A 57,671-nucleotide genomic window follows, 5' to 3' on the forward strand; every position below is an offset into this window, starting at 1 on the left:
CAGCTCAAGCCTCAGCGCGATCCGGTTGGCCGTCGGCCGGTCCTCGCCCCGCCATACGATCCGGCCGAACCGGCAATCGATCACCGCATGATGCAACCGGCATCGAGCGGAATGCGAATGCCGCCCCCTCTCACCCCAGGCCCCACGTCCCATAGGGATGCTTCACCAGGTTCGCGTTGTAGTAGCGCGGATCGTCGCTGACCTCCTCGCCCACCCATGGCGGGAGGTCGATCGCCTCGTCCTCCTCATCCAGCTCCACCTCCGCCACGACCAGCCCTTCATTTTCCCCGGAAAACTCATCCACCTCCCAGATCCGCCCGGCATGATCGATCCTGCGACGCCGTTTCTCGATCAGCGGATGAAGGCATAACTTTTCAAGCATCTCTTCCGCCTCGCTCGCAGGCACCTCGTATTCAAACTCCGCCCGGCTCAGCCCCTCCGTCCGCCCCTTGATCGTGATCACCCCCCGCTCACCTTCCAACCTCACCCGCACCGTGCGGTCCTGGTCCGTGCACAGATATCCCTGCCGGAAAAGCACGCCCTCACCCTGCCGCCAACCGTCTCCGGCCACCCGGAACTTCCTCTCGATTTCCCTGCCCATTCCCGAGCCTACCGTCGGCTTCCCCCACCGTCCGCTCAAAACCACGGCTGCCCCGGCGAGACCTCCATCCCCATCACCCGCCGGATGGCCCGCGGATAATTCACATTTTCCAGCCCTTCCATCTCCAGAAGCCGCATCACCCCCAGCAAGCGCTCCGCATCCTCCGATTCCGCCGCGGCGGAAATCAAGCTCGCGCCGTTGATCCTCACCTCATCGATCTCCACCGCGCAGCCGCCGATCTCGAAATGCTCCCGCCGTTTCTCCACCCACGCCACCGCCAGCTGCGAGTGAGTGCCGATCACCCTCCGCACCAGATCCTCCAGGGAAAACGCATCCTGCCGGGCCTCCAGCGGCCCCACTCCCAAGTCCGGCCCCAGCGGTCCCGCCACGAACTCCCCTGACAAAGGCAGCTCCTGCCTGCCCGCCGGCCGCCAGCGCTCCAACCCCTCCCGACGCTCCACCAACATCTTCACCTCCAGCGCCCCGTCCCGGATCTTCACATTCCGGCTCCAGCCCGCCTCGTCGCGCCCTACCAGATAAGCCTCCCGGCTCTCCTCCTGCCTCATCCATTCGGCCTCCCCACGAATCCGCTCCTCCACCCTTCGCAGCGACGCCCCGAAAACCCTGAATTCAAACCGTGCCGGCCCCTCTTCCCTCATCCCCCACCCTCGCCCTCCTCCCCCACCCTGTCCACGCCTCACCCACGCCCGCCTTCCCGTGCCCTGACCGTCCCGGTCGGGAAAGGAGGCACCACCCAGCATGCGCGTTTGACTTCCCTGCGCTCCGTCGGCTTCTCCCTTCCCGGAGGGACCCGGGAACTTAGCCGGTGGTGGCAACCACCGGACCCCTGTCACCCGAAAACATCCAGCCCCGGTAGGGGCGGCGGAAAATGGTTCCGGTGGCTCGCGCCACCGGCTCATTTCCGGGCTCCCTCCGGGGTCATCCAAGGCCTACCAAAATTCGCCTTCACCCCGTGCCACTGGGGTCACCTCTTGGATCCGAACTCCCTCTCACCCGTGCGGCGCGGAGTTGCTTTTCCTTTCTGAAACGCCCCCTCACTCCTCCGCCTTGATCTCCAGGAGCATCTCCGCGAGGCCGCGGTCGCACTCGGCGACGATGGCGCACTTTTCGGTGAGGGTGAAATAGAGGTGAAGATCGGTGCCAAGGTCGTATCCGGGGCCGGAGTCGTCGCCCTCGGCGAGGGCTTTCTCCGGCGGGGGCGCGGCGGCGGAGCCGGGCTCGGGAACGGGTTCGATGCCCAGCTCCTCACCGAGGCGGGCCTGATAGCGGCGCTGGAGGTATTCCCGGCGTTCGAGCTGGCGACGACGACGGTATTCCCATTCCTCGCGCTCGCGTTCGGGATCGAAGGTTTCCTCGCTATCGTAGTCGTCCTCAATCTCGTCGAGATCGCGTTCATAGTCGGCGAGAGGCTCGACCAGAAGATCGAGCTGCCAGGGGTAGCGGCAGGAGGCGATGAGCTGCCTCAGTGTCCGTACGACGGCCGGGAGGTGATCGAGATCCTGCCGGCGGCGGATGCGGAGATAAAGATGCCCGCACTGATGAACGCCGGAGATGGTCTCGCGCTCCGCGCCCCAGCCTTTCCCCAGAACGCGGTCGATGCGGTGGTTGGCCTGGCGGATGAACCAGTTGGTCTCGGAGATCACCATCTCCCGGTCGTCGCCATGGTCGCGGGGCATGCCGCCAAAGTCGGCCTCCGCATCGTGGTCCTTCTTGCGGTTCTTCTCCACGACGAGCCGCAGAGGATCGAGCTTGCGCGGCGGATCGCAGGCAAATTCCTCGTCCCACGGGGCACAGAGGGCATTGAGGGAATCCAGCTCGGGCGGGACGATGGCTTCGGATTGAACGACGATCTGGTGAAGCCGGGGCAGCTCGGCAAGCGGGGTGAGATCGGGCGGAAAATCGTTTCGGAGGGTGATGCGGCAGAGCTGGGTGAGGGAGGTGAGCGGGTTCAGGTCGGCGAACTGGATGCCGCTGAGATAGAGGTGGGTCAGTTCGACATTGCCGGCGAGCGGAGCGAGGTCCGGCAGATAGCCATAGATTTCGAGATTGAGGAGGTGGGGAAAACGTCCGATGCCATCGAGCAGGTCGGTGTTTTCCAGGCGAAGCCGGCGCAGCTCCGGCATGTCGGGAAGGTCGGCGACGCTGCGCAGCGGGACATTGAAGCCGCTGCCGTGGTGGAACTCCGCGGCGCGCACGCCAGGCAGGGCGCGGATGGCGTTCACAGCCAGCACGTTTCCGTAGAACATGAACTCGGTGAGCCGGGTGAGGTTCTCAAGTCCATCGAGGCGCGGCCAGGGAGTGGCGAGACGCAGGGTGAGGGTCTTGAGCTGGACGAGCTCGCCAACGGCCCGGAGGTCGCGGGCGACATCGTCGGAGACATAAAGATGGAGGAGCTGCGGGCGGCTGGCGAGCGGTGACCAATCGGTGATCTCGCAGTGGTAAAGACGGAGCGAATCGAGCTTTTCGCAAAAGCGCAGGAACGAGATGTCGCGCAGATGCCGGTCGTCGCCGACGTGGGTGGAGAAGCTGGTGAGCTGGTCGAGGACCTCGGCGGCCTGTTCGAGGCGGCGACGGGCGAGCGAGGGCTTGTAGCGCGGGTCGAGCTGGCGGTTCTTCCGCGCGAGGCGGATGGCCTCCCAGTCGAAGGAAACCTGAACGCCGTGCTTCCGGTTCCAAAGCGGCATGCACTGCTCCACCAGGAGTTCCACGCCGAAAAGCTCCTCCACGGTGCGGGATGGATCGGTCGCCCAAGTCAGAAAGTCATCCTTTTCCGAGCTCATGACGGCAGGATGCTCGGGATCGGGCGGCGGGTCAATGTTAGGCGAAGCGGACCGCCCTCATTCCCTCTTACGAAGTGACAACCCGCGCCGCCCGTCCATAGGGCCGGAAGGTCTCCAGAGTGCCCATGGCTTCATCGTGAAGCAGGGCCCGGTGCAGGCCGAGGTTGCCGGCGGCGGGGCTGTCGATGAGGGCGGCGGAGTCGTTGGCGCTCATCTGGAAAAGCACGCGCATCCGGAAATCGGCCAGCGACTTGCGCGGGATCCAGCGGGTGAGGTTGCTCCAGGTATCCACGCCGACGATGAGATGGATCCCCGCCGCGGCACCCTCGCTGACGAGAGTTTGGAAGGCTTTCGCCGGACTGGTGCCGGATGAGGCATCATCATCGAAGGAGAACTTGAACTCATCTTCCTCCCGCAGCGCCTTGAACCGGTGCAGGTCGCGGACAAAAACGAAGACCTCCGTTTCATCCGGCGTCTCCACCCGCCCGGCCAGCTCACCCAGGACGGAATCCACCTCGCCCGGCAGATGGACCTCGCCCGGCTGCGGCAGGCTCCGCGCCATGCGGGCGAGGTCGCCTTGGGAGCCTTCGCCATCGAGCACCACGAAGCGGGCGGCATCGGCGGGATACTGGGCGGAAAGCGACGTCATCGCCGCTTCCATCAGCGCCTTCATCCGCTCCTCGCCTTGGCCGACGACCAGAAGATGCGAGCCGCTCTCGCGCCGGAACATCGCCGCCGTCGGGCCCTTGATCGAGTTGGGTGCGCCCAGCCATGCCTTGGCTTGCGCCGGGCGCTCCGTCGGGGGATGGGCCAGGGCCTCGACCAGCTCTTCGTTGTCGCGCAGGTCGGCCGGAGCGTTTCCTTCAAACACGACCGGAGCGCGCGAGAAACCCCGCTCCTTCGCCAGGGCAGCAACCTCACCAAGGCGGGCGTTTCTTTTCTCCTCATCCAGCCACACCGTCTGAAACGGACTGTTCGCCGCCAGAGCGCCGGCGTTGTCATTGTAGATCCCCTCACCCGGCCGCGTCAGCAGGCGCGGCGCCGGGTTGTCGTCGTCCATGATCAGATAGGCGTCGGCCTCATTGCACTGGAGTGCGATGCGGATGACCATTTGGCCGAGCGTCGCCCGGGCCAGCGTGTAGGCACCGCCGAGCGTTTGCGAACCGAGGATGACGTGGATCCCGAAGGCCCGGCCCTGACGCACGATCCGGTCGAGCAGCAGCGACGCCTCCTGCGCGGTGCCGTCGTCCTCGGTGAAGAACTCCTGGAACTCGTCGATCAAAAGCAGCGTCCGTGGCAACGGCTTGCCCGTCGCCTTGCGATAGCCGGTCACATCCTGCACGCCTGCCTCGCGGAAATGTTCGCCGCGTTGGCGGAGTTCCTCGTCCACCCGCCGCAGCACGCTGAGACCGAATTCGCGGTCGCTTTCCACCGCCACGACCCGTGCGTGCGGCAATCTACTCGATCCATAGCATTTGAACTCGACGCCTTTCTTGAAGTCGACCAGGTAAAACTCGACCTCCTCCGGGCTGCAATGAAGCGCCAGATTGGTGATGATCACGTGGAACAGCGTGGATTTCCCCGATCCCGTCTTACCCGCGATCAAGGCGTGCTGGCGCGTCCCCTTGCCGATCGCGAGGTATTGCAGCTTCTTCGCGCCGGTGCGGCCGATCGGCACCCGCAGCTCGTCCGCCGTTTCCTCCGTCCACCACTCGCCCTGCGGCGCGATCGATGAAAACGGCACCTCCACCCGATTCGAGTCCACGCTGGCTTGGCCGAAGCGATGCACCAGAGAGGTCAGCAAAGCCGGTTCCGGCGCCCTTTCCAAGATCACCTCTCCGGCCTGCCCCTCCAACTTCCAGATATCTCCCTCCTGTTTGAGGCACAGGCATGACTTGCGCAGCTCGGCATCGAGCGCGGCCTCGCCGGGCTTGTCCATGTGAATCATGAGGAAAACCCCGCAGCGCGCGCCGCTGGCCGCGAGGCTCCGCAGCCGTTGCATCGCCGTCTCGCTGAAGTTCGCAGGGAAGCCGGCGATGAAGACGAACTGATACTTCTCCGCGATCTCCCCCGCCTGCCGGTTGTATTCGGAGATGGTCTCGAACTCATTGCGGAGATACATCTGGATGACTTTCTCCACATGTTCGTTCAGCTCCGCCAGCCGCTCCTCGATCTGAGGCGTCTGCGTCCAGATCCGACCATGGATGAGCGTATCCTCGTAGTCGGCGAGGTGCATCAGTCCCGCGAAATCGCGTCCGAGACCGACCGGATCGATGAAGGTGAACGCCGCCTGTCCCGCCGGCCGCGTCGAAAGCAGGCGCAGCGCGACCGCGTTCATCGCATTGATGGACGCCGCCATGTCGCCCTCGAAAAGCACCGAGCCGTGCACGGGGAATCCGAGGTTGAGCGGCACTTCGAGCGAGCCCGGGAGGTCGAAGGCCGCATTTGCGGGGAGCCGGTCGGCGAAGTCGCTCCGACCGAGCTTGAGCGTCGCGAAGGGCACCACCTCCTCGCTGTCGGAGGGCGGTTGCCAGTCCTGCGCCATCCGCTCCGTCCAGCCGGCGAAACGATCGCTCTGCCGCTTGGCAAGGTCGCCGAGCGCGTCCAGCGGTTGCGTGACCTCGTCCTCCCATCCGGAACCGATCTCCGCCAGCTCCTGATCGTGCCGCTGCCGGGTTCCGGCGTCGGCATCCTGTTTCATCGCCTCGATTTTCTCCGAGACCTCTAGTAGTTGCGCCTCCAGCCGCGCCCGCAGCTCCGTCGCCTCCGTTTCCCTGCGGCGCATCCGGATCTCGTGGAGCGATTCCTCCTTCGCCACCACCCGCGCCAGCTTCTCCTCCAGCTCCGCCCGGCCGCGCCGCATGCGGGCCTCGGTTTCCTCGCCGGACTCCCGGAGGGTTTCGCTGAAGCCTTCGCGCATCTTCGCTTCCTCGGCCTGGATCTCCGCCTTCAGCCCGGCCACCCGCTCGTTCATCGCGTGGACGGACATCGACGCCTCCATGCGGATCCGTTGCAAGGCCGCCGCCAGCCGGCTGCCGACTGCCCACACGGCACCGAGGGCCGCCAGATACGCCACCACCAGCACGCCGGTCGCGATCCCCGCGCGGGGCAGCCAGGCCTCCACCTGGCCGGGCGTGCCGGAGGTCCACGCCGCGATCCCGATGGCCACCAGCAGCAGCAGTGGAAAGGGCAGGAAACGGAACAGTTTCGCCACCGGCTGGCGGCGGACATCCGCCAGGGCTGCCGCGGCTTCCGCCCGCAGATCACCCGCCCCCGCGACGCTCACCGGCCCGCTCCTGGTGCGGATCTTCTTTTCGAAAAACGGCTTGAAACCCGACAGCTGCTTCAGCCCCTCCCTGGCGATTTTTTCCGCCTCGGCACAGTCGGCAGTCGCCTTTTCGTGCAGCGCGTGGAGTTCCGTCTTGGCGCGATCGTATTCCTCCTTCCGCTCTTCCTGGCGCTTCATCAATTCGCCCTGCGCCTTGCCCACCACCTGATCACGCCGGGCCTGGATCCGGTCCGCAAGAGCTTGGCGGGCGCCATGGCAGCGCTCCTGGATCCACGCCTTGCGCCGCTCGTGGAAAAGCAATTCCGCCTCCCGGCGGTTCGAGATTTCCGCCTCCGCCTCGGCGCGCCGCTGCTGCGACCCGGCATCCGACTTTTCCTGCTCCAGCCGGGCCGCACGGCGGGTGGCGATCACGTCCTGCTCGAAGTCCGCCTTCGCGCGCTGCTCCCGTTCAGCGACCTCCTCGATCGCCTGCTTCACTTCTTTCAGCGTGCCCAGCACGTGGCCGGGGTCGAGCGGGTCATTCGCAGTCGGCATGGATTTTGGAAATCAGTCTCTCGATGTCGGCGATCACTTTCACAGCCCTACCGGCCTCGTCGCCCAGATCCTTCAGGTGGGCCGCGGCAAACTCCTCGGCCTTGGCATCCCGCCAGGTCTCGCGCACCCGGTGCCAGCTGGCCATCAGCTCCCGGGTCGCCTCGCGGATGGTCGCCGCCGCCGCTCCGGACGCACTCATGCGGCACCTCCCTCCTCCGAGCCCTCCGCCGGGCGCGGCTTCAGGTCGCGCTCGGCGTAGGCCTCGAGCGCGCGCACCAGTCCGTCGAGGGTCGCGATCGCCTTCGGCAAATCGCCGGCCACCCGGTCCCGCAGGCTGTCCAGAGGTCGTAGCGCCGGGGCCACGACGCTGTCGAAATTCCGCGCCCAGCGTTTCGTCGCCTCCAGTTTCGCCGTGGACTCCTCCAAGGCCCGGACGGCCTTCTTGACGGCCATTTTCCGGCTCATGAGGTCATCCTGCAGGCCGGACATCTCGGCGGTCATCAACTCGGCCTCCGCCTGCTCCAGCCGCCGCGTGCCGCGCCTCACCTCGGCCTCCCAGCCGGTCCGTCGCTCGTAGCTCAGCCACTCGCGCAGCCGTTTCATTTCCGAGGAAACCTCGTCGAGCGCCGACTTCGTGCGCTGGCTGTATTTCACCAGCGAGCTCCGGAAGTCCTCCAAGGCCTCGATCGAGGCCACCTTCGCGCGCTCCGCCATGGTCGATCAGCGTTGGTCGAGGTATTGCTGGATTCGCTCCGCCTTGCGCAGCAGGTAGGGCGTGTGACGCTCGGCGACCTCGTTGAAGCGCTTGAGCCCCTTCATGGTCTGCACGAATTCGGCGGCGAACTTTTCCTGCTCCTGGTCCTGCCAGCTCTCGCCCAGCGACGTGAACCGCGCCATCAGCGAGTTCGAGCGGTCGCGCAGCTCCTCGTTGAAGCGTTTCAACTCCACCGCGAACCGGCGCAGCTCCTCGGGATCCACGATTGCCTGGGCCATGGAAAAAAGGTTATCCGACGCCCTGTCCGCCACAAGGAACAATCCCGTCGTTGGGACCGCTCGTTGGATGGACGACCGCGCAGCTCCGCATCGAAAGCGATCATGAAACTCCGATTCCTGGCCACCCTTCTTGTTTTTCTCTCGGCTCCCTTCGGCTTCGCCGAGGGCGGGACAACAAACGACTTCGAAAACTGGATCCGGGAGCGGGCGGCTTCATGGCCCATGATCGAGCTGACGCACGGGGATATCCCGTATGCCAAGATCCAGACACTTCCGCGTGACATGAAGACCTCCGAGCGCGAGGGGAAATTCTACTCCGGATTCCGGTTCCGGACCCCATCGTGGCTCGATGGTCCGATGTTGTGGCTCTACGGCGTGCGGGAGCCCGTCACCGAGCGGTCCGAAGGCTTCTCGTGGTTCGTCGTGTCCGAAAAACCTCAGGAGGAAAAGCTCAGCTTGTACTTCTCCCGCGAAGGTGCCAAGCGCTGCACCTACTTCCTCAAGCGCTGCCCGGGGTACCAGTCATTCGTCTATCAAAGTGTTCCCCGGGACTATCTGAAGCCGGAAGCCACCTACATCGTCTGGATGGCGATGCCTACTGACAAAGTCCCCGATGCCCCGTTCGCCGTGACCTTCGGCTCCAAGCGTGGCCGGGGCGAATATGGCTTGTTGCCGACCGGACCGCCGGACACCGGACCTAACAATGCCTACAAGACCACCGACACCGTCCCGGAGCCCATCCAAGATGCCCTGGATCGCGCTTTCGAGGTCTCCCAAAAATCAGGAATCCCGGACGCGCTGAAGATCATGGACGCCGCGATGGACGCCCACATCCAGGCAGGCAGCCGATTCCGCGATCAGTGGGAGACCGTCTGGCGTGAAGCGCAGCTTCGCTCGGGTCGTGAGCACCCGGAGTGGGACGCCGCATTGTATGAGTGGCTGCAAAATGAATGCATCAAAGTGGATGCGAAGCAGCTTGCCACCAGCAGTGCCGTCAATGCTTGCAGCGCCCTGAGCACGATCCACCAATATGGACGCGCATGGGCCACTCTCGGGCCCTTCTTTGATCAGATGTCACGGCGGAAGATGTCGTGTGATCCGACGGTGTATCCGGATCTGGGACCGGCTTTTGAAAAGCTCCCGGAGGTCCGCCACCGCCGTTTCCCCATGGAAAGTGAAATCTGGATCCTTTCCTTCGGCAATGAAGGCTGGCCTCTCACCACGCGGGAAATGCCGGCCGGCTTCGGAAGCATCATGCGTCACCTTTCATCGTTCGATCGTCGCGCAGGCCATTGGAAGGCTGCCATCGAACGGTCTCTCTGGGTCTGCGAATGGGTGGATCGAGGACTGGCGAAATTCGAGCCTGACGCGGCATGGTACAGCAACCGCGCGATCATTCCTTCCGTTCTTGAAGAGATCGGTCTCTATGAGCTGGCGGACGAGGAACAGGGCAAACTGATGGCGAGCGAGCGGGCGGACATCTACGATGGCAGAGCCAAGGTGGAAGCCGAGCACGAGCGCATCAAGATCTCGGTCCGTCTCGGAACCGCACGCACCGAGGACCTCGCCCGACTCGATGCGTTGTATCAAAAGGAAAAGAACAACATCTACCAACATCGCAGCGCCTGGGAAGGTGTGGAACTCACCAAGGCGAAGGTCCTGCTGGCGCTGGACCGCGCCGATGAGGCCAGGGAGATCCTCACCCGGCTTGCGGCCGAGCCCTACCAAATGTCAGCCCGTTTCACCCTGCTGAAGCTCCGCCTGGAGGCCGGGGAATCCGACGGTCTCGAAGCGGGTCTTCTCGCGCTGCTGGAAGACGCCCGCAAGGATGGTGACAAGCTTTTCGAGATCCGACTTTACCGCTTGTATTCCTCCTACCTGTTGAAGAACGGCCGTTTCGCCGAGGCGTTGGCGATGCAGGAAGAGGCCGTCCGCCTGACCCGCTCGTTCGACCTCATCGGTCATCTGCCCGAGACCTTGGCCGAGCTGGCGGTCGTCCGCGCCCGCTGTGGCGACGCCAAGGGTTCGCAAGAGGCCGCACTCGACGCCCGGTCGGCGGCCACATCCCGGGACTGGCTGCCCGCGCGGTTGCTGGACGAGGTGGACGCGCTCCTGAAGGGGATTTCCGCGGACAGCGTCCCGGCGCCTTCTCCTTCCGAAGATGAAAACACGGCAGACCTGCAGCCGGAAGCCGCGCTGGTCATTTCCCTGGCCGGCAAGCCGGCGAAAGGTCGCGCGACCGTTTCCAATCCCGGCCAGACCAGCCTGAGGGGAGCGATCGGTTTCAGCGGCATGCCCGTGGATGCCAGCTGGAATGCCGAGGCTGCGGAGGCGAGGGTGAAAGTGGGGGTGGAAGGCAGCAGGCTGCTTCAAGACATCCTCCTTGGACCCGGCCAGTATGCCACGATCGATCTGGAAGCCTCTGAAACGGTGGAGCCCGGCGAACTCGCCATCATCTGGCGGCACGAAAGCGGTTCCCGTCAGACTTCAACATGGACGTTCGAGGAAGGAGAGTCCGGCGTGGAGTCCGCGGTGATCGACGCCGGAAGCTTCATCGCCAACCCCTTCTACAGCGTTCCCATCCACCACCACTTCCAGGCCTTAGACGCCGCGCTGGAATGTGCGGCCCTCCGCATCCGGTCGTCGGCGCCCGCTCGGATCGAGCTTTACGACGCCGAAAACCGGCTGGTGCTCGTGGATGCGAACGGCAACGGCGACCTCAGCGAGACCGGCGATGCGATCCTTCACGACGCCGACACGGACGGCATGGCCGATATTTCCCTGAAAGATGGCCAGGCGGGTTTCCGCATCCAGTGCTTCCCCGCCGAGGGTTCCCTGGCAGAGCCGATGAAGGTGATTGTGGAATCGCGGTTTGAAGGCGCTTGGGAAGAGTTCGCCATCGATACGATCAAGCCGGCGGCCAAACGCTGACGGCCGGAATCACACGCCGATGTCTTCGTTCCAGAGCGTCGGCTTGTCTTCGATGAAACGGGTCATCATCTCCACGCACGCGGCATCATCCATCAACTCCACCTCGACGCCACGCGAGCGCAGCCATTCCTCCTCGCCCATGAAGGTCCGGTTTTCGCCGACAATCACTCGTGGAATCCCGTAAAGAAGAATCGCCCCGCTGCACATGCTGCAGGGCGAGAGCGTGGTGTAGATCTCGCATTCGCGGTACACCGATGCCGGCAGGCGGCCGGCATTCTCCAGCGCATCCATTTCCCCGTGTAACACGACGCTTCCCCCCTGCACCCGGCGGTTGTGGCCGCGGCCGATGATTTCCCCGCGGTGGACCAGCACGCTCCCGATCGGGATGCCTCCCTCATGGAGCCCCAGGCGGGCCTCGTGGATCGCTTCTTCAAGAAATCGATGCATGACGGCATGATTCTCGCTATATTCCCTCCCCACGCCAGCGGATTCGCGGGCGGCTTCTTTCAAAATCAAAGACAACACACCCATGGCCAAAGTCCGTCTCTCCGGCACCATCACGGGGGCTCACGACCCCCATCGCTCCACGCGCGCCAAGCTTCTTTACCTGCTGTACGATGCCGGATGGGATATCTACAACTCCAACGGGGACCAGCGGATCACGCTGTCGAACATCGAGAAAAAGATCACCGAGGCGGACGGCTTCGTCTTTACGCCGGGGGCCAGCCTCGAAGACATGTTCAAGGCGGTGTCGGTCTTCGTCGGCTACCAGACGCTCGACAAGCACTTGCGCGGCAAGCCAACCGTCATCCTCAATAGCGACGGATCATGGGATCCGTTCTACGGCGTGCTTGGACATCTCCACAAGCTCGGCACGATCAAGCAGGAGTTCCGCGAGTTCCTGCTCTCCGCCGATACGCCTGAGAGCGTGCTGACCACCCTGACCGGTGCCTGGCAGACCGGCGTGCCGGATGCCGGCCGGGAGAAAATCGAGGACTCCATGATGCCCCAGGTGGTCGATGAACCCCCGCCCTCCCACCTGCTCGGAAACGTTTGCGTCTTCTGCTCGGCCACGCTCGAGGAGGAGTCTTATCTGTCCGATGGCGAAAGCGTCGGCCGCGCGATCGCCCGCGCCGGCTTCGGCTGCATCTCCGGCGCGGGCAAGTCCGGCATCATGGGTGCCGTGGTGAAAGGCTCGGTCGATGCCGGTGGCTGGACCGGCGGCTCGAACGTTCCCCATATCATCGAGCTCGAAGGCCTGCCGAAAGGGCTGTCGTCGTTCTGGTTGCGGCCCGACATTTACACCCGCATGGAGGTCATGATCGAGCACTCGAACGCCTTCGTCATCATGCCCGGCGGTGCCGGCACCTTCCAGGAGCTGCTCGCCCTGATGATCTTCCGCCAGCAGGGAAATCCGCTCATGCAAGACAAGCCGGTGGTGATCTACAACCGGCAGAACCGCAACGGCATCGGATTCTGGGATCCGCTGATCGACCTGCTCGACGGCGTTTGCCAGCCGGGCGAATTCGTCGTCGCCACCGAAATGGAGGATATTCTCCCCGCCATCCAGTCGCGGCTGCCGCAGGTGGTGTCGAACGCCTCTTGATCGTGCCGGGAGGCGGCACCGGGCGGTGCCGCCTTTTCCGCAGCTCAGTCGAGGCAATCGACCAGCGCCGCGAGGACCAGATCCACGTTCGCCTGGGTCGCTGCATGGCCCATCAGGCCGATCCGCCACGCCTTGCCGGCGAAGGGCCCGAGGCCGGCACCGATTTCGATGTTGTAGGTATCGAGCATCCGGGCCCGGACCGCGGCGTCGTCCGCGCCATCGGGGATTCGCACGCAGTTGAGGGTGTGCAGGGATTTTTCCGGGATGTACGACAAACCTAGTTCCTCCAGCCCCGCCCGCAGGCGGCGGTGAAGCGAGGCATGGCGTTCCCAGCGCGCCTCCAAGCCCTCCTCGAGCACGATCGAGAGTGCTTCATTGAGCGCATAGACCATGTTCACCGGGGCGGTGTGGTGGTAGGCCCGCTTGCCCTTGCCGGAGTAGTAGTCCTTCAGCATCGAGACGTCGAAATACCAGCTCTGCGGTTTCGATTTCCGCCCCTCGATCACCTCGATCGCCGAGGGCGAGAACGATACCGGCGAAAGCCCCGGCGGGCACGACAGGCACTTCTGCGTGCCGGAGAAAATCGCGTCGATGTTCCACTCGTCCACCATCACCGGATGGCCGGCGAGCGAGGTTACCGCGTCCACGATCAGCATGATGCCCTCTTCATGCACGATGTTCGAGATGCCCTCCAGGGGCTGGTGCGCGCCGGTCGATGTCTCGGCATGGACGATCGTCAGCGCCTTCGCCTTCGGCCGCCGTTGCACCTCCTCGGCAATCATCTCGTCCGTGAAAATCTTGCCCCACTCGACCTCCAGCTTGTGGACGATCACCCCCGCCCGCTCCATCACCTCGGCCATCCGCGCGCCGAACACGCCGTTCACGCAAACGATCGCCTCGTCGCCGGGCTCCATCAGGTTCGTCACCACGCATTCCATGCCCGCCATGCCGGTGGCCGACACGGGGAAGGTCAGCTTGTTTTCCGTCATGAACACCTCGCGCAGCTTGGCGCAGGTCTCGTCCATGATCTCGATGTAACGCGGATCGAGGTGACCGATGGTCGGGGCACCGAGCGCGCGCAGGACGCGTTGCGGGACCGTGCTCGGGCCGGGGCCCATCAGGATGCGTTCGGGGAAGGCGTTCATGTGAGGAGGTCGTGTTAGAGTGATGACGAATCGAACTCACCGGAAAAGGCCCGGGCCGTCAATTCCGCGAAAATCATGGCATACGACGGCAGCAGCTTGCGGTGGATCAGCGCCACCCGCTGGTGGTGCGGAGCGAAGGAGCTTTTCATGGCGTTCATGGTCATTTTTTCAAGGTCGATCAAGGACAGGCCGAAAGTTTCGGTGGCCAGACTGAGTTCCTTCGACATCTCGGTGTCACTCATCAGCCGGTCGTCGGTATTGAGGAAAACGCGGAAGCCGATCTCGTGAAATTTCCGGAAGGGATGCTCGCTCATCGAGGCGCAGGCACCGGTGTGGACATTGCTGGAAAGGCACATCTCGAGGGGGATCCGGTGATCCAGGATGTAGCGGGCGAGCGTGCCCATTTTCAGGCTGCCGTCGGCACCGATTTCGATGTCGTCCAGCAGTCTCGTCGCGTGCCCGAGCCGGTGCGCACCGCACCATTGGAGGGCCTGCCAGATCGACTCCAACCCGAAGGCCTCGCCGGCATGAATCGTGATGGAAAAGTTCGCGCGATGGATCGCCTGGAAGGCCGCCAGGTGCTTCTTCGGAGGATAGCCCGCTTCACCGCCCGCGAGATCAAAGCCCACCACCCCCTGATCGCGCCAGCGGATCGCCAGCTCGGCCGCCTCCAGCGAATCACTGCGGTCGCGCATGGCGCAGATGATCAGCCCCCACTCGACCCCGAACGCCTTTCCCCCGCGTTCCAGGCCCTTCAGCACAGCCTCCACCACCTGATCCTGATTCAGCTTTCCCTGCGTGTGGAACACCGGCGCGAAACGGACCTCGGCGTACACCACCCCATCTTCCGCCATGTCTTCCAGGAACTCGTAGGCCACGCGCTCCAGGTCCTCAGCGGTCTGCATCACCGCGATGGTGTGGGCAAAACCCTCGAGATACTCCGGCAGGTTCCCCTTCTGCGCCCCGCGGTGAAACCAGTCCGCCAGATCGTCCGAATTCTCCGTCGGCAGCCCGCCGTAGCCCGAGGCCTTCGCCAGCTCGATCACCGTCGCCGGTCGCACACCGCCATCGAGGTGCTCGTGCAGCAGCACCTTCGGCAGCCGCCGGAAGTCCAGCGCCTTCACCAGCTCCGCCCCCTCCGGAAGCGGACACACCGGATAGCTTTCCGGATATCGCTGCTCGATCATGCCGCAGCCTAGCAGATCCCGCTTGCGAGTCAGCGCGGAATTCCGCCCTTCGCGCCCCTTGCCGACCGGCCCGCTTTCTGCTGATTTGCAAGAGATGGCAAAGATTTCCACGCACGCCCTCGACCTCACCTGCGGCCGCCCCGCCGCCGGCTTGGCCGTGCGCCTCACCGGTCCCGACGGCCTGCTCGCCGACATCCGCACCGACGACGACGGCCGTTGCGGTAAACCCCTCGTGGCCGATCCCGCCCCCGGCGACTACACGCTCGAATTCTCGGTGGGCGACTATTTCCGCGCACGCGGCACCGACAGCCCGTTCCTCGAGGTCGTGCCGATCCGCTTCCGAGTCGCCGCTGGCGAAAGCTACCACATCCCCCTGTCCTTCACCCCCTGGGCCTACTCCACCTACCGCGGATCATGACCGGGCCCGGAAAAAGGGCAGTGGAGCGCCTCGACCTGCTCGGCGGGATTTCCGACGAACCCGGTCGCCTCACCCGCACCTTCCTCTCGCCCGCCAGCTGCATCGCCGGCGAGCAGGTCATGGCATGGATGCGCGAACTCGGCATGGCCGTCGACCGCGCCCGCGACGGCACCCTCCGTGGCATCCTCCCCGGCCCGAATTCCGACGCCCCGCCCCTGCTCCTCGGCTCACACCTCGACACGGTCATCGACGCCGGCCGCTTCGATGGCGCGCTCGGCATCGTTGCCGCCCTCGCCGCGCTTGAGTCCATCGACGGCCCGCTTCATTTCCCCGTGCATGTCCTCGCTTTCTCCGATGAGGAAGGCGTCCGTTTCCACACCACCTACCTCGGGTCGAGGAGCATCTCGGGTCCGCTCGATGCCAGGACGCTCGCGATCCGCGACTCGTCCGGAGTTTCCATCGCCGAGGCCCTCGAAAACGAAGGCTTCACCGGCTCCGCCGACATCCACTACGAACCTCGTAGCATCCGCGGCTACGTCGAGGTTCACATCGAGCAAGGCCGCGTCTTGGAAGAAGCCGGCGAGCCGGTCGCGGTCGTCACCGCCATCGCCGGACAATCCCGCCTCAGCCTCACCTTCACCGGTCGCACCGACCACGCCGGCACCACGCCCATGACGCTCCGTCGCGATGCCCTCGCCGGTGCCGCCGAGTGCGTTCTCCACGCCGAGTCGCTCGCCCGCGCCAACCCGCCGCTCGTCGCCACCGTCGGCATGCTGCATCCCACGCCAGGCGTCTCGAATTCCATTCCCGGCAGCGCCACCCTTTCGCTCGATTTCCGACACCCCGAGTCGGTCGCCCACCGCACCCTGCTGGCCCAGCTTCACGACACCTGCACGCAGGTCGCCCAACGCCGCGGGCTCACGCTCGACTGGTCCGTCATCCAGGAAAACGGCCCTGTCCCCTGCCACGCCATCCTCACCCGACAGCTCGCCACCGCCGCCGTCGCGGAAACCGGGAGCTGCCGGGAAATGATCTCCGGTGCCGGTCACGATGGCGTCGCCGTTTCCACCGTCGGCCCCATCGCCATGCTCTTCGTCCGCTGCCGCGACGGCCTCTCGCACCACCCCGACGAGTTCGCGTCGCCCGAAGACATCGACACCGCCGTCCGCGTCCTCGCCCGTTTCCTGAAATCCCTCGCCTGATGCACGACCTCCTCGTCCACGCCCGCACCCCGGATGGAGCCGCCATTTCCCTGGCCGCGTCCGGAGGTACGATCACCGACGTAGGTCCCTCCGTCACCGGCTCCGCCCGCGAGGAAATCGAAGCCCCGAACGCGATCCTCCTTCCCTCGTGGATCGACGCCCACGTCCACTTCAACGAACCCGGCCGCGAGCATTGGGAGGGCCTCGACACCGGCTCGCTCGCCCTCGCCGCCGGCGGCGGCACGGTCTTCTTCGACATGCCGCTCAACTCCTCCCCGCCCGTCACCACCCGCGGACGCTTTGAGGAAAAACACCGCATCGCCGAGCGGAAGTCACACGTCGACTTCGCCCTCTGGGGCGGCCTCATCCCCGACTCCCTCCCGCACCTCGCCGACATGGCCGCGGCCGGCGCCATCGGCTTCAAGGCCTTCATGTGCCACTCGGGACTCGATGAATTCCCCACCGCCGATGCCGCCACGCTACGCGAGGGCATGCGCATCGCCGCCGACCTCCACCTGCCCGTCGCTGTCCACGCCGAGATCCCGAAAACGATCGATGTTTCCGGCAAGGACATGGCCGCCTGGCTCGCCTCGCGCCCGATCGGGTTCGAGCTCGATGCCATTCGCCGCGCCCTCGACCTCGCCCACGACACCGGCTGCGCCCTCCACATCGTCCACGTCACCTGCGCCGAAGGCATCGACCTCGTCACCGAGGCCAAGGCCGCCGGCATCGACGTCACCGTCGAAACTTGCCCGCACTACCTTCTCCTCACCGACACCGACGCCATCCGCATCGGCGCCCCCGCCAAGTGCGCCCCGCCGCTACGTACGACATCCACCGTAGAAGCCCTCTGGCAGCGCCTTCTCTCGGGAAACATCGACACCCTCGGCTCCGACCATTCTCCCTCCTCGCCCGACCTCAAAACCGGCGACGATCTCTTCGCCATCTGGGGCGGCATCGCCGGCATCCAGCACGGCCTCCCCCTCCTCTGCAACCGCGGCTTCGATTTCCTCCCCCAGATCAGCGCCAACGTCGCCACCCGCTTCCGCCTCCCCAACAAGGGCGGCCTCCTCCCCGGCCACGACGCCGATTTCATCCTCCTCGAAAAAAACACCGCCCCCATCGCCGAGCCCGACCTCCTCACCCGCCACAAGATCTCCCCCTACCTCGGCCTCACCCCCCGTTACCGCATCACCACCACCCACCTCCGCGGCCAGAAAGTCACCCCACAAACCCGTGGCCGCTTCATCTACCCTGAACACTGAAAACTGAACCCTAACCAACTTCAGGATGCACACCCGCACCTCCGTCCAAGCCCGCCACGCCCTCATCGCTCCGGACGGCCACGTCCCGTCCGACTTCCCCCACTGGTCCGGCGTCAAGGCCCACGTCATCCTCTCCCCTGCCATGGGCGCGGCCATCAGCCAGATCCTCGTCATCTTCGAGGAGCCCCGCGGCACCGCCTTCTTCCCCGAGGACGAACACGAACACGCCCTCTACGTCGAGAAAGGCCCCGTCCGCGCCGAGTGGTCCGGCGGCACGGTCGGCCTCGCCGACGGCGGTTATCTTTTCACCCCCGCCCGCACCAACCTCGTCCTCCACGGCGACCCCGGTTCCCGCCTCACCGTGTTTCGCAAAGTCTTCGCCGAAATCCCCGGCACCCCCGCCCCGCCGGTTACCCACGGCAACGCCGCCGACGTCCCCGACGAGCCCTTCCTCGGCAACGAACGCGCCCGGCTCCAGACCCTGCTGCCCATCCACACCCACTTCGACCTCGCCATCAACATCTTCACCTACCAGCCCGGCGCCACCCTCCCCTTCGTCGAAACCCACATCATGGAGCACGGCCTTCTCATGCTCTCCGGCCAAGGCATCTACCGCCTCGAAGACCGCTACTACCACGTCGAAGCCGGCGACGCCATCTGGATGGCCCCCTACTGCCCCCAATGGTTCGCCGCCATCGGCGACGAACCCGCCTCCTACCTCTACTACAAGGATATCCACCGCCTCCCGTAAGGAGAGCGACTTTTCAAGTCGCTTCATCTTCCATCTCCATGCCTCTCACTCCCAACATCCCCCGCCTCCTCGACGAGCTCTCCCACCTCGCCACCATCTCCGCGCACCCGGCTCCCGCCGTCACCCGCGTCCTCTTTTCCGAGCAGGACCTCGCCGCCCGCGCCTGGCTTCTCGGTCTCGCGGAAAACGCCGGCCTCACCCATCGCGCCGACCCCGCCGGCAACCTCTTCATCACCCTCGAAGGCACCGACCCAACTCTCCCCGCCGTCGCCACCGGCTCGCACACCGATGCCATCCCGAACGCCGGCGCCTACGATGGGGTCGTCGGTGTCCTCGGCGGTCTCGAAGCCCTCCGCACCATCGCCGCCTCCGGCGAAAAACCGCGCCGCTCCATCGAGCTCATCATGTTCACCGCCGAGGAGCCCACCCGTTTCGGCATCGGCTGCCTCGGCTCGCGCCTCATGGCCGGCACCCTCACCCCCGACGAAGCCCGCCAGCTCCGCGACCCCGAAGGACGCTCCCTCGAGCAGCTACGACCCGCGCAGTACCAAGGCAACCTCGAGCAAGTTTCACTGATCACTGCTCACTGCTCACTTGGCACTTATTCCCATTTCCTCGAACTCCACATCGAGCAAGGCCCCCACCTCGACGCCTCCGGCACCGACATCGGCCTCGTCGAAAAAATCGCCGCCCCCGCCGCCTTCCGGCTCACCTTCACCGGCACCGGCGGCCATGCCGGCGCCGTCCTCATGCCCGGCCGCCACGACGCCTTCCTCGCCGCCGCCGAAACCGCCCTCGCCGTCGAAAAGGCCGCCCTCGACTCGCCCTCCGACGACACCGTCGGCACCACCGGCGTCATCGAGGTCAAGCCCGGCGCCATCAACTCCATCCCTTGCCACGCCATGATGGAGATCGACTTCCGCGACACCGACCTCACCGCCCGCGCCGCCGCCATTTCCGGGATCCGCCAAGCCGCCGAATCCACCTGCCACCGCCGCGGCGTCACCCTCGACTGGCAGCAAATCAACTCCGACCCGCCTGCCATCTGCTCGCAGGAAATCCTCGCCGTCGCCGAAAAGCACGCCGTCGAGCTCGGCTACAGCCACGTTCGCATGATCAGCCGCGCCTACCACGACTCCCTCTTCATGGCCCGCCTCTGCCCTACTGCCATGCTCTTCATCCCCTGCCTCAACGGCTGGTCCCACCGCCCCGATGAATACGCCTCCCCCGAAGCCATCGCCAAAGGCACCACCCTCCTTACCCAGACCCTCCTCACCCTGGCCTCCCCGTGAGTTCAGCCCTGAAAACTGAACACTGAAAACTAGCAAACTTCTTCCGTGCCTTCGCTCACCATCAACCGCCGCTCCTTCGACCTCTCCGGCCTCCCGCCCCACCGGAGCGTCCTCGATTTCCTCCGCGAAAACCGCCTCACCGGCACCAAGTGCGGCTGCAACGAGGGCGACTGCGGGGCCTGCACCATTCTTCTTCTCGAAAGCAACCGCTCTCCCCGCGCCATCAACGCCTGCATCACCCCCGCCCTCTCCCTCGCCGGCCGCGAAATCCTGACCGCCGAGGGCCTGAAAGGGAGCACAGGCGTCCCGCCTGTGAACCCCGGCAGCCCGCCCCCATCATCCCCCCTCCACCCGGTCCAGCAAGCCATGGTCACCCACCACGGCTCCCAAAGGAGCACAGGCGTCCCGCCTGTGAACCCCGGCAGCCCGCCCCCATCACCACCCCTCAACCCCGTCCAGCAAGCCATGGTCACCCCCCACGGCTCCCAAAGGAGCACAGGCGTCCCGCCTGTGAACCCCGGCAGCCCGCCCCCATCACCACCCCTCCACCCCGTCCAGCAAGCCATGGTCGACCACCACGGCTCCCAATGCGGCTACTGCACCCCCGGCTTCATCTGCTCCATGGCCGAAGCCGCCGACCGCGGCATCACCACCGACCCCGCCAAACTCGCCGACCAGCTCTGCGGCAACCTCTGCCGCTGCACCGGCTACCGCCCCATCCAAACCGCCGCCACCTCTCTTCCTTCTTCATTGGAACGCGGGCTTCAGCCCGCCTCTTCTTCACTGACCACTGATCACTGCTCACTCGGCACTTCGACCTTCCACGCCCCCACCACCCTCGCCGACGCCCTCGCCCTCAAGGCCGATCACCCCACCGCTCCCTTCCTCGCCGGAGCTACGGAACTCGGCGTACTTTTCAACAAGCGCGCCCTCCGCCCCGACGCCCTCATCTCCCTCGATCACATCGCCGAGCTCAAGCAGATCGAAAAAACCGACACCCACTGGCGCATCGGCGCCGGCGCCCCGCTCACCGACGTCGAGGACGCGCTCGCCGGCGAATACCCCATCCTCGACGAACTCTGGCCGCAGTTCGCCTCCCGCCAGATCCGCCACCGCGCCACCCTTGGCGGCAACCTCGCCACCGCCTCGCCCATCGGCGACACCGCCCCCGCCCTGCTCGCCCTCGACGCCTCCCTCACCCTCGTCTCCGCCACCGGCACCCGCTCCATCCCCCTCAGCGACTTCTTCATCGCCTACCGCAAAACCCAGCTCCTCCCGGAAGAGCTCATCCTCACCATCGACATTCCGCGGGAGCAAAAAGGCACCGCCCGCTTCTTCAAGGTCGCCCGACGCCGCGAGCTCGACATCTCCATCGTCGCCGCCGCCATCCGCATCGCCACCGACTCCGACGGCCGCATCACCGAAGCCCGCCTCGCCTACGGCGGCGTCGCCCCCACCCCCATCCGCGCCAGAAAAACCGAGTCCGCCCTCCTCAACCTGCCCGCAAGCGAAGCCACCTCGGAAACCATCCTCACCCTCCTCGCCACCGAGTTCGCCCCCATCTCCGACACCCGCGCCACCGCCGCCTACCGCCACCACCTCATCCGCGACCTCTTCCTCAAATTCTTCGTGGAGCGCCGATCTCCAGACCGGCATTCAACTTCCCCGCGTCTTCCCCTTTCTCCTTTATCCTTTCCCCTTTCCCCTCCCGCGAAGCGGCCAAGCACCCCCCACGAAAGCGCCGAACGCCACGTCACCGGCGCCGCCCTCTACACCCAGGACCACGCCCTCCGCCGCCGCACCCTGCACGTCCACTGCGTCCGCTCCACCGTCGCCCGCGGCCTTCTGGAAACCCTCGACACCTCTCGCGCCGCCGCCTCCCCCGGCGTCGTCACCATCCTCACCGCCCACGACATCCCCGGCTCCAACAACACCGGCTGCTCCGCCCACGACGAGCCCCTCTTCGCCGAATCCGGCATCGATTTCCACGGCCAACTCGTCGCCGCCGTCGTCGCCGAAACCCCCGAGCAAGCCCGCATCGCCGCCTCGCTCATCGAGGTCAAATTCACCGCCCTCCCGCCCATCATCGGCATCCCCGCCGCCCTCGAAGCGCAATCATTTCACACCACCCCCCACACCCTGGCCCGCGGCGAGGTGGACCGCGCCCTCGCCGAGTCGCCGCACCTCCTCGAAGGCACCCTCGACATCGGCGGGCAGGAGCAATTCTACCTCGAAACCCAGGCCGCCCTCGCCGAGCCCGATGGCGAAGGCGGGATCCTCGTCACCTCCTCCACCCAGCACCCGACCGAGACCCAGACCATCGTCGCCGAAGTCCTCGGCCTCCACCGCCACCAGGTCGTCGTCGAGTGCCCGCGCATGGGCGGCGGCTTCGGCGGAAAAGAAAGCCAGGCCAACCCCGTCGCCGCCCTTTGCGCCCTCGCCGCCATCAAAACCGGCGAACCTGTCTCGCTCCAGCTCGACCGCGACGAAGACATGGCCACCACCGGCAAGCGCCACCCTTTCCACGCCATCTACAAGGTCGGCTACGGCAGCGACGGCCTCCTCCACGCCGCCGACGTCCGGCTCTACTCCGACGGCGGCTGGTCGCTCGACCTCTCCCTGCCCGTCAACGACCGAGCCCTCTTCCACCTCGACAACGCCTACTACATCCCCCACGTCCGCTTCCGCGGCCAGGTTTGCAAAACCAACGTCACCAGCCACACCGCCTTCCGCGGCTTCGGCGGACCGCAGGGCATGGTCGTCATCGAGGAAATCATCGCCCGCGTCGCGGAAAAAACCGGCCTCCCACCCGAGGAAGTCCGCCGGAAAAACTTCTACCACGGCAGTGGCGAAACCAACACCACCCACTACGGCGAGGACCTCGGCGACAACCGGCTCGAACGCATCTGGACCGAACTACTACAATCCTCAGAGTTCCAGCAACGCCGCGCCCAAATCGACGACTTCAACCAGTCGAACCCCCACCACAAACGCGGCCTCGCCATCACCCCGGTCAAGTTCGGCATCAGCTTCACGCTGAAACACTACAACCAGGCCGGCGCGCTCGTCCTCATCTACGCCGACGGTTCCGTCCAGGTGAACCACGGCGGCACCGAAATGGGCCAGGGCCTTCACACCAAGATCCTCAGCGTCGCCCGCCGCGAACTCACCCTGCCCGCCGACAGTATCCGCCTGATGCACACCCGCACCGACAAGGTGCCGAACACCTCCGCCACCGCCGCCAGCAGCGGCTCCGACCTCAACGGCATGGCCGTCGCCGACGCCTGCCGCACCCTGCGCCAGCGCCTCACCGACGTCGCCGCCGGCAATCTCGGCGTCGATCCCAACGACGTCACCCTCACCGACGGCATCTTCCGTACTTCGTCCGGCGAATCCCTCACCTTCGCCGAGACCGCCGCCCTCGCCTACATGCAGCGGGTCCAACTTTCGGCCACCGGCTACTACAAGACCCCGGGCTTGCAGTGGGACTGGTCGCAGCCCAACCCCAAGGGCCGCCCCTTCCACTACTTCGCCTTCGGTGCCGCCGTCACCGAGGTCGAAGTCGACGGTTTCACGGGCATGCACCGCATCCTCCGCACCGACATCCTCCACGACGTCGGCGACTCGCTGAACCCCGCCACCGACATCGGCCAGATCGAAGGCGGCTACGTCCAGGGTGCCGGCTGGCTGACCAGCGAGGAACTCAAGTGGGCCGAGCACGGCCACCTCCTCACCCACAGCGCCAGCACCTACGCCATCCCCGCCTGGTCCGATGCCCCCGCCGACTTCCGCGTTTCCCTGCTTACCGACGCGACCCAGGAAAACACCATCCACGGCTCCAAAGCCGTCGGCGAACCCCCGCTCATGCTCGCCATTTCCGTCCGCGAAGCCCTCCGCGACGCCATCCACGCCTTCGGCAAAACGGAGACCGACCTCCAGTCCCCCCTCACCGGCGAGGTCATCAAACACGCCATCGGCCCGATGCGGCCGAGCTGACCTACTCGATCCGATCCGGGAAATCCGGAAACAATTCCGAGCCGTTCAGCTTCGAGTCCGGGCTCTTGAAAAACTCCATCTTCCCCTCCGAGGAGCATAGCCAGACCTCCCGCGCTCCCGCCTCGAAGTAGAGCGAGACTTTCTCCTCGATCTCGCCCGGCGAATTCGAAGGCGAAATCACCTCGACGCAGACCTCCGGCGCGGAAACCAAGCACGATTTCCCTTTCGACTCCCGCCAAACTTGCTCGGAACACCAGGCGACATCCGCCGCTTTCACTCCCTTCCCTGTCGAGATCGGGCACTCGGTGATCGTTCTGCCTTCGGGCGACAAACTGCGCAGCAGGAAAGCAATTTCCCCCTGCTTGTTTCCATGGTCTGGCGCGGGTGGTGGCGACATGATGATTTGGCCGTGCTCGTCGGTTTCGAACCGGTAGGGCATGCGGGCAAATTCCGAATCCGCGATGACTTTGTCCCAAACCGCGAGATTGAACGCGGTCCTGTCATTTCCAACAGCCGCGATCTCAGATCCCTCGAGGACGGTTCCCATGGAAGGGAGTCTAGCGCATCCCGTGTCGCAGGCAATGCCGCAGTCGCTCCAAGCCACCTCCTCATCCAAGCAACCTTCGATAGACTCCGAGGTCCCTCGCTGAAAAGCAGCAGAACACCACTTCGATGCCGTTGCCCGTTTCCTCCAGGAAATGCCTGCAGGTTCCGACGGCGATCCCTGCCGCCTCCTCCACGGGATAGCCGTAGATGCCGGTGCTGATCCCGGGAAAGGCGATGCTTTTCGCGCCCTTCTCCGCCGCCAGCTTCAAGGAGTTCCGATAGCATCCCGCCAACTTCTCCGCCTCGCCCTTCGTCCCCCCGTTCCACACGGGTCCCGGCGTATGGACCACCCACTTGGCGGGCAATCGGTATCCTCGGGTGACCTTCGCCTCCCCGGTCTTGCAGCCGTTCAGCATCCTGCATTCCTGAAGCAGCTCCGGCCCCGCCGCGCGATGAATCGCGCCATCGACGCCCCCGCCTCCCAGGAGGCTCGTGTTGGCCGCGTTCACGATGGCATCTACCTCCAGCTTCGTAATGTCACCCCGGATCGCTTTCATCATCTCCCACCGATTCCCGACCCCCGGCAATTCCACAAGCCGAATCCCCTCTGGAATCCCGGCCCGCCGACTGCTTTAGTCGATGATTCCCATGGAACTCCCGCCTTGCGACCACACACCCGCGCCGTACACCGGCCCTGCGAAGTCCGATCTGCTCGCGCGTCGCAAGGACGTCCTTAACCAAGGGATTTTCCTCCTCTACAAGGAGCCCTTGATGCCGGTCGAGGGCCACATGCAGTATCTGTGGGACGAGACCGGAAAACGCTATCTCGATTGCTTCGGCGGCATCTGCACGGTCAGCGTCGGCCACTGCCATCCGGAGGTAAACGCCGCGCTCTCCCGGCAAATGGGCCTCATCCAGCACGCGCCGACCTGTTACCTGCATCCGGCCGTCGTCGAGTATGCCGAGACCCTCGCCTCCACGTTCCCCGACCCGCTCCGGCGCGTCTATTTCGTCAACTCCGGCTCCGAGGCCAACGACCTCGCCATCCTCATGGCGCGCCTCCACACCGGGCACCACGAGATCCTTTCCCTGCGCAACTGCTACCACGGCGGCAACGCCGTCGGCATGTCGCTCACCGGCCACCACACCTGGAAATACGCCGTGCCGCCGATGCCCGGCTTCCAGCACGCCAAAGCCCCGCATCCCGTCTGGGGCCCCATCCCCTACGACACGCCCGGCGCCGGCCGCGAGTATGCCGAGGAAATCAAACACCTCATCCAGTTCGGGACTTCGGGAAAAGTCGCCGCCTTCATCGCCGAGCCCATGCAGGGCGTCGGCGGCACCGTGCCCTACCCCGCCGACTACCTCGAGCACGCCTACGCCCACGCCCGCGAGGCCGGCGGCGTGTGCATCGCCGATGAAGTCCAGACCGGCTTCGGCCGCACCGGCACGAACTTCTGGGGCTTTCAGAACTACGGCGTCACGCCCGACATCGTCGTGATGGCGAAGTCGATCGGCAACGGCTTCCCACTCGCCGCCGTGGTCACCACCGATGAGATCGCCGAAAAAATGGCCGGCCGCATCCACTTCAACACCTTCGGCGGCGATGCGCTCGCCATGGCCGTCGGCAAGGCGACCCTTGACATCATGCTGCGCGACGACCTGCAAGGGCACTGCAAGCTCATCGGCGACCGGATCATCGCCGGCCTTGAAAAACTACAAACGCAGTACCCGATCATCGCCAGCGTCCGCGGCAGCGGCCTGATCCTCGGCGTCGAGTTCGTCCGGGATGGAAAGCCCGCCGGCGCCTTCACCGCCGATTTTTTCGAGCGCTGCAAGGACCACGGCCTGATCGTCGGCAAGGGCGGGCTGTTCGGATCCGTGATCCGCATCAAGCCTCCGATGTGCCTCACCGAGGCCGACGCCGATTTCCTCCTCGCCGTGTTCAAAGCGGTGCTCGAAGAACTCAGCTGAGCTCGCCACCGGCTGTACGTTGTTCCCCGTTTACGGGGTCGCGGAGAGCGGGCTCTTCCTCTGGGAACCCTGGCAGCGATACCCCGTAAACGGGGAACTCCATACGGATCGAGGTCCAGCTCCAGAGTTTCCTTCGACGTCTTCAAGACCGTGCTCGAAGAACTCAGCTGAGCTCGCCACCGGCTGTACGTTGTTCCCCGTTTACGGGGTCGCGGAGAGCGGGCTCTTCCTCGCGGAACCCTGGCAGCGATACCCCGTAAACGGGGAACTCCATACGGATCGAGGTTCAGCTCCAGAGTTTCCTTCGACGTCTTCAAGACCGTGCTCAAAGAACTCAGCTGAGCTCGCCACCGGCTGTACGTTGTTCCCCGTTTACGGGGTCGCGGAGAGCGGGCTCTTCCTCTCGGAACCCTGGCAGCGATACCCCGTAAACGGGGAACTACGTACAGATCGAGGCGCACTACGCCGCATCCTTCCACGCCGTCAGGCCGCGCTCTTCCTCGGTGCCGGGGATGGTGTTGTCGAGCACCAGCGCCACGATCGCTCCGACCGACATGCCGGACAGCCCGATCGAAGTCAGAATGTCACCCAGCCATCTCCACGAACCTTCCAGCAGCGGCCCGTCGAGCGACTTGAAATACTCCGGCAATGACAGCCCCATGAAGATCGCGAAGCCGATGATGAACAGGTTCCGCGCCGAATTCAGATCGACAAACTGAAGGTTGCTCAGCCCTACCGAGGCGATCATGCCGAACATCACGCAGTACATGCCGCCCACGATCGGCTGCGGGATCGTGGAAAACAGCGCGCCGAATTTCCCGAACACCGCCAGCACGAGCATGATCACTGCTCCGCACTGGACCACACGCCGCGAGCCGACTTGGGTCAGGCCGATCGCACCGATGTTTTCCGAGTAGGATGTCGTGCCGTTTCCCGAACCAAAGACGCCGGCGATCAGGCAGCCGATGCCCTCGAAGGCGATGCCACGGTTCACCTGCTTCGGTCCGGGGATCGGCGCACCGGACAATCTCGCACAGGCATAGTAGTCGCCCACCGACTCGATCACCGAGGCGATGTACCCCGCCAGCATGCCAACGATCGCCGTGATCGCGAACTGCGGCATACCCCACTGGAAGGGATACGGCACGCGCAACCACGGGGCCTCCGTCACCTTGGAAAAGTCGGTGAACGCGGGATGGCCGGCTTTGAACCAACCGACCTCGGTGCCGACGATGCACGCCAGCCACGCGCCGACGATCCCCAGCAGAACCGGATACATGCTGAAGGCCCGGTGCTTGTGCCGCATGTATTGGCTGAAGGCGATAATCAGCCCGATGCACAATCCGCCGATCGGCCAGTAGGCGCCCGCCCCCGAGGTCGTGGCACCGAACTGGAACAGCGCGAGCCCGATCAGCGCGATCGTTGGCGCGATCACCACCGGCGACACGAAGCGCAGCAGCATCCCGACCGCCCCGGTGAAGCCGATGATCATTTCAAAGACCGAGCCCGCGATGATCGCGCCCTGCACGTGCTGCATGCGGACCTCGAAACCGGCCTCGGCCAGGCTCGTCATCCCGCAGATGGCGATGGTCGGAGCGAGGAAGGAAAAGGTTCCACCTTGGATGATCGGCAGTCGGTTGCCGAAGGTCGTCTGCAGAAAGGTGGCGATCCCTGACACGAAGAAAATCGTCCCGATGAGATGGCCGACTTGCGCCGGCGAGGCTCCAAGTGCGTCGGCCAGGATGAAGGGGATCGCCACCGTCGATCCGAACATCGTCAGGTAATGCTGGAAGCCGAGCGGCACCGCCTCGCAAAAGGGCGGTTTGTCGTCAATGCCGTAGATGAGTTTCGGTGCCGGGGCGGCCATGGGAGTGCGCGTTTTCGAGTGGCAGGGAATCTGCTCCGGTGTCAAGGTTCACACCTTGGCTTGGAAAAACCCAAGCGGGTCAACCTGTTGCAGAAACCATGCCCACGCTCGCTACCACCGTCGACGGCCTCCAATTGCCCAACCCCTTCGTGATCGGCTCCGGGCCTCCGGGCACCAATTTGAAGGTGATCCAGCGGGCGTTCAAGGAAGGCTGGGGCGCGGTGATCGCCAAGACGGTCAGCCTCGACGCCTCGAAGGTGGTCAACGTCGGCCCCCGCTACGCGAAACTGAAGTCCGCGGACGGCAACGAAGTCATCGGCTGGGAGAACATCGAGCTGATCAGCGATCGGCCCTTCGAGAAGGGGCTCGATGAATTCAAAGAGTGCAAGGACAGCTACCCGGACGGGGTGCTCATCGCCTCGGTGATGGAGGAATTCAACAAGGACGCCTGGTGCGAGATCATCGAGCGCTGCCAGGACGCCGGCGTCGACGGGTTTGAGCTCAACTTTTCCTGCCCGCACGGCCTGCCGGAGCGGAAAATGGGCGCCGCGATGGGCCAGGATCCCGCCATCCTCGAAGAGGTCTGCGGCTGGGTGAACGGCGTGTCGAAGATCCCTGTCTGGGCGAAGATGACCCCGAATGTCACTCACATCGAGGACCCCGGCCGAGCCGCGCTGAAGGCCGGGTGCGAGGGTCTCGCCGCGATCAACACCATCCGCTCCGTCATGGGTGTGGACCTCGAAACGCTGCGCCCGGAGCCGACCGTGGAAGGTTACACGACGCCCGGCGGTTATTCGTCGAAGGCGGTCAAACCGATCGCCCTGCGGATGGTGATGGAGCTGGCGCAGATGATCCGCGCGGAGTTCCCGGGCAGGTCGCTGTCGGCGATCGGTGGCGTGGAGAGCGGCCAGGACGCGGCACAGTTCATCCTGCTCGGCGGCGACACGGTGCAAGTCTGCACCGGCGTCATGAAGTTCGGCTACCCGGTGGTCCGGCGTTTCTGCGACGAGCTGCTGGAGTTCATGGAAAAGAAGGGCTTCGAGACGCTCGACGACTTCAAGGGGCACAGTCTGCAGTATTTCACCACCCACGCCGAGCTGGTCCGCATGCAGACCGAACGCAAGGCGAAGGACGCGGCCAAAAAGGCCGGGATGGTCACCGCCGACAGCGACTGGGACGGCGACGACTTCGTCAAACAGTCCGACGGACTTGCCCGCAACTGACATGGACCTCCTCCCCAATCTCATCGGCGGCCAATGGCGGACGCCGAAGGTCAGCGGGTCCTCACCGGTCATGAACCCCTCGCGGGGCGAAAGCCTCGCCGCCGTCCCGATGTCCTCGGCCGCCGATGTGGACGAGGCGGTGAAGGAAGCCCTCAAGGCCTTCCCCGACTGGCGCGGGACGCCGCCGAACGAGCGCGCGCAGGTCATGTTCCGCCTCAAGGCGATGCTCGAGGACGAGTTCGAGGAGCTCGCCAAGGGAATCTGCCGCGAACATGGCAAGACGCTCATCGAAGCCCGCGGCGACCTGCGTCGCGGCCTCGAAATGGTCGAGTATGCCTGCGGTGCGCCGACGCTGCTGATGGGCGAGAGCCTCGAGAACATCGCGCGCGGCATCGACTGCCACACCGACCGCGTCCCGCTCGGCGTGGTGGCGGGGATCTGCCCGTTCAATTTTCCGGCGCTGGTGCCGATGTGGATGTGGCCGCTCGCCCTGGTCTGCGGCAATTGTTTCATCCTCAAACCCAGCGAAAAGGTCCCGCTCACCATGCAGCGGATCGCCGACCTGCTGAAAAAAGCCGGCCTTCCCGATGGCGTGTTTTCGATCGTCCACGGCGGGCGCGAGGCGGTCGACGCCCTGCTGGAGCATCCGGACGTAGCGGCGATTTCCTTCGTCGGCTCGACCCCCGTCGCCGAAGCCGTCTATCAGAAAGGCTGCCTCCACGGCAAACGCGTGCAGGCGGCCGGCGGGGCGAAGAATTTTCTGGTGATCCTGCCCGACGCCGATGTCGAGGCCACGGCCACGGCCCTGAAAGACAGTGCTTTCGGCTGCGCCGGTGAGCGCTGCATGGCGGGCTCGGTCGCGGTCGCGGTTGGCGAAGCCGGCGAGCGCGTGCTGCCGGCACTGGTCGACATCATCCACTCGATGAAGATCGGCCCGACCGACGTCGAAGACCAACCCGACATGGGCGCGCTCATTTCCGCCCAGCACCGCGATCGGGTTGAGGAACTCATTTCGCTCGGCGAATCGAAGGGCGGCAAGGTGCTGGCCGACGGCCGAAATACGGCGGTCGCCGTAGCTCCCGACGGCTACTACGTCAGCCCGACCGTAATCGACGGGATCGATTACGACAACGACCTCTCCACCACCGAGATCTTCGGCCCGGTGCTGAGCGTGATGCGGGCGAAGACGCTGGACGAAGCGATCGCCGCGGCGAACAGGCAGTCCTTCGGCAACGGCGCCTGCGTTTTCACCACCTCCGGCAAGGCCGCGCGCGAGTTCCGTCACCGCGTTTCCGCCGGAATGGTCGGCGTGAACGTCGGCGTCCCCGCACCGCTCGCCTACTTCCCCTTCACCGGCTGGAACCGCAGCTTCTTCGGAGATCTTCACATGCAGGGCCGCGAGGGCGTGCAGTTCTATACCAAACAGAAGACCACCACCGTCCGCTGGTTCAACTTCGGCGAGGGCGACATCTGGGTAAAGTGATCGGAGCGCTGGCTTCAGCCGGCGCGAAATACAGCCATGAAGAGACTACTCATCAAAAACGGGACCGTGGTGACCGCCGAGCGCGAGTTCAACGCCGACGTGCTGTGCGAAGGGGAGACCATCGCCGCCGTTGGCGAAAAGCTCGACACGCCCGAGGGGGCGGAGGTCATCGACGCCACGGGAAAGTATGTGTTTCCCGGCTTCATCGATCCCCACGTCCACATCTACCTGCCCTTCATGGGCACCTATGCCAAGGACACCTACGCCACGGCGAGCCGGGCGGCGCTGGTCGGCGGCACCACGACGCTGATCGAAATGTGCTGCCCGGGATGCGACGATGACCCGCTCGAGGCCTTCGAGCTGTGGAAGAGCAAGGCCGAGGGCATTTCCGCCTGCGACTACACCTTCCACATGGGCGTCACCCGCTTCGATGCGGAAGCCGCGGAAAAGCTCAAGCAGATCGTCGAAGCCGGCGTCGCCTCGTTCAAGGTCTTCCTCGCTTACAAAGGCGCCTTCGGAATCAACGACGAGGAACTCTACGAAACGCTCAAGCTGGCCAAGGAGCTCGGCGTCATCGTCACCGCCCACTGCGAAAACGCCGAGCTGGTCGCCAAGCTCCAGGCGCAGCTCGTCTCCGAGGGAAAGACCGGCCCGGAATGGCACGAACCGTCCCGCCCGGTCAGGGTCGAGGCCGAGGGCTGCCATCACCTGATGACCTTCGCCGAGCAAACCGGCGCGCATGTTTATGTCGTCCACACCAGCTGCAAGGACGCCGTGGATGTCATCGCCGATGCCAAGGGCCGCGGCGTGCAGGCGTGGATCGAAACGGTCATTCCGTATCTGGTACTAGACAAGTCGTACGCCGAGCGACCCGACTTCGAGGGCGCCAAGTGGGTCATGAGCCCGCCGATCCGCGACAAGGCGCACCAGCCGGTCCTGTGGCAGGGCCTCGCCGAGGGCACCATCGACACGGTCGGCACCGACCACGCGCCCTTCGATTTCAAAACGCAGAAGCACATGGGCCACCCCGATCCGGCCAAGGCGCTCAACGCCGACTTCTCGCTGCGCGGCGAGGGCGCGAATTTCACGCTCATCCCGAATGGCATCCCGAGCGTCGAGGAGCGCGTCAACCTGCTCTACACCTACGGCGTGAAGGCCGGGAAGATCGACCTCAGAACCCTGGTGAAGGTGGCCAGCACCCAGGCGGCGAAGATTTTCGGACTCTATCCGCGCAAGGGCGAGATCGCCCCCGGCAGTGATGCCGACCTGGTGATCTACGACCCGGACTACCGCGGGAAGATCTCGGTCGAGACACAGCAGATGGACACCGACTACTCCGGCTTCGAAGGCGTGCAAATCGAAGGCCGGCCCAGCGTGGTCACCGTGCGCGGCGAGGTCGCCGTGCGCGATGGCGAATTCGTCGGCACCATGGGCCGCGGCCAGTTCCTCGCCCGCAGGCCGACTCATTTCTGATCGCGCACCTGCAGCAACCGCGCTGCGATGCTCACCGCGATCTCCGCCGGGTCGTTGCCGCCGAGCGGCAGCCCGAGCGGGCATTCGAGCTTGTTGAGGAAATCCTCGGCCACCCCGTCCTCGCGGAGCTCGCGCCAGAGGACGGCCTTCTTGGCGTCGCTGCCGATCACGCCCGCGAAGGGCACCTCGGGAAAACGCCGCGCCACCTCGCGCAGCACCGGGCGGTCGGTCGCGTGGCCCTGGGTCACGGAAATGACGAAGCTGTCCGGGCGGACCCGCTCCACGCCGTGCTCGAAACCCGCGACGAGGTGTTTCCGCACATTTGTCGATGCCGGCACGCCCGCCAGCCATTCCCCGCGGGTATCTACGACGTCCACCGTACATGCCAGCGTCGCCAGCAGCCGCACCAGAGCCCGCGAGACATGCCCGGCGCCGAAGACGACGATCGACCACTCGCCACCGCCGTCGATCCGCTCGAAAAGCAGCGTCATTTCCCCTCCACAAGTCATGCCGACGTCGCGCTGGAGGTTCCAGGTCTCGGTCCGGCAGCGTTCGCTCGCGCCGAGCATCGAGGTCGCCAGCTCGACCGCCTTGGCCTCGATCCTGCCACCGCCGACCGTGCCAGCGGGCAGGCCTTCCGCCGTCACCAGCATCTTCCCGCCGACCTCGCCCGGCACGCTGCCGCGGGCGGCGGTGACGGTCACCACCACCATCGGCCGCCCGCCCCTGCGGGCCTCGGCGATCGCCTGCCAGACATCCATGGCCGGAGCATCTTCGCAGCAGCGCCAGTTATCAAGGAACGCCGATTATGAAATCGGCATCGACGGTCCCTTGAGGCAGTCTTTTGGGGACCATCCACTCCGGCTCCGCATGCCGATTTCATCGTCGGCGTTCCATTATGACCCTCAACGAACTGAACACCCTCACTGCCGAATCCTTCATCGAAACCTTCGGCAGCATCTACGAGCACTCACCCTGGGTCGCGGAAGGCGTCGCTCCCCTGCGGCCATTCCCCACCCGCGCGGCCCTCATTTCCGCCATGCAGGAATGGGTCGATCGCGCCACGGACGACCAAAAGCTCGCCCTCATCCGTGCCCACCCGGACCTCGCCGGCAAGCTCGCCCGTGCCGGCAAGCTCACCGCCGAATCGACCCGCGAGCAGGCCGGCCTGGGCCTCGACCGTCTGTCCGAGGACGAATACGAGCGCTTCACGTCCCTCAACACCGCCTACCGCGAGCGCTTCGGTTTTCCCTTCATCATCTGCGCCCGCAAGCACACCCGCGCCTCGGTGCTGGAAGCCTTCGAGCGTCGTCTCGAACACGACGAGGCCTCCGAGATCGGCGAGGCCATCCGCCAGATCCACGACATCGCCCGGCTCCGCCTCCACGATGCGGTGGAGGAATAGCACGCGGCCTGCTACGCCGAGTCTTTTGATGGCCACAAAAGGCACAGAGAACCCAGCAGCCTTGTGAATCTTATGCTTTTTGTGGCTGTAGGACTTTTTTCAGAAACGCCCTAGAAATCACCCATGTCCTCCGCGCTCGCCGAGATTGCCGCCATCCTTCTGCGCTTCGCCCACGTCGCGGCGGCGATCATGTGGATCGGCAATTCACTGCTTTTCACCTGGATGGAGCTGCGCCTGATCGCGCGCAGGAAGGACGACCCCGACGAGGACCTGATGGGCTACCTCGACATGCTCCACGGCGGCGGCGTTTTCCACCTCCAGAAGCGCGTCCTCAAGCCCGGCGCCATCCCGCAGCCGCTCCACTGGTTCAAGTGGCAGTCTTACACCACCTGGCTGACCGGCTTCACCCTGCTGTGCGTCCTTTTCTATCGCGATGGCTCAACCCTCGCCGACGCCACCAAGACCGACCTCTCCGGTCCCGCCACCGCCGGGCTCAGCCTGGCCGGGATCGCCCTCGGCTGGATCGTCTACGACCTGATCTGGCGCTCGCCTCTCGGAAAAAAACTGTGGCTTGGTGCCCTGGCGACCTTGGTTTTCATCGCCGGCGCCGCCTGGTTTTACGGCGGCATCTTCAACGGCCGGGCGCTCTACCTCCAGATCGGGGCCATGATGGCCACCTGGATGACCGCCAACGTCTTCGTCCACATCATGGGCAACCAGCACCGTTTCATGGATGCGTTGGCGTCCGGCCAACCGCACGACGTCACCCTCGGCAAGCGCGCCAAGTCCCGCTCGCTGCACAACCACCACATCACCTTTCCGGTGCTGTTCCTGATGCTCAGCGCCCACTTCCCGCGCCTCCACGCCTCGGACCAGCGCGTGCCCATTCTCGTGATCGTCATCGTCGCGTTGGTCGCCGTGAAATTCCTCATGAACTCGCGGCTCTACTTCCGCGGCTGGCTCGCCACGATCTTCGCCGTGGTCATCGGTGCCACCACCGCCATCGCCGGCCTGATCCACGTGCCGCCGCCTGTGCCTGACGGGAAAACGACAGCCGCGATGGAAGGCGAGCAGCTGTTCCAATCGCTCGGCTGTGCAGCCTGCCACATGCAGGGAAGCTCGGAAATCGCGCCGAGGCTCCATGGGCTCTTCGGCACCACCCAGGCACTCGCGGATGGCTCGGACATCGAGGTTGATGACGCCTACCTCCGCGAGTCGATCCTCGAGCCCCAGGCCAAGGTCGCCGCCGGCTTCGCGCCAGCCATGCCGTCCTTTCAAGGCATCGTGGACGAGCCGAAAATGAAGGCCTTACTGGCCTACCTTCGCTCGATCGGTGCCGCCCGGAAATGAGCTTCCGCGAACACGTAATCGCCGGAATATCAAGATGGGTTAATGATTGCCCTGCTTCGCCGAGCAAGCCCGCCGACTTCGTCACTGACCAAGGTCCGCCCCATCCCGTGGGAGGAGCTTGGAAGGAAACCGAAGCCGGCAACCGGCAAGATGGATTCACGGGGACGCCCACATGTCATCGCGCCGAGGCTTCGCCGGAAAAGCCAGCCATTCCCATCTGTTTCCCGAATTCCCCCTTCCGCTCCCGGGCTTTTCCACCCGGGAGCGGCTTTTTTTATTCGCCGAGGGCCCGCCTGACTTTTGAAGGCAAGAGCCAACCCGTGACCAGCAGGATGGTGGCACCCATCGTGGCCATCATGAGCGGCACGCCGCCGAAATGCAGACCCGCCGTGGCACCGCCGGCGACCAGCACCGTCTCGACAAGCTGAACCCGCGCGAGGGTCCGGACCTGCCCGGTGCCGATCATCAACACATGGTTGAGATGCCGCCAGGTGTGGGCGGCGAAATACAGCGCGAAGGCCCCCATCAAGCTCCGGGGCAGTCCGGCGAATTCCTCACCCAGCCAGAGTTTCAAAACCCAAGGGCCGACCGTCACCCAGCCGACCGCCGCACAGGCCGCGAAGGCGACCCCCAGCAGGTAGAGCCTCCGGGAAGCGATCCTCGCCCACGGGCGATCATCCCGGGCAAGGGCCTCGGCCACCGCCGGCCAGGTCGGCGTGCTGACCATCATCACGAAGCCGAGCTGCATCACGCTCACCTGCACGAAGATCATGTAGAGCGATACGGCGTCAGGGCCGCCGTGGTGCCCGACCAGCCAGGTGCAGACATTGTATTCCACGAAGCCGACAAGCAGCGCGCAGGTCGCGAAGGCCGCGCCATCGCTCAAGAGGTGCCGGATCAGGGAGCGCTCGATTCCCGCGAAGCGCGGAAGCATGTCGGGGTGGCGTTTCCACAAGGAAAACGTGTTGCCGAGCTTGGCGACCACGATGGACCCGTGGACCGCGAGCACCAGAAACCAGACCTGCGGGATTTTCCAGACCGCCAGTCCGACCGCTGCGGCGGCCAGCAGGTTGCCGATCGCGCCCCAGGTGTTGGTGTGGGAAACCTCGAGCAACCCCTCCCGTAACCGGTCGGTGAGGTTCAGGAGAAACAGCGCGAGGAAAAGGCCGAGACCGAGCCAGAGAGCGGGTCGCATCGTTTCCTCGGTGCCGGCGAACTCACCACCGAAGAGGGTCGGGATCGGAACCGTCATCAACACGCCGCCGGCGAGGAAGCCGGCCAGGGCGGCGATCGCCAGCAGCATGAAGAACGCCGTCGATGCCAGTTTCTGCCGCTTGGCGAAGTCGTTCGAGGCACCCGCCTTCGAAATGCCATGAGCGAGGGCGGGCCCTACGCCCACCTCCAGCAAGGCCACGGTGGCCAGCGCGGTACTCACCGCGCCGAACATCCCGAACTCCGCCCGCCCCATCACCCGCAGGGCCGCGGGCAGGGCGACCAGCTGGAGGAGGAAGGTTCCGCCCTTCGAGAGGAAGGACGTGAGCACGGCGCTGCGGATCGACGAATCCCGCCGCGCGCCGTGGTCGATCAGCTCCGTTTCCTCCACGGCGGCGAGCATAGGCATCGGATCAAGGCTGGAAAGCTGGGATCAGCAGGCACCTTTCCGCTTGAAGAAGGTCAGAAACATGATCTGCACGTCGAGCAGCAGGTTCCAGTTCTCGATGTAGTCGAGGTCGAACTTCACCCGCTCGCGGAGGCAGGTGTCGCCGCGGAGGCCGTTGACCTGGGCCCATCCGGTCACACCGGGCTTCACGTTGTGGCGGATGTTGTAGTGGCGGATGTCCTCCTTGAAGTCCTCGATCAGCTCGGGGCGCTCGGGGCGCGGACCCACCAGGCTCATCTCGCCCCGCAGGACGTTCCAGAACTGCGGCAGCTCGTCGATGTTCCAAGCGCGCATCAAGGCACCCACCCTGAGCCGGCGCGGGTCGTCCGCAACCGTCCAGCCCGGGGCGCCGTTGACCTCGGCATCGAGCTTCATGCTGCGAATCTTGAGGATGTCGAAAGGCTTGCCGTTGAGGCCGATGCGGCGCTGCCGGTAGATCACCGGGCCGCGGCTTTCGAGGTAAACAAGGGCGGCGAAGCACGCCATCACCGGGGTGAAAACCATAAGCCCGAAGATCGCGCCCACGATGTCGGTGGCGCGCTTCAGCGCGTTGTTCATCGCATGGTGCAGCGGCAGCTGGCCGACGCCCAGCACCGGCACGCCGTGGACGGTTTCGAGTTGGAGTCCGGAAACGAGCACTTGAAAGCAGCTCGGGACGAGTTTGAAGTCGATGAACTCCTTGCCGCAGGTCTCGGCCAGCTCGAGCATCTCGTGACGATCCAGCGCGGTGTCCACCGCCATCACGACATCGGCGCCGGATTCGCGCAGCAGGTGCCGGGCATCGGTGAAGCGGCCGAGCACCGGCACGTCGTCACCGCTGGGATCTTCGCGATCGGTGGCGATCCGGCCGATGATCTGGAAATTGTGCGAGCGTCCTTCCGAAAAGCGGGCCGCGGTCAGCGAGCAGTCGGGGTTCCAGCCCACGAAGACCACCTTTTGCCGCAGCGCCGAGGCGATGGGCTCGCGGCGGAACAGGCAGTAGAGAAACCAGCGCCAGAGGCTCAGGGATGCCCAGGCCAGAACCGCACCGAACACGCAATACATCCGGCTGATCGGGGGCTCGATTTTCAACAGCAACGCCAGGCTGAGGAAGGTCACGAACCACAGGCCCACCGACTTGAAGACCACGAACAAGGTCCGGCGGATCGCCAGGAAATTGCGGGGATCGTGGGCGCGGAAGTTCGTCAGCAGGAAAACCATCAGCACCGCGCCCAGCAACACGTGCCCGGCGTAGTCGCGCATGTCGATCGCGCGGTCCAGCACTCCCATTTCGCGCACGCTGGTCTCGAAACGCAGCAGATAGGCCGAGAGGAGGCTGAAAATGACGATGGACGAATCGCCGAGGAAGCTCAGGGCGACCAACTTCTGGTGCGCCATCCAAGTACGATGGCGGTGACGCAGCGTAAACAAACGCTGCCGCAATTCAGGCGCGTCTCCCGCAGATACGGGAGTTTCGCACGACCGGGGGGGTGTCGTGGGATTCATTCGGGGGGTGTGGGGGGGGGTGACAGCTTGGAGCGGTCTACGCGCCGCAGAAGCGGTAAGGGACCCGCATGATCGCGTAGAGGTCTTAATTGTCAAGGTTAAGAACGATGGGGAGGGGGAACAATCAGATCAACATTGCCGCGGTTTCCGAGTCCTTCACGAACCACCGCCAACGAAGGGGCATCGCCGCGTCCGACGGGGTGTTCATTCCAGATGAAGCCGACCAGATTGGCACCGGCAGCCCGGAGTTGCTTGGCGGCCTCGCGAAGCTCCACGCGATCGCTTCCTCCTTCGCCAACCACCAAACAGGTGCGGTCCGCACTGCGGGCCACCGTCTGCGCATCGGGCGAACCGAGCACCGACGGCGCGTCGATGACCACGCGGTCGAACCAGTTGCCGGCCTCGTCGAGCAAAGCGGCCAAGCGGGTGCGCGACAGCAATTCGCTCGCGTCGGAGCGCAGCTCACCGGAGGAAATCAGGTACAGTGCCGGCACCGCAGTGCGGACGCAGGCGTCGGCCGCGCTCGCCCGCCCTTCGAGGTAACCTCCCAGTCCCAGATGGCCGGCCCGCTCGCGGAGGTGTTCGCGGCTGATGCCGGGCGTGCGCAGGTCGGCATCGACCAGCAAGGTGCGATGGCCCTCCAAGGCCAGCGAGACGGCGTGGTTCACGGCACAGAACGAGGCGCCTTCCCCGGCGGTGGCGGAGGTGAAAAGAATCGACTGCAGGCGGTCGCCCGGACCCCGCGGGGAAAGGACCACGCGCAACCGGCGGAACGCATCGGCCAGCGAAGACCGCGGATCGGAAAGCACCACGGCACCGGAACGTTCGTCACCTTTCGGCAGCTGGCCGAGCATCGGCACGCCGGTCGCCCGCATGGCGCTGGCGGCGCCTCTCACCTTGCGGTCGCCGAGCTCGAGGCCGGCCGCGACGAAGAGTCCGAAAAAGAAGGCCAGAGCGGTCCCCAGCCCCATGATCAGAGCCTTGCGCGGGCGGGACGGCTTTTCGGGAACCGTCGGCTGGTCCCGCCAACTCAGCACCGAGGCCGGCACAGACCCCGCGAGGTTCGCCTCGCGGAGCTGGCGGGTCACCTGCTGGTGCTGCTCCAGGTTGTCCTCCGCCTTGCGTTTCAACTGGGTGAATTCCTCGCGCAGCCCTTCCACGTCCACGGCCGTGGTCTTGGAGTTCGCCACTTCACGCTCGAGCTTGGCCTCGTTTTCGAGCGCGATCTTGTAGCGCTTCTCGATCGCCTCGGCTGCGGTGACCATGGCCGCCTGAAGGCTTTTCTTCGTCTCCGCCAGCTCGGCCGCGGCCCGCTTGTATTCGGGGTGCTTATAAAGATAGCGCTCCTTGACGCGGGCGAACTCGGCCTTCTTGGTCCGCACCTCGCGGGTGAGTTCGACCACCTCGCTGGATGCCCCGCTTTCCGGCAGGCCGGCCAGGGCATCCGGATTCTGCGGATCCAGCCGCGAAAATGCCTCCCGCTCCGACTCGAGCTTCAGGCGCTCGGTCTTGGCCTCCGTCAGTTGGCTGCCGAGGATCGATAACTCATCGCGCGCCGTCCCCGTCCCCGGCTCGCCGTCGAGCCCCGGCACCGGGTGCTGTTCGCGGAAATCCCGCACCGCCTGTTGGGACCGATCGACCTTCGACTTGAGGCTTTTTTCCTCCGCATTGAGACCCTCGATCATTTCCGCGAGGATCGTCTCCTGCCGCTCGGCGCTCAGGGTTTCATATTCCACCTTCACCGCCTCCACGAGATTCTTGGCCCGCTCGGGATCCGGATCCTCGACCGTGATGTCGATCAGCCGGGTGCCGCGGCGGAGCACCACCGTCAGCCGGTCTTCCAGCACCTTCAGTCGCTGCTGGTCGCTGGTCGCCTCCGGCGCAAAGGTCGGGTCCTTGGCCAGCCCGAGCCGGTCGGACACGCGCATCAACAGCATGTTCGAGAGCATCCCCTGCTCCACCGACTGCATCTGCTCGAGGTCCCGCGATTCCTCCGTCGTGGCCGCCTGGATGTCCGAGATCTTCGGAGCTTCCGTGCTCACATAGACCGATCCATGGGAAATATAGTACTTCGTCGCGCGCTTCGCCACATACCAGCCCGCGACGCCGCCGAGGATCGCCAGCAGCAGCGGAATCCATGACCAGCGCTTGAGGAAGCCACCGATCCGCGACACCTCCACCTTGGGCAGGAAAAAGGTCGGATCCGTCCCGCCCGGCGGGCCGAGGGCCGTCGAAGGTGGATGGGATTCTGGTCGTGACAGGGGGTGACTCATGCAGGCGGGTCAGAATATGCTCTCGGGAATGGTGATGACATCGCCGTCCCGCAAGGGAATGTCGCGGGCCTCGCCGGCGGTGATGGCGCGGACGTTGACCCGGATTGGCTTGGCCGAGCCCTTGCGCTTGAGGGTAATCTTCTTGGAGTTGGCGATCCGCGTCATGCCACCCGCCAGGCCGATCGCCTCAACGATCGTCAGCTCGCGGTTCGGATCGAGCTGGAACACGCCGGGCCGCTGGGCCTGGCCGAGCACGGTCACCGTTTTGCGCACCCGCGCGGTGATCGCCACGGTGACCTCGGGTTTCACCAGATAGCCATCGTGCAGCTTGGCCTCGATCGCCCGTGCGGCGTCGGTCGTCGTCATGCCTGCCAGCCGCACCGCGCCGATCAGCGGCATTTCGATCTCACCCTTGGTGGAGAGCTGCCCGCGGGTGGTCAGGTCGTCCTCGCGGAAAACCCGGATCTCCACGCTGTCGCGGCTGCCGATCCGGCCGGACGAGGCCTCCTGGGCCGCCGCGGGGGCGATCACCATCAGCCAGGCCAGCCAGGCCCGCATCATCATCTGCATCCTAGAATTCATACTCCAGATCCACTCCCAGTTGGTGGTTGTCGTAGCCGAACGCCACGTTGTTCGACGAGTTCCGCTCATAGCGATAAAAGGCGCCCACCCGGAAATCGTCGGTCACCGAGTATTCCAGCGCCGGCCGCACGAAAATCACTTCATCACTCCGGTTCGCCGCGCCGGTGCCCGCCACCCGCTTGTAGTCCGAGCTTTCGTAGCCGCCTTCCAGCGTGGCGACCCAATGCTCGCCGAGTTTCTGGCGGAGGCCGGCACTGACCCCGAGAACCTCCATATTCTGCCCGGCGAACACCGCCGAAACATCCTCACGCCGGTAGCCCGCCACGAACAAGGACGTGCCGGCCCGCGCCGCCCACTCGACCCTGCCGTCGAAGACGCCGTAGGTGTCGCCACCCTGCACGTAGTCCCGGCTCTCGATCCCCGCCCGCAGGTTCACCTTCCACTTTTCCCGCGGCTGCCAGATCATCTGCACGGTGGCCTGCTGGAAGGTCTGCTTCGGCGCGCGATCGATCTCCGTCCGGCCGTTCCGATAGGCCACCAGAAACCGGGTTTTCGGCGAGTAGGCATATTCCAGACCCGCCTCGAAGTAGGAGGAATCCGCATCGGTCAGGACCGCCTGGTCGTAGTCCTGCGTGGTCTGCCCGGCGGCGACCTGGACGCCGATCTTCTCCTTCGGCCGCCAGATCAGACGGATCTCGTTGGCGTATTCGGTGCGATCGGAATTCAGTCCTCCGAGTTCCGACTGAGGATCGCCGAGGCGACGAAAGCCGCCCTTGTAGGCAACCCCGGTACGACGTCCCTCGTAGCTGGCCGCCACCACCAGTTCGTGGTCGATCCGGTTCTCGCTGCCGTGATCGAGATAAATCACCCCCGAGGGTCGATAGATGATCGAGAGGTATCCTCCCTCCCCGCCCTCGCGGCCATTCACCCATCCGATCTTCGGCGTCACGCGGACGATCACGTCGGACTCCGGGCTGGTCCGGCTGAGAAAAATATTGTCGTTGTAGGCGGCACCCAGCTGGACGCCGATGTCCCAGCCCTGATCGGTCGGGTCGGGTGGCGGCTCGATTTCCCGCGGCGGCAGATAGAGCGGCTCGCCGACCGCAGCCTCGACCCGTTGATCCACCGCCGCCGCCGGCTCGGTCACCGCGGGCTGGTATTCCACGAGATTGTCCAGCGACTGCTGGGCCCGCGCCGGAGCGGCCAGCCCTATCAAAAGGCAGGCAGTCCGTGCCGGGATCCGTGCGGATCCGGATGGAAAGGGAAATCTCACCGGGGGGTCGGGTTCTATCAGGGAATCAGCTTTTGTTCAATGCCAACGAGTTACGGGAAAATCAGCATTCTTGAGATCGAGACGATTACGGACGGCTCAGCCGGCGGCCGAGCGATGAGTTCAGGCTGCGGCTGAAATGATCGGCCAGCGGGGCCACGTGGCCCTCCTCGAACAAGGTCAGGTGCTCGCCGGGGACGTCGATCATTTCCAAGTCATCCACCAACTCGCCCCAGCCATAGTCGCCGGGAACCTCGAACTTGTCGTTCACCTCGGCCGCGCGGAAGACGTGCATCCGGCCGTGGAAATGCCCGGGCCGATAGGCGTCCATCGCCGCCTCGTGAGCCTCGCGCAGCAGCACCGCGCGTTGCTCGGAGTGGGCGGCCGCATGGGTGACCTTGTGAGCCGCGGCGGACTCGGACTTCACCCGCAGGTGGGTTTCCACTCCATCCTTGAAACGTCCGGCCAGCTTGAGGATCCGTTCGCCGAGCGACAGGTCCTGGCGGGCATTCCAATAAACGGAGACCCGCTCGGTCAGCGCGTAGGGCCGGATGTCGGCCGCGGGATTGAGCGTATCGAAGACGCCGAGGAAAGGCACATCCTCGCCGGCATTCACCAGCTGGCGGGCCATTTCGTAAGCCACCACACCGCCGTAGGAGTAGCCTGCCAGCAGGTAGGGCCCGTGCGGCCGGTCGGCGCGCAGCATTTCCACATAGCGGGCGGCGGTCTCCTCGATCGTGCCCACGTCGATGTCCTCATCGCGGCCCAGGTCGGGCGACTCGATGGCCATGAACGGACGGTCCTTCGGCAGGCGCTCGGCCAGCTCGCGATAGAAGAGAATGCCGCCATCGCCTCCATGGATCGCATACAGCGGGGCCGCCGTGCCTTCAGGCTGGATGACGGCCAGATGGTCGCTCTGGGCCGGAGCCGCCGGATCGTGGGAATTCACCGACTCATCGATCGCCAGGGCCAGCGCGGACACGGTCCGGGCCCTGAGCAGCGTCGCCAACGGCAGCATGGCGCCGAACTCGCGATGAATCCGCGCGAACATCCGCAGCCCGCCCAGCGAGTTTCCGCCGAGCTCGAAGAAGTCATCGTGGCGGCCGACCTCGCCAACGCCGAGGATTTCCCTCCAGACTGCGGCCAGGCGGCGTTCGGTCTCGCCCTCCGGCCCCGTGCTGGAAACGAGCCGCACCGCCCCCGGCTCGGGCAAGGCGGCGGTATCGATCTTGCCGTTGGCATTCACCGGCAGCGCGTCGAGACGCATCACCCGATCCGGCACCATGAAGCCGGGAAGGCGCTCCTCCAGCCAGCGGTTCACCCCTGCCTCCTCCACCGAACCGGCCGCGGAATACCAGGCGAGCAGGCGTTTCCCGGCCGCCCCGTCACCGCGCACGGCCACCTCGCACTGTCGGACGCCGGGATAGGCCTGCAGGCAGGCCTCGATCTCCGCCAGTTCGATGCGGAAACCCCGGACCTTCACCTGATGATCCTTGCGCCCGATGAACTGAATCCGGCCATCGGCGCGCCAGCGGCAGAGATCGCCGGTGCGATACATCCGGCCCCGCGGCGTCTCGATGAAACGCGCGGCGGTCAGGTCAACGCGGCCGATGTAGCCCAAGGCCAGGCCCGCCCCCCCGCAGCGCAGCTCGCCGGCGAAGCCGACCGGCACCGGACGGCCCGAGGCATCCACGATATCGACGAAGGTGCTGGAAACCGGGTGCCCGATCGAAATCGACTGACCGTTCAGGTCCGACTCGCCGATCGTGCGGGTGGTGGTGAAGGTCGTGTTTTCCGTCGGACCGTAGCCATTGATCAACCGCGTTCCCGGAAGCGCCTCGTAGGCACGGCGCACGTGCGGCACCGAAAGCACATCACCTCCCGCAAGCAGCTGGCGCAGCCCGCTCAGCGCCTCAAGATGCTCGTCGACCATCAGCTCGAACAAGCCGGCCGTGAACCAGGCCGTGCTCACGCCCTTGTCACGGATCGCCGCAGCGATGTCGTCGAGCGAGGCCTCGCCGGGCTTCAAAAGCACCAGCCGGCCTCCGTTGAGCAGCGCGCCGAAGATCTCGAAGGTCGAGGCGTCGAAGGCCACCGTGGCGGCTTGCAGGAAGGTTTCATCGGGCGAGAAGCGGCAGTACCCCGTGTCCGTGACCAGACGCATGATGCCCGAGTGCGGAACCACGACGCCCTTCGCCTCACCGGTCGAACCGGAGGTGAACATCACGTAAGCCGGATCGCTGGCCTCGCGATAGGCGGGATTGGCCGGACCGGTGCCGATTGACTTCGGATCAAACGTCGCCAGGCCCGCTTCCGTGGAAGAGCTCAACACAAGCCCGACCCCGCACTGCTCGAAGACCGCCTTGCGCCGGTCCGCCGGGAAGCCGGAATCGACGGGCACGTAGCAAGCCCCGGCCTCCAGCACGGCGAGGATGGAAATGATCAGCTCCGGGCTGCGCTCAAGATGGATGCCCACCCGGTCGCCCGCTTTCACGCCTCGCTCGGTCAGCGCGTTGGCCAGGCCGGAAACACGTGCCGCCAGGTCACGGTAACTCATCTCCCCGCCCTCCCAGTCGAGCGCCCTCCGACCGCCGTGCATTTCCGCAATGCGGCGGAAGCGATCGGAAACCGACTGCGCCGGGAGACTGCCGCCGCCATTGCCCCACGACTCGATCTTGCGGGCCGATTCGGGTGAAAGCAGGTTCAGCATGCCAACCGGCTTGATCGGATCCTCCGCCGCATCGAGCAGCAGTTCGCGCAGGCACTCCAGCCAGCTCAGCATCGTCCCCTCGTCGATCAACTCGTTGTTGTACGTCGAGGACAGTAGCAAGCCGTCCGGCATGATCATCAGGTTGAGGAAGATCGTCGAGTTGCTGTAGCGCGCGGGCACGGTCTCCACCTTCGCCCGCAGGTTGCCGACGTAGCCGGGATCGCCCGAGGGCTCGAGGTTGAAGATCAGCTCCATCATCGGCCGGCGGCCGCCGTCGCGACCGAGCTTCAGCGTGCGCAGCAGCTCGCCGTAGGTCACCTCGCCATGCTCCAGCACGTCGAGCTGGGCCGACGACGCCTTCGCCACGAGTTCCTTGAACGAGCCATCCTTGTCGACCTCCGCCGGCAGCGGCAGGAAGTTCACGCAGTGGCCGACGAGCGACTCCTCGCCCGAGGTCATCTGCCCCGCCGACGGGAAGGTCAGGACGAACTTCTCCTGGTCGGTCAGCCGGTGCACCAGCGCCTCGAAGCCCGCCAGCAGCGTGCTGTTCAGCGTGGCTCCGCACTTGCGCGCCAGTTCCTTGAAACGGGATGCGACCGCCTGATCGAGCTTCAGCTCGCAGGTCGCGGAGCGATACACCGGCGTCGAGCCGTAGGGCTTGTTGAGCGGCAGCTCGGCCTCGGTCACGCCTTCGGCGAAACGTTCCTTCCACCAGTTCAGCGAGACCTCATCGCCCCCACCCTGCTGGTGCTCGCGCAGCGCGCGATCGACGATCGACGGCGCCGCCTTGAGGATCGGCTTCATGCCCGCCTTGCGCGCTTCGTAGCAAACCTTGAAGTCTTTCATCAGGACCTCGAAGGACCAGCCATCGGCGGCGATGTGGTGCGCCACGAACTGCAGCACCGTCAGGTCATCGCGCAAGCGCGCCACGACCACCCGGAAGAGCGGTCCCGTCGCCAGATCGAAGGCGCTTTCGCGTTGCTCAAGACCGGCCTCGACCAGCTTCGACTCGGCGCTTTCCAGGTTTTCCGAACCGCGGAAATCCTTCTCGATCACGCACACCTCCTGCTGGGCATCGACCACGAACTGTGGCGCCTCGCGACCCGGCACCCGCAGGCGCAGCGCGTCGTGGCGATCGACCAGATCCTGCAGCGCCTTGCGCGTCGCAGCCAGGTCGATCCCGCCCTCCAGCCGCAGCTGGAGCATTTCGTTGAAGGCGAGGTTCGCCTCATCGCCAAGCAGCGACGCGAGCCACAGCTCGGACATCGGCTCGGTCATTGGGAACGGTCCTCGCACGCCGGGGGCGGCCTCCGTTTCGGTGGAAACCGAGAGCCGCGGGAAAAAGCCGCCGTCCTGGAGCGCGGCGATCGTTTCCCGGAAGGCGTTGATTACGAAATCGACATCCGCATCCGTGTGCGCCGCGGTCAGGTAGAAGGGCAGGCCCTCCATCGCGAACACGCCGCGCTTACGAAGGTGATAGTAGATCAGGTTGCCGTGCTTTTCGCCGTCGCCGACGCGCAGATACATCTGCGAGTTGAAGTTCACCATCCGCACGTCGATGCCGTGGTCGCGGAACATCCGGTCGACCGTCCGCGCGAGGCGGTCGGCGCGCTTGCCGATGTCCTCCCAGTATTCCTTTGGCTGGGACTTTACGTGCTTCAGCACCGCGCGGCACGCGGCCATCGCGAGCGGCAGGCGGACGAAGGTGCCGGCGAAGAAAGTCACTTCCTTTTCCGGGAAACTGTCATCGCCGTACTGCCACTGGCCGCCGTCGAAGGTATCCATGTACTTCGCCTTGCCGCCGATGATGCCGATCGGCAAAGCACCGCCGCCGAAAACCTTGCCGTAGGTGGCGAGGTCGGCGCGGATGCCGTAGAGGGCCTGCGAGCCGCCCGGACCCTGGCGGATGCCGGTGATGACTTCGTCGAAGACCAGCAGGAAACCCTTTTCCTCCGAGATCTTCTTCACCTCGTGGACGAACTCGATCGGGATCAGCTCCGGCTGGCGGCTCTGCACCGGCTCGACCAGCACCGCGGCGAGCTGGTCGGCCACCTCGCGGATCATGTCGAGCGCCTCGGGCTTGCCCCACGGCACCACGATCACGTCCTGCACCGCGTTGTCCGGAATCCCCGGCGCGAGCGGCAACGTCCGACGACGCGCGCCCTTCCCGACCGAGCGCACCAGTACTGGGTCAAAGTTGCCGTGGTAGTCCTTATCGAAGACGAGGATCTTGTCGCGCCCGGTGACCGTGCGCGCGATCCGCATCGCGGCTTGCACCGCCTCCGAACCGGTGTTGAGGAAACACACGCGGTCGTTGCCGGTCACCTCGCAGAACAGCTTCGAGGTCTCCATCGCCGCCTCGCACTGCGGGCCGATTTCAAGACCGGTGGCGAGCGCTTCCTGGATCGCCTCGGTGACGTAGTCCGGCGCGTGACCGAGGAAGTTCGGGCCGAAGCCGTTGACCATGTCGATGTATTCGTTGCCATCGACGTCCCACATCTTGCAGCCCTTCATCCGGGTGGCCACAATCTGATAGACCATCTCCTTGTAGAGACGGTTGAAGCCATTGACCGTCCGCGGGTCGGCGTGCCACGGGCGATACTCCTGGGTCTTCGCCTTCGAGGTCTTCGTCCGCTCGCAGTATTCGACGATCAACTGCTCCAGGTGCGCGCGCTGCGGCGGCGTGAGTTCATCGCCGGTGCGCACGCGGTCGATGCGCGTCCGCGGCCCGGAAACACCGGACTCCTCCTCGGGGCCTTCCGACGCCGCCGCTCCGGGCGCCTGCGCCAGAGCCTGCGACGGAGCCGGCCCTGATCCTGCCGCCGCTCCATTTCCTACGGCAGGAGACGTAGTTGCGTGCGCAACTACATTCGCCCCACTGCCCGTCGTGGCGCTGACTGCGGCCGGGGTGGTGGCGTTCTTTTCCAGGAAATCGACGAGTTGGCCGACGGTCGGGTAGGTCTGCATCAGGTCGCGGAAGGCGATCGGCACGCCGAAGGCCTTCTGCAGTTCGCGCGCGGCCTGAGTGAGAAGCAGGGAGTCGAAGCCGAGCTCGAGGAAGTTCGAACGCGGCTGCATTTCCTCAGCCGGGATGCCGGAGAGTCCCTCCAGCACCTCGCGCACGCGGCCGAGCATGTCGACAGGCCCGGCAGAGGAGGCACCAACGCCACCTGCTGCCTGCTCCGCCACTGCGGCCGCCGCCGGCTGCATCACCACCGGCGCGGTGGCGGCGGAAGTAGTTGCGCGCGCAACTACATTCGACGTCGTGGCGTTTTTCTCGAGGTGCTCGGTGAGTTGGGCGAGCGTCGGGAAGTTCTGCATCAGGTCGCGGAAGGCGATCGGGATGCCGAAGGTCTTCTGCAGTTCGCGGGCGGCCTGGGTGAGAAGCAGGGAGTCGAAACCGAGTTCGAGGAAGCTCATGCGCGGCTCCATTTCCTCGACCGGAATGCCGGACAGGCCCTCGAGGACTTCGCGGACCTGGTCGAGCATGCTCGCGGCCGGCGCGGCGGCGGGCAGGGCGATGTCGCTGACGGTCTCGGACTTGGGCAGCGGGGCAAGGCGCTCGACGGGGCGGTCGAGCAGGCGGCATTCGAGCCACGCGCGCCGACGCTGGAAGGGATAGGTCGGCAGCGGGACGCGCTGCGCGGGGGCGTCGGCGTGGAAGCGGGCGAGGTCGATCGGCAGGCCGTGCGACCACAGCTCGCCGGCGGCGAGGAGGAGCCGGTCGTGATCCGGCGCGTCGGAAGCCGGGTGGTTGCAGCTGGCGACGTAGCCTTTTCCGGCCCGGCCGGCAGTTTGGCGGGAAAGCGTGGTCAGCGTCTGGCCGGGGCCGACTTCGAGATAAAGGCGGCCTTCCTTCTCCGCGGCAGCAGCAGCGACGGCTCCGTGGAAATCAACGGTCTGCCGGAGATGCGACGCCCAGTAGTCGGGGTCGGTGGCCTGGTCGTCGGTGAGCTTCCCGACGGTGACGGTCGAGAGGATCGTCATCCGCGGCGGGTGGAGTTTCACGCTCTCGATCACCTTGCGGAAGCGCTCGACGACGGGGTCCATCATCCAGCTGTGGAAGGCGTGCGAGGTGTGGAGTTCGCGGACGTTGACGCCCTCGACTTCCATCCTGGCGGCGAACTCAGCGACGGCATCGCGCTCGCCGGCGACGACGCAGAGCTGCGGGCCGTTGACAGCGGCGAGGTCGATTTTTTCCGGCAGCAGCGGGCGAAGTTTTTCCGCGGGCAGGCGGACGGAGAGCATCGAACCGCCGGGCATGCTGCCCATCAGCTCGCCGCGGGCGGCGAGGATGCGCAGGCCGTCCTCGATCGAGAACACACCGGCGAGGCAGGCGGCGGTGAATTCGCCGACGCTGTGGCCGAGCATCAGCTCGGGCAGCACGCCCCAGCGGGCCCACTGGCGGGCGAGCGCCCATTCGACGACGAAGATCGCGGGCTGGGCGAGCACGGTGTGCTTGAGGCGCTCGGCGGCGTCGCCGTCCTTGGCGAAGAGGGTGTCGCGGAGGTCCTCGCCGAGCAGCGGCTTGAGGAAGTCGGCGCAGAAATCGATGTCGGCACGGTAGCCGGGCTCCGATTCGTAGAGGTCGGAGGTCATGCCCGGATGCTGGGCACCCTGGCCGGGGAACATCCAGACGAGGCCCGGCGCGGTGGCGGCGGACTCGACCGGGGCCGGGCGGTTGTCCTTGAGGGCGGCGGCGAGCGATGCCCAGTCGCGGGCGACCACGGCGCTGCGCTGGACCATCGCCTTGCGGCCGAGCGACATGGTGCGGGCGGCGGCGGCGAAGCTCTCGGAGCTGCCGTTTTCCGCGAAGGCGGCGAGCTTGCCGGCGAGCTGATCTACGGCGGCTTCCGTACGTCCGGAGAGGACCCACAGGCGCGGGCCGCCGGGTTCCTCGCGCGGGGTGATGTCGCGCGGCGCCTCCTCGAGGATGACGTGGGCATTGGTGCCGCCGACGCCGAAGGAGCTCACGCCGGCGCGGCGCGGGCTGCCGTTTTCCGAGGTCCACGGGCGCAGCGTGTCGTTGACGAAGAAGGGCGAGTTCGCCCAGTCGATGCGCGGGTTCGGATTTTGGAAATGAAGCACCGGCGGCAGCTCGCCGTGTTCCAGGGAAAGGGCGGTCTTGATGAGACCGCAGACGCCGGCGGCGGTGTCGAGGTGGCCGAGGTTCGACTTGAGCGAGCCGACGGCGCAGAAGCCGTTGTCGCGGGTGCCGTGGCGGAAGGCGGCGGTGAGGCCGGCGATTTCGATCGGGTCGCCGAGCGGCGTGGCGGTGCCGTGGGCCTCGATGTAGGAGATGGTGCGCGGATCGACGCCGGCATCGAGGTGCGCGCGGCGGATCGCATCGGCCTGGCCATCGACGCTCGGGGCGGCGTAGCTGTGCTTGTTGCCGCCGTCGTTGTTCAGTCCGTAGCCGCGGATCACGGCGTGGATGTGGTCGCCGTCGCGGACGGCGTCCTTGAGGCGCTTGAGCAGGACCACGCCGGCGCCGTTGGAGAACACGGTGCCGGAGCTTTCGGCATCGAAGGGCCGGCAGTGTCCGTCGCTGGAAACCATGCCACCCTTTTCATGATGATAACCGCGCTTCTGCGGCACGGTGATGGTCACGCCGCCGGCGAGCGCCATGTCGCAGTGCCCGGCACGCAGCGACATCGCGGCGTGGGAAACGGCGACCAGCGAGCTGGAGCAGGCGGTCTGGACGGTGAGGCTCGGGCCCTTGAGGTTGAGCTTGAAGGCGACGCGGGTGGCGAGGTGGTCCTTGTCGTTGCCGAACTCGACCTGCAGCGCACCGACCTGCGCCTCGGCGAGGTGGCGGCGGTGGACTTCCGGGTCGGAGAGAACGTTGTGCGGAAGATAAGTGTCGTAGTAGCAGCCGGCGTAGATGCCGACGCGGCCGCCTTCGGCCTCGGCGTTGTCGGGCGTGTAGCCGGCGCGCTCGAAGGCCTCCCAGCAGAGCTCGAGGAAGACGCGTTGCTGGGGATCGATGATCTCGGCCTCGCGAGGCAGGATGCTGAAGAGGCCCCCATCAATGCCCTCGTAGAGCTCGGGATCGAGCAACCCGCGGGCGCGGACGAAGGCCGGGTCGTCGGCCGGTCCGGGGACGTCCTCGTCCTCGGCGGTGAAGGTGGAGATCGATTCGACGCCGTTGCGCAGGTTCTGCCATAGCTCTTCGGGCGAGGAGGCTCCGGGCAGGCGCACGGCCATGCCGACGATGGCCAGCGCATCGTCGTCCGACTTCCCGGCGACCTTTTCTACGGCGGACGCCGTAGTTTCCTTCCTGGCGACGAGCAGCGCCTGCTCCTCCACGGTCGGGTGCTCGAACATGCGGACGAGCTCGAAGTGCTTGCCGAACTCGCGCTGGACCTGGGCGTGGACGCGGACGAGCTGGAGCGAGTTGCCGCCGAGGTCAACGAAGCGGTCCTTGCGACCGACTTGTTCGACATTGAGCACGCCGGCCCAGATGGCGGCGATTTTTTCCTCCACCACGCCTTGCGGCGAAACGAAGCGCTCGGAGATCTCGGGTCGCGGCTGAACCGGCGGCGCCATCCATTTCCCGATGGCTTCGGCGGTGCGCAGCGTGTGCGCGATCTCGGCAATGTGACCGGCATCGGTCACCGGCTCGCCGGCGATGGCTTGCTTCGATCCGCCTGCCACGGCGGAGGGCACGAGCGGACACTGGCGCGCATCCTTGCCGGCAAGGATCCGCAGTTCGTCCTCCCAGCGTCCGGGCTGGCTTTCGAGAAAGTCGCGCACCGGCTGGTTGCGGCCGCTGTCGCTGAACCAGATGGCGATTTCCGAAAGCTTCATCTCCGCCGCGACCTCGCCGAGGTAGCGGAGCATGCGCTGCTCGACGCCCTTGCCGAGCGCGCGGCAGCTGAGGAGGAAGGTTTCCGCCCACAGGCGGCCACCATCCTCGCGGAAAATCATGAGGCCGACGGCGCCGTAATCGCCGAAGCGGTCGCTGACCTCGATGAGCCTGCCGGTCATGCCCCGGCAGCTCTCGCGAAGTTCGGCTTCATCGCGCGGGCGCGGGCAGGAGTTGAACTGGTTGGTGCGCCGGGTCAGCTGGCTGGCGCGGGAAAGGTTGCCCTCATCGAGCGGCACGATGTCCATGCGCAGGTCGAGGCCGGCGATGAATTCCTCGTAGCTCGAGGTGCGGTCGCGCAGTTCGCGGCGGCGGGCTTCGTCGTGGTAAAAGTCGGCCCTCTTGGCGTCCTCGGCGCTGGCCGAGTGGCGGTCGAGCACCCACAGGTGCTTCAGGAAGCCGGGCAGCTCCGCCTCGTTTTCCGGCACACGGACGGCGAGCACGGAGGGTGCGTTGGCGGAGACCTCGGCGATCTCCGCCGGGCTGTCATCGAGGAACAGGAATGAGTCGAGCCCGAGGTTGAGCCGCTCGGCGAGGCGCTGGAGATTGGCGGATTTCGGATCCCAGTTGACCATCGCATCGATGAAAGCCTCGCGCGGCATCATGACGCCCGGGTTTTCCCGGAACACGGCCTCGACATCATCGGGATGGTTTTTTGAAACGAGGCACAGCAGGTGGCCCTGCCCGCGGCACTCCATGAGGAACTGCTGGAACGCCCTGCGCCCGGGACCGATCTCGACGCCCTTCGCTCCGACTTCGCCGACCACGCCGGACCACAGGGTGTGATCAGCATCGACGGCGATGACCTTGATCGGCTTGCGCAGACCGGCCAGCACCTGGCGGGCGATCATCGTGCCCAGCGCCTTGAACATGGCGTCGGTGAAAGGAACGGAGGCCGCGAGCTCGGACTCGGCGTCAAAAACCTCCTTCACTTCGTAGAGGGCCACCGCCTCATGGCCATTGACGAATTCCGCCCCGGCCACTTCCGCGACCTGATCGCGGAGTTCATTGAAAAAGACCTTTTCGGCCTCGCCGGATTCGCGACACGGACAGGCGACCACCAACGTGCGGATGCCATCGCGGGCGATCGACTCGGCCAGCGCGGCCCCGACCTCGCGCGCGGCCGAGCGGCCGCGGGTCGGCTGGTCCACGGCGAGGTCCTGTCCACGGACCAGCAGGACGTTGATGCCACCGCGGTTGGTCGAAAGGGGACTGGCGGGATCCAGCAGCTGCTGGAGCACTTGCTGGAAAGGAGTGGTTTCGACGGTGCTGCTGACGCCGAACGAGGCAAACCAGTGTCCGAGGATGGGGACCAACGAGTCTGCGGTGAAGGTCGCGCTAAGGCGCACCGGTACAGCCGGGGAGTGGGACATGCTTGGCGAGGTAGGGGTGGGTAAACAGCGATGCCAGGGGGGATATCGCGGCTGCAGACTAACTGTTTAGTTTGGTTTTACAAGATTTTCAGCCGCGCCAAAAATACCCTTGAACATCACCTTTGTTATTCATGATGAAATGGTTATCAAATACACCACCCCACTCCCACGCGATCCCGTAGGGCCTAGTTTTACGAATTTTGACACCCAGGCCGGATTTTTTGTCAAATCCTGCCCATCTCCGTCCGATGCCGCTTTTTCTCCATCTTCTTGATCCTTGGTCGATATCCCCCGACGAGGCCCGCTCCGGGCTGTCGCGCGCCGAGCGGGCGCAGGCGGACCGCTTCGTGTTTCAGCAAGACGCCGAGCGGTGGTCCGCCTTCCGCACCCTGACCCGCCGGATCCTGGCGGGATATCTGCCGCACGCCTCCGAACCGATCGAGTGGGCTCAAGGCGAGCATGGCAAGCCGTTCGTGAGGGGAGCGGCCTTGCATTTCAATCTGAGCCACGCCGATTCGCTGGGCCTGCTGGCGGTGTCGGACTTGGGGCCGGTCGGGGTCGATCTCGAGCCCTCGGCCCGTGGGTTGGACCTGATCGGGTGTGAGGAGGCGTTCTGCCATCCCGAGGAAATCGCCGGCGCGGAGGGGCTGGAGGGAGCGCGAAGGGGCAACTACCTGATGCACATTTGGACGGCGAAGGAGGCGGCGCTCAAATGCCTTGGCACCGGCCTCAGCCATCCGCCGCAGGAGGTGAGGATTTCCGGTCATCGCGCCTTCGGCGCTCTTGAGGGCCTCGCCGCGCTCCACATCGGGCGGCCCTCCCACGAGCGCCTTGCCGGCCATCTCTCCGCGTGGGCGGCACATCGCGACATCCGGGAAATCCAATGGGCCTGAAGGTCGACAGAAGACCTTGAATCTGTCAGCCTTGCATACACAGCACACGCCTTGTTCATGGAGGTCATCCAGTTTCATTGTCCGATCTGTCGAATCCTTCTCACAATGCCCGCGGCGGCGGCGGGGTCTTCCGGCCATTGCCCCTCGTGCGGCCGGCTGATTCTGGCTCCGACGCTGAGACAGGATCCGTTCCGCCCGTTTCCCGGGCCTCCGCAGGGCCTCCGCGAAGAAGCAGCGCCGGCCCCGGAGCCCTTTGCCACGCCTCCACCGCCCGAATCCATTCCGCCTGCCGCCAGCTACGAGGCCCTCGCCCCGGCGCCGATCCCCCCGCCTCCCCCGCCGGAGCCCGAACCGCTTCCGGACGGGGATCCGCGTCCTTACTTCAGGAAACCTCTGGAGCCATCGCCGCCGCCTCCGTCGCCGTTTTCCGAGCCCGAACCCGCTTCGCAGCCGGAGCCGCCGCCGCCCCCGGCCGCGCCCCGGGTGCAGGCAGCGCCTGCTCCAGCGGCCGCGCCCCAGCCCGTTCCGCAGGCGGTTGCTGCCGACGAGTGGCGGATGGCTCCTCGGGCCGCCGAGCCGGTCCCGGTCGCCCGGCTTACCCAAACCGAGGGCTTCGGCATGTTCACCATCGCCCCGGCCAGCCAGCCGCCAGCAGCGCAGCGACCCGATTTCCCGCAAGCCTCGCCGCCTCCTCCGGCCGCTCCCGCCCCCCCGGCCTCGCCGTTCGCCGGCTTCAAGCCCCGTCTTGAGGCGGATTCCAGCCACGAGGCCCCGGCTCCTTTCCCGCGCCGCTCCAGCTTCGGCAGCGCCTTGGAGTTTCCCGCCATGGGCCGGCTCCGCTGGGCGGTGTTGGTGTTGGCCAGCCTGCTGTTTTTCCTCGTCGGACTGGTGACGGGCCAAATCCTCGCCCTCAAGGGCCGCAACCTCGCCGGGCCGGTGTTTCACCAGCCTGCGGCCGTGCCTGCCGGGCAGCCGATGGCAGCCCCGATCGCCGCCACGCCCGCTCCTCCGTCCGCCCCGGAGCCCGCGGTGCCCGGCCCCTCTCCGGCCAGCGATCCTGCGGAAAAGCCGGCCCGTTCCGGGGTCCCGGCTCCGCCGCCCGGGTCCGGCGCCTCACGCGCCGAGCTCGAAGCATTTCTCGACGCCACCCACTGGGAGGATCGTGCCGAGCACGTCCTCGATTCGCCCGGCGTCCTCGACCGCATGAAAGCCCATGCCGAGGAGTCCGGAGACGGCCCCATCGCCTACACCGGAATCGGCGGGCCCACCACCGCCCCCGGCTTGCACCAGTATATCGTCACCACCCCGACGCTCTCGCAGGGCTTTCCGGTAACGCTTTTCCAGCAAGGGGATGAGTGGCGGATCGACTGGGACATGTTCCGGGAATTTCACGACGACGCCTTCTATCACTTCGCCGCCGGCACCCGGGGCGACGAGGGGGTTTTCCACGTGTTCGTCAAACCCGGCGCGGCCACCGACAACGGCTTCTCCGCCTATCAGCTGACGGCCCCCATCGAGGGCCGCAGCTACGGGGCCTTCGTCAAAAAAGGATCGCCCGTGGAGTCCAAGCTGGCGGCCGTTTTTAAAAACGGCGACGATGCCGACGATCCGCTTTTCCAGCAGCTGATGCGGGGCGTGGGCATTCCGGTCGTCCTCGAACTCTCGAGTTCGCAAAACCAGCAGGGTCAGCGTTTCCTCATGATCGATGATCTGGTCTCCCGCTACTGGGGCCCGGATGCCTGAGCGGCGACCTCTGAAAAAACCTGCCATCGACGTTCTGTTTTCCCCTTGCAAATGCCCTGAGCGCCCCCTAGACCTCCGGCCCCGACCGGGAAAAGGGCAGATACCAGAGCGGTCAAATGGGGCAGACTGTAAATCTGCTGGCGTGAGCCTACGAAGGTTCGAATCCTTCTCTGCCCACCACTTTTTCAAAAGGAGCTGCGCCCATACGTAGCTCCTTTTTTGTGGCTCCCTTTTTCATCTCCGCAATCGGCGCGGGTTTCCCGGGAGCACCCAGCGGGCCTGCCTGATCTCGGCCTCGTCGCGGAGTCGCCCGCCGACGGTTTTTTCAGTCGAGGATCATTTCCGCCAGCGCCACGGACAGCCGATCCATCCGGTGCACGGTGGTCCGGGAAACGGAGTACATGCTTTCGATCCGGATCCCGCCGATGCCGGGCAGATAGATGCCCGGCTCCACGGTGGTCACCATCCCCTCTTCCAGCTCGACCTGTGAATTCGCCCGGAGCCATGGCTCCTCATGAATCGCAAGCCCTACGCCGTGCCCGACCCCATAGTGAAACTCGGGATACCCGTGCTTCATCACCATGTCCCGCGCGGCGCCATCCACATCCCCCATCCTCGCCCCCGGGGCGAGCACGTCGGCGGCGGCGGCGAGGGCGGCTTCGACCACCGGATACGCCTTGCAGGCGAAATCGGGCACGCTGCCGGTGAACAAGGTGCGGGTCATGTCACTGCGGTAGCCGCCAAGCTCCGCTCCCCAGTCAATCAGCAACGGCTCGCCCATTCCGACCCGGCGGCGACCGGGAACATGGTGGGCACTGGCCGAGTTCGGACCGCTGGCGACGATCACGCCGGTGTCGGGAAACCCCTGCCGATCCGCTCCCAGACCGATCATCCGCGTCTCCAACTCCCGTGCCAGCTCCAGCTCGGAGCGCCCGACCAATCCGCCTGCGCCTTCTTCGGTGAGGCCGAGAAACGCTCGCTCGGCAATCTCCACGCATTGCGAGATCAGGTGATGCTCCAAGGGATCCTTGTTCTGCCGGAGGGCTGCGACCAGCGACGGCACCGCGAGGCACTCCATTCCCGCGGCGGCTGCCCCATGGCTCAGGGCCAGGAACGAGGCGGCGTTCATCCGCCCCGGATCGAACGCAATGCGAGCCAGGCCACGGCGGCCGAGCTCCGAAACAACAAAGGCCTCGAGCTTCACCGGATCGATCGAACGCCGCGATGGCAACAGCACCTCGCAGGGGCCGATTTCCTCCTCCACCTCGCGGACCAGCATGTGCCGCGTGACCGCGAAACAACCGCCGTCCCATACGGCAAGCCAGGAAACGCCCTCGTGAACCCCGGTGAGATAAAGGATGTCCCGCGGATCCACGATCAGGGCCACCTCGGGCCGCCGCGGGTGCCGGTTCAAGCCCGCGGTGAGAGACAAGCGGCGCTTCTGATAGTCGAACGCCACCGGTGATTCATCGAGCTTGATGG

The 57,671-nt window shown here is 65.7% G+C and carries 37 protein-coding genes and 1 tRNA gene (1 of these 38 running past the window's edge); 17 read left to right on the top strand and 21 right to left on the bottom strand.

Features of this window, described 5'->3' with window-relative positions:
- Positions 1-130: 130 nt before the first annotated feature.
- From ABXH26_RS15365 to ABXH26_RS15395, 7 genes are all read right to left on the bottom strand, one after another.
- A complete protein-coding gene (locus tag ABXH26_RS15365; RefSeq protein ID WP_353567977.1) occupies positions 131-601 on the bottom strand; it encodes a CYTH domain-containing protein in 471 nt (156 codons plus the stop codon).
- A gap of 35 nt (positions 602-636) precedes the next feature.
- The gene (locus ABXH26_RS15370; RefSeq protein ID WP_353567978.1) at positions 637-1,167 is read right to left on the bottom strand and encodes a hypothetical protein; all 531 of its coding nucleotides are present in this window, start codon (positions 1,165-1,167) and stop codon (positions 637-639) included.
- Positions 1,168-1,656: 489 nt separating this feature from the next.
- On the bottom strand, positions 1,657-3,402 hold the full coding sequence (locus ABXH26_RS15375; RefSeq protein WP_353567979.1) for a leucine-rich repeat domain-containing protein: 1,746 nt from the start codon (positions 3,400-3,402) through the stop codon (positions 1,657-1,659).
- Positions 3,403-3,469: 67 nt separating this feature from the next.
- Positions 3,470-7,225, bottom strand: coding sequence for an FtsK/SpoIIIE domain-containing protein (locus tag ABXH26_RS15380; protein ID WP_353567980.1), 3,756 nt, complete (start codon positions 7,223-7,225; stop codon positions 3,470-3,472).
- On the bottom strand, positions 7,209-7,424 hold the full coding sequence (locus ABXH26_RS15385) for a hypothetical protein (protein ID WP_353567981.1): 216 nt from the start codon (positions 7,422-7,424) through the stop codon (positions 7,209-7,211). Before ABXH26_RS15385 ends, ABXH26_RS15380 begins: the two co-directional genes overlap by 17 nt.
- Positions 7,421-7,939, bottom strand: coding sequence for a hypothetical protein (locus ABXH26_RS15390; RefSeq protein WP_353567982.1), 519 nt, complete (start codon positions 7,937-7,939; stop codon positions 7,421-7,423). Before ABXH26_RS15390 ends, ABXH26_RS15385 begins: the two co-directional genes overlap by 4 nt.
- Before the next feature lie 6 nt (positions 7,940-7,945).
- Positions 7,946-8,218, bottom strand: coding sequence for a WXG100 family type VII secretion target (locus ABXH26_RS15395; protein WP_353567983.1), 273 nt, complete (start codon positions 8,216-8,218; stop codon positions 7,946-7,948).
- 102 nt (positions 8,219-8,320) lie between these two features.
- On the opposite strand from ABXH26_RS15395, the gene ABXH26_RS15400 reads away from it, so the two are divergent.
- On the top strand, positions 8,321-11,149 hold the full coding sequence (locus tag ABXH26_RS15400; protein WP_353567984.1) for a tetratricopeptide repeat protein: 2,829 nt from the start codon (positions 8,321-8,323) through the stop codon (positions 11,147-11,149).
- 9 nt (positions 11,150-11,158) lie between these two features.
- Here ABXH26_RS15400 and ABXH26_RS15405 read toward each other — a convergent pair whose 3' ends face one another.
- Entirely contained in the window at positions 11,159-11,596 is a 438-nt protein-coding gene (locus ABXH26_RS15405) for a nucleoside deaminase (protein ID WP_353567985.1), read from the bottom strand.
- An 82-nt stretch (positions 11,597-11,678) separates the two neighbouring features.
- Between ABXH26_RS15405 and ABXH26_RS15410 the strand changes: the two genes are divergently transcribed.
- The gene (locus ABXH26_RS15410; protein WP_353567986.1) at positions 11,679-12,755 is read left to right on the top strand and encodes a TIGR00730 family Rossman fold protein; all 1,077 of its coding nucleotides are present in this window, start codon (positions 11,679-11,681) and stop codon (positions 12,753-12,755) included.
- 44 nt (positions 12,756-12,799) lie between these two features.
- Here ABXH26_RS15410 and ABXH26_RS15415 read toward each other — a convergent pair whose 3' ends face one another.
- The gene (locus ABXH26_RS15415) at positions 12,800-13,900 is read right to left on the bottom strand and encodes a pyridoxal-phosphate-dependent aminotransferase family protein (RefSeq protein ID WP_353567987.1); all 1,101 of its coding nucleotides are present in this window, start codon (positions 13,898-13,900) and stop codon (positions 12,800-12,802) included.
- A 14-nt stretch (positions 13,901-13,914) separates the two neighbouring features.
- Positions 13,915-15,087 (bottom strand): adenosine deaminase, encoded by a 1,173-nt coding sequence (locus ABXH26_RS15420; RefSeq protein WP_353567988.1) that lies wholly within the window; start codon positions 15,085-15,087, stop codon positions 13,915-13,917.
- Between the two features lie 94 nt (positions 15,088-15,181).
- Between ABXH26_RS15420 and uraH the strand changes: the two genes are divergently transcribed.
- Genes uraH through xdhB form a run of 6 tightly spaced genes read left to right on the top strand, consistent with a single transcriptional unit; the run spans position 15,182 to position 24,011 of the window.
- Positions 15,182-15,505, top strand: a complete 324-nt coding sequence (gene uraH / locus ABXH26_RS15425) for a hydroxyisourate hydrolase (protein WP_353567989.1) — start codon at positions 15,182-15,184, stop codon at positions 15,503-15,505.
- Positions 15,502-16,707: a M20 family metallo-hydrolase gene (locus ABXH26_RS15430; RefSeq protein ID WP_353567990.1), complete on the top strand. Its 1,206-nt coding sequence runs from the start codon at positions 15,502-15,504 to the stop codon at positions 16,705-16,707. The genes uraH and ABXH26_RS15430 overlap by 4 nt, the downstream gene beginning before the upstream one ends.
- On the top strand, positions 16,707-17,972 hold the full coding sequence (gene allB / locus ABXH26_RS15435) for an allantoinase AllB (protein WP_353567991.1): 1,266 nt from the start codon (positions 16,707-16,709) through the stop codon (positions 17,970-17,972). The genes ABXH26_RS15430 and allB overlap by 1 nt, the downstream gene beginning before the upstream one ends.
- 25 nt (positions 17,973-17,997) lie before the next feature.
- The gene (allE, locus tag ABXH26_RS15440; RefSeq protein ID WP_353567992.1) at positions 17,998-18,723 is read left to right on the top strand and encodes a (S)-ureidoglycine aminohydrolase; all 726 of its coding nucleotides are present in this window, start codon (positions 17,998-18,000) and stop codon (positions 18,721-18,723) included.
- Between the two features lie 38 nt (positions 18,724-18,761).
- Positions 18,762-20,015 (top strand): M20 family metallo-hydrolase, encoded by a 1,254-nt coding sequence (locus tag ABXH26_RS15445; RefSeq protein WP_353567993.1) that lies wholly within the window; start codon positions 18,762-18,764, stop codon positions 20,013-20,015.
- A 45-nt stretch (positions 20,016-20,060) separates the two neighbouring features.
- Positions 20,061-24,011 (top strand): xanthine dehydrogenase molybdopterin binding subunit, encoded by a 3,951-nt coding sequence (gene xdhB / locus ABXH26_RS15450; protein ID WP_353567994.1) that lies wholly within the window; start codon positions 20,061-20,063, stop codon positions 24,009-24,011.
- Between the two features lies 1 nt (position 24,012).
- Here the strand turns inward: xdhB and ABXH26_RS15455 are convergent, their stop codons facing one another.
- On the bottom strand, positions 24,013-24,450 hold the full coding sequence (locus ABXH26_RS15455; RefSeq protein ID WP_353567995.1) for a Uma2 family endonuclease: 438 nt from the start codon (positions 24,448-24,450) through the stop codon (positions 24,013-24,015).
- A 169-nt stretch (positions 24,451-24,619) separates the two neighbouring features.
- A complete protein-coding gene (locus ABXH26_RS15460; RefSeq protein ID WP_353567996.1) occupies positions 24,620-25,117 on the bottom strand; it encodes an O-acetyl-ADP-ribose deacetylase in 498 nt (165 codons plus the stop codon).
- Between the two features lie 88 nt (positions 25,118-25,205).
- Between ABXH26_RS15460 and ABXH26_RS15465 the strand changes: the two genes are divergently transcribed.
- Complete coding sequence (locus ABXH26_RS15465; RefSeq protein ID WP_353567997.1) at positions 25,206-26,531, top strand: aspartate aminotransferase family protein; 1,326 nt, start codon at positions 25,206-25,208, stop codon at positions 26,529-26,531.
- Positions 26,532-26,991: 460 nt separating this feature from the next.
- Here the strand turns inward: ABXH26_RS15465 and ABXH26_RS15470 are convergent, their stop codons facing one another.
- On the bottom strand, positions 26,992-28,398 hold the full coding sequence (locus ABXH26_RS15470) for a uracil-xanthine permease family protein (RefSeq protein WP_353567998.1): 1,407 nt from the start codon (positions 28,396-28,398) through the stop codon (positions 26,992-26,994).
- 98 nt (positions 28,399-28,496) lie between these two features.
- On the opposite strand from ABXH26_RS15470, the gene preA reads away from it, so the two are divergent.
- From preA to hydA, 3 genes are read left to right on the top strand one after another with little or no spacing between them, the layout of a single operon-like run.
- On the top strand, positions 28,497-29,621 hold the full coding sequence (gene preA / locus ABXH26_RS15475; protein ID WP_353567999.1) for an NAD-dependent dihydropyrimidine dehydrogenase subunit PreA: 1,125 nt from the start codon (positions 28,497-28,499) through the stop codon (positions 29,619-29,621).
- Between the two features lies 1 nt (position 29,622).
- Positions 29,623-31,104 carry a CoA-acylating methylmalonate-semialdehyde dehydrogenase gene (locus ABXH26_RS15480; protein WP_353568000.1) on the top strand — a complete coding sequence of 494 codons (1,482 nt, stop codon included), beginning with the start codon at positions 29,623-29,625 and terminating at the stop codon, positions 31,102-31,104.
- A 36-nt stretch (positions 31,105-31,140) separates the two neighbouring features.
- Entirely contained in the window at positions 31,141-32,577 is a 1,437-nt protein-coding gene (hydA, locus tag ABXH26_RS15485; RefSeq protein ID WP_353568001.1) for a dihydropyrimidinase, read from the top strand.
- On the opposite strand, the gene xdhC is transcribed toward hydA, so the two are convergent.
- A complete protein-coding gene (gene xdhC, locus ABXH26_RS15490; protein WP_353568002.1) occupies positions 32,568-33,338 on the bottom strand; it encodes a xanthine dehydrogenase accessory protein XdhC in 771 nt (256 codons plus the stop codon). The two genes, hydA and xdhC, sit on opposite strands and share 10 nt — an antisense overlap.
- 137 nt (positions 33,339-33,475) lie before the next feature.
- On the opposite strand from xdhC, the gene uraD reads away from it, so the two are divergent.
- Positions 33,476-33,982, top strand: coding sequence for a 2-oxo-4-hydroxy-4-carboxy-5-ureidoimidazoline decarboxylase (gene uraD / locus ABXH26_RS15495; RefSeq protein WP_353568003.1), 507 nt, complete (start codon positions 33,476-33,478; stop codon positions 33,980-33,982).
- Between the two features lie 123 nt (positions 33,983-34,105).
- Positions 34,106-35,332, top strand: a complete 1,227-nt coding sequence (locus ABXH26_RS15500; RefSeq protein WP_353568004.1) for a urate hydroxylase PuuD — start codon at positions 34,106-34,108, stop codon at positions 35,330-35,332.
- 274 nt (positions 35,333-35,606) lie between these two features.
- Here the strand turns inward: ABXH26_RS15500 and ABXH26_RS15505 are convergent, their stop codons facing one another.
- The 6 genes from ABXH26_RS15505 to ABXH26_RS15530 form a co-directional block, all read right to left on the bottom strand.
- Positions 35,607-36,953 carry a lipopolysaccharide biosynthesis protein gene (locus ABXH26_RS15505; RefSeq protein WP_353568005.1) on the bottom strand — a complete coding sequence of 449 codons (1,347 nt, stop codon included), beginning with the start codon at positions 36,951-36,953 and terminating at the stop codon, positions 35,607-35,609.
- Between the two features lie 24 nt (positions 36,954-36,977).
- Positions 36,978-38,369 carry a sugar transferase gene (locus tag ABXH26_RS15510; protein WP_353568006.1) on the bottom strand — a complete coding sequence of 464 codons (1,392 nt, stop codon included), beginning with the start codon at positions 38,367-38,369 and terminating at the stop codon, positions 36,978-36,980.
- Between the two features lie 206 nt (positions 38,370-38,575).
- Positions 38,576-40,750, bottom strand: coding sequence for a GumC family protein (locus ABXH26_RS15515; protein WP_353568007.1), 2,175 nt, complete (start codon positions 40,748-40,750; stop codon positions 38,576-38,578).
- Positions 40,751-40,759: 9 nt separating this feature from the next.
- Positions 40,760-41,332 carry a polysaccharide biosynthesis/export family protein gene (locus tag ABXH26_RS15520; protein ID WP_353568008.1) on the bottom strand — a complete coding sequence of 191 codons (573 nt, stop codon included), beginning with the start codon at positions 41,330-41,332 and terminating at the stop codon, positions 40,760-40,762.
- Positions 41,322-42,497, bottom strand: coding sequence for an outer membrane beta-barrel protein (locus ABXH26_RS15525; protein WP_353568009.1), 1,176 nt, complete (start codon positions 42,495-42,497; stop codon positions 41,322-41,324). Before ABXH26_RS15525 ends, ABXH26_RS15520 begins: the two co-directional genes overlap by 11 nt.
- 193 nt (positions 42,498-42,690) lie before the next feature.
- Positions 42,691-53,553 carry a non-ribosomal peptide synthetase/type I polyketide synthase gene (locus ABXH26_RS15530; protein ID WP_353568010.1) on the bottom strand — a complete coding sequence of 3,621 codons (10,863 nt, stop codon included), beginning with the start codon at positions 53,551-53,553 and terminating at the stop codon, positions 42,691-42,693.
- A gap of 248 nt (positions 53,554-53,801) precedes the next feature.
- Between ABXH26_RS15530 and ABXH26_RS15535 the strand changes: the two genes are divergently transcribed.
- The 3 genes from ABXH26_RS15535 (at position 53,802) to ABXH26_RS15545 (ending at position 56,369) form a co-directional block, all read left to right on the top strand.
- Complete coding sequence (locus ABXH26_RS15535) at positions 53,802-54,446, top strand: 4'-phosphopantetheinyl transferase family protein (RefSeq protein ID WP_353568011.1); 645 nt, start codon at positions 53,802-53,804, stop codon at positions 54,444-54,446.
- Between the two features lie 555 nt (positions 54,447-55,001).
- Complete coding sequence (locus ABXH26_RS15540) at positions 55,002-56,189, top strand: hypothetical protein (protein ID WP_353568012.1); 1,188 nt, start codon at positions 55,002-55,004, stop codon at positions 56,187-56,189.
- Positions 56,190-56,283: 94 nt separating this feature from the next.
- Positions 56,284-56,369, top strand: a tRNA-Tyr gene (locus ABXH26_RS15545).
- 145 nt (positions 56,370-56,514) lie between these two features.
- On the opposite strand, the gene ABXH26_RS15550 is transcribed toward ABXH26_RS15545, so the two are convergent.
- A protein-coding gene (locus ABXH26_RS15550; protein WP_353568013.1) for a M24 family metallopeptidase crosses the window boundary here: on the bottom strand, positions 56,515-57,671 show its 3' portion. Its footprint extends 40 nt past the window's final position; the window shows 1,157 of its 1,197 coding nt (coding positions 41-1,197); the start codon falls outside the window, past its right edge; its stop codon occupies positions 56,515-56,517.

Source organism: Haloferula sargassicola, from assembly GCF_040362925.1.
Taxonomy (GTDB): domain Bacteria; phylum Verrucomicrobiota; class Verrucomicrobiia; order Verrucomicrobiales; family Akkermansiaceae; genus Haloferula; species Haloferula sargassicola.

Coding starts and splice junctions, on each gene's coding strand:
- ABXH26_RS15365 (WP_353567977.1), bottom strand. CDS start 601: ATGGGCAGGGAAATCGAGAGGAAGTTCCGGGTGGCCGGAGACGGTTGG.
- ABXH26_RS15370 (WP_353567978.1), bottom strand. CDS start 1,167: ATGAGGCAGGAGGAGAGCCGGGAGGCTTATCTGGTAGGGCGCGACGAG.
- ABXH26_RS15375 (WP_353567979.1), bottom strand. CDS start 3,402: ATGAGCTCGGAAAAGGATGACTTTCTGACTTGGGCGACCGATCCATCC.
- ABXH26_RS15380 (WP_353567980.1), bottom strand. CDS start 7,225: ATGCCGACTGCGAATGACCCGCTCGACCCCGGCCACGTGCTGGGCACG.
- ABXH26_RS15385 (WP_353567981.1), bottom strand. CDS start 7,424: ATGAGTGCGTCCGGAGCGGCGGCGGCGACCATCCGCGAGGCGACCCGG.
- ABXH26_RS15390 (WP_353567982.1), bottom strand. CDS start 7,939: ATGGCGGAGCGCGCGAAGGTGGCCTCGATCGAGGCCTTGGAGGACTTC.
- ABXH26_RS15395 (WP_353567983.1), bottom strand. CDS start 8,218: ATGGCCCAGGCAATCGTGGATCCCGAGGAGCTGCGCCGGTTCGCGGTG.
- ABXH26_RS15400 (WP_353567984.1), top strand. CDS start 8,321: ATGAAACTCCGATTCCTGGCCACCCTTCTTGTTTTTCTCTCGGCTCCC.
- ABXH26_RS15405 (WP_353567985.1), bottom strand. CDS start 11,596: ATGCATCGATTTCTTGAAGAAGCGATCCACGAGGCCCGCCTGGGGCTC.
- ABXH26_RS15410 (WP_353567986.1), top strand. CDS start 11,679: ATGGCCAAAGTCCGTCTCTCCGGCACCATCACGGGGGCTCACGACCCC.
- ABXH26_RS15415 (WP_353567987.1), bottom strand. CDS start 13,900: ATGAACGCCTTCCCCGAACGCATCCTGATGGGCCCCGGCCCGAGCACG.
- ABXH26_RS15420 (WP_353567988.1), bottom strand. CDS start 15,087: ATGATCGAGCAGCGATATCCGGAAAGCTATCCGGTGTGTCCGCTTCCG.
- uraH (WP_353567989.1), top strand. CDS start 15,182: ATGGCAAAGATTTCCACGCACGCCCTCGACCTCACCTGCGGCCGCCCC.
- ABXH26_RS15430 (WP_353567990.1), top strand. CDS start 15,502: ATGACCGGGCCCGGAAAAAGGGCAGTGGAGCGCCTCGACCTGCTCGGC.
- allB (WP_353567991.1), top strand. CDS start 16,707: ATGCACGACCTCCTCGTCCACGCCCGCACCCCGGATGGAGCCGCCATT.
- allE (WP_353567992.1), top strand. CDS start 17,998: ATGCACACCCGCACCTCCGTCCAAGCCCGCCACGCCCTCATCGCTCCG.
- ABXH26_RS15445 (WP_353567993.1), top strand. CDS start 18,762: ATGCCTCTCACTCCCAACATCCCCCGCCTCCTCGACGAGCTCTCCCAC.
- ABXH26_RS15455 (WP_353567995.1), bottom strand. CDS start 24,450: ATGCCCTACCGGTTCGAAACCGACGAGCACGGCCAAATCATCATGTCG.
- ABXH26_RS15460 (WP_353567996.1), bottom strand. CDS start 25,117: ATGATGAAAGCGATCCGGGGTGACATTACGAAGCTGGAGGTAGATGCC.
- ABXH26_RS15465 (WP_353567997.1), top strand. CDS start 25,206: ATGGAACTCCCGCCTTGCGACCACACACCCGCGCCGTACACCGGCCCT.
- ABXH26_RS15470 (WP_353567998.1), bottom strand. CDS start 28,398: ATGGCCGCCCCGGCACCGAAACTCATCTACGGCATTGACGACAAACCG.
- preA (WP_353567999.1), top strand. CDS start 28,497: ATGCCCACGCTCGCTACCACCGTCGACGGCCTCCAATTGCCCAACCCC.
- ABXH26_RS15480 (WP_353568000.1), top strand. CDS start 29,623: ATGGACCTCCTCCCCAATCTCATCGGCGGCCAATGGCGGACGCCGAAG.
- hydA (WP_353568001.1), top strand. CDS start 31,141: ATGAAGAGACTACTCATCAAAAACGGGACCGTGGTGACCGCCGAGCGC.
- xdhC (WP_353568002.1), bottom strand. CDS start 33,338: ATGGATGTCTGGCAGGCGATCGCCGAGGCCCGCAGGGGCGGGCGGCCG.
- uraD (WP_353568003.1), top strand. CDS start 33,476: ATGACCCTCAACGAACTGAACACCCTCACTGCCGAATCCTTCATCGAA.
- ABXH26_RS15500 (WP_353568004.1), top strand. CDS start 34,106: ATGTCCTCCGCGCTCGCCGAGATTGCCGCCATCCTTCTGCGCTTCGCC.
- ABXH26_RS15505 (WP_353568005.1), bottom strand. CDS start 36,953: ATGCCTATGCTCGCCGCCGTGGAGGAAACGGAGCTGATCGACCACGGC.
- ABXH26_RS15510 (WP_353568006.1), bottom strand. CDS start 38,369: ATGGCGCACCAGAAGTTGGTCGCCCTGAGCTTCCTCGGCGATTCGTCC.
- ABXH26_RS15515 (WP_353568007.1), bottom strand. CDS start 40,750: ATGAGTCACCCCCTGTCACGACCAGAATCCCATCCACCTTCGACGGCC.
- ABXH26_RS15520 (WP_353568008.1), bottom strand. CDS start 41,332: ATGAATTCTAGGATGCAGATGATGATGCGGGCCTGGCTGGCCTGGCTG.
- ABXH26_RS15530 (WP_353568010.1), bottom strand. CDS start 53,553: ATGTCCCACTCCCCGGCTGTACCGGTGCGCCTTAGCGCGACCTTCACC.
- ABXH26_RS15535 (WP_353568011.1), top strand. CDS start 53,802: ATGCCGCTTTTTCTCCATCTTCTTGATCCTTGGTCGATATCCCCCGAC.
- ABXH26_RS15540 (WP_353568012.1), top strand. CDS start 55,002: ATGGCTCCTCGGGCCGCCGAGCCGGTCCCGGTCGCCCGGCTTACCCAA.